The sequence below is a fragment of the Sphingobium sp. C100 genome, assembly GCF_000508185.1.
Classification (GTDB): domain Bacteria; phylum Pseudomonadota; class Alphaproteobacteria; order Sphingomonadales; family Sphingomonadaceae; genus Sphingobium.
In genome coordinates, this window is record NZ_AYOY01000035.1 from 1 (window position 1) to 57,671 (window position 57,671).

The following is a 57,671-nucleotide window of genomic DNA, read 5'->3' on the forward strand; positions in this document are numbered from 1 at the left end:
GCGGCAGCCGCTGCCGAAGCCGGCCTGATCGTGCCGATCCTGATCGGCCCCGAGGCTCGCATCCGTGTGGCTGCCAAGGACGCCGGCAAGGATATCGGTGCCCTCCGCCTGATCGACGTGCCCCACAGCCATGCCGCCGCGGCGCGTGCGGTCGAACTGGTCCGCTCGGGCGAAGCACTGCTGCTGATGAAGGGATCGCTGCACACCGACGAACTTATGGGTGCTGTCGTTCCGGCTGCGACGGGCCTGCGAACCGAGCGCCGCATCAGTCATGCCTATCTGCTGGACGTCCCCGGGCATCCGGCGCCGCTCATCATCACCGACGCGGCGATCAACATCGATCCGAGCCTGGAAGACAAGGCCGATATCATCCGCAATGCGATCGACCTCGCGCATGTCATCGGCATCGCCTGTCCGAAGGTCGCGATCTTGTCTGCCGTGGAGACGGTCAATCCGGCGATCCGCTCGACGCTCGATGCGGCCGCCTTGTGCAAGATGGCCGATCGCGGACAGATCGTCGGCGGCGTCCTTGACGGTCCGCTCGCCTTCGACAACGCGATCAGCGAGAAGGCGGCAAAGGACAAGGGCATCGTCTCCCCCGTTGCAGGGCGCGCCGAAGTCCTCGTCGTTCCCAATCTGGAAGCCGGCAATATGCTTGCCAAGCAGCTGACCTTTCTCGGCGGCGCGGACGCGGCCGGCGTGGTGCTGGGCGCGCGGGTACCCATCATTCTCACCAGCCGGGCGGATTCGCTCCGCACCAGCGTAGCGTCATGCGCAATCGCGCTGTTGCTGGCGCGGGCCGCCCCCAGAGCCACGCCCGGCCCGATCGCGAAGCCGGCATGAAGGCGATCGTCAGTCTCAATGCCGGCTCGTCGAGCATCAAGTTCGCGCTCTATCGCTTGTCGGGCGGACAGCTCGACTTCGATGCGGGCGGCAAGATCGAGGGTATCGGCACTAGCCCCCGGCTCGTCGCGCGCGACGCGGGCAGCGAGACCATCGTGGAAAAGACGTGGCCGGGCGGGGACGCACTCTCGCACGAGAATCTGCTCGAGGACCTCTTTGCCTGGGCGGCAACCCAATTGGGAGACCGCAAGGTCGCCGCGATCGGCCATCGTATCGTCCATGGCGGCGTGCGCTTCGCCGCGCCGCAGATCATCGATGATACTTTGCTGGATGCGCTCGATGCCTTGATCCCATTGGCGCCGCTCCATCAGCCGCATAACCTCGCCGCGGTCCGGGCCTTGCGCCTGCTGGCGCCTTTGCTGCCGCAGATCGCCTGCTTCGATACCGCGTTTCACCATGGCATGCCGCCGTTGGCGACGCGCCTGCCGATTCCGCGCGCTTTTCACGGCCAGGGCGTGCGCCGGTATGGCTTTCACGGTTTGTCCTATGAATACATTGCGGGCCGCCTTCGCGAGATCGACCCTGCTCTGGCCGCAGGCCGCGTCATCGCCGCGCACCTAGGCAACGGTGCGAGCATGTGCGCAATGCGTGCCGGGGCGAGCGTCGATACGACGATGGGCTTCACGGCGCTTGACGGATTGATGATGGGCACGCGCTCGGGCGCGATCGACCCCGGCGTGGTGCTTCATCTTCAGACTCAGGTCGGTATGGCCGCACAGGCGGTGGAGACGTTGCTCTATGAGCAGTCGGGCTTACTCGGTGTGTCCGGGATTTCAGGCGATATGCGTACGTTGCATGCAAGCGACGCGCCGGAAGCGAAGGAGGCGGTCGCCCTTTTCGTCCAGCAAGCTGGCCGTCAGGCCGCCGCTCTCATTCCCGCGCTCGGCGGTCTCGACGGTCTCGTCTTCACCGCCGGCATTGGCGAGAATGATTCAGAGATTAGGGCTGCGATTTGCGAGCGCTTAGCTTGGACTGGCGTCATTCTTGATCTCGACGCAAATGCATCGAATGCGCCTGTCATCAGCGCGCCAGATAGCAGAGTGATCGTGCGGATCGTTCCCACTGATGAGGAGCGCGTGATCGCCGATCATACGGTCGCTCTTATCAATCGCCATGGAAGGGGGCGGCGGTGAGGCCGCGTGTTGATCCTTCGGTCACGCACCGGCGGAGCAGTGTATCACCGCGGGTGATCCGGCACTATGAGAAGATCGCCCTGATGCGAACCAGGCTTCGCAGCGATAACGGGTTATCGCGACTGTTCGTTTCCCGCCCACCAGTTGCCATTTTATCGCGCGATCGCTCGCGATCTCGGTTTTCCTATCGTGGAGATCGCGGATCTCGTCTCCCTCTCCCTTTGGAGCGATTTCGAGCGCTCCAGGCCGAGGTCATGTCGCTTGCCCATCACGCGCGCCGAACAGCTGTCAGGCTCGCAAGCTCCAGACGACGCGCGTGCCGCTGCTCGATCTCGCGGATCGATGCGGTGGTGACGACCGGTCGGGATGCCCGATCCTCGATCAGCTGGTGGCTCGCTGAATTCGCATTTAGCAAAGCAGGCGCTCCGCGCCAACCAGGAGGCGGTCATGATGTTACTGAACCGGCGGACGTTGCTGGCGAGCGGGGGTCTGCTCCTGGCGGCGGCGTGTACGCGAAAATTCGGTTCGCCCGAGCGTGCCGGGACGCTTCCGATCCCGCGCCTGGTCGACGCGCGCCAACACGGCCAGCTGATCAACCTGAGAGCACAGGAAGGCGAGACCACGTTCTTCCCTGGCCGGCGAAGCGCCACGCTCGGGTACAATGGTAGCTATCTCGGCCCGACGCTGCGGGTTCACCGCGGCGACGATGTGACGATGACCGTCGGCAACAGCCTGTCGGCTGACACAACGGTTCACTGGCACGGGCTGCTCGTGCCGGGCGAACTGGACGGTAGCCCGCACCAGCTGATCGCTCCCGGTGCGACCTGGCGTCCTACGCTGCCGATCCGCCAGCCGGCGGCGACCCTCTTCTATCACTCGCATGCGCATGGGTTGACGGGTGAGCAAGTCTATTCGGGGCTCGCGGGCATGCTGGTTGTGACGGATGAGGAAGAGCAGGGCCTTGGACTGCCGTCGGACTATGGCGTTGATGATCTGCCCGTCCTGATTCAGGACCGGCAATTCGAGGATGGCCGGCTGGTCATGCCGACCGGCATGATGGTTGCTTCGCAGGGCCGCCGTGGCAACACGATTCTGGTCAATGGCGCACCCACGCCTCGGGCCGATGTTCCGGACCGCCTGGTGCGGTTGCGGCTCGTGAACGGTTCGAACGCCCGCATCTATGAGCTTTCGTTCAGCGATGACCGGACGTTTCATTGGATCGGCACCGAGGGCGGTCTCCTGGCGAGGTCCGTCGAACTGCAGGCCCTCACCCTGGCACCCGGCCAGCGTGCCGAGATATTGGTAAGCTTCGCCGATGGCAAGCCGGTCGCTCTGGTCACCGCTCAAGATGCGAGCGCGTCGATGATGGGGATGATGGGAGGTATGGGAATGATGGGCGACCATCACGACGATGAAGACGACGCTTCAACGACGGAGACGGTGCTGACCTTCTCACCGCGCCCGGGCTTGGGCGGGCGGGCCGCAGCCGCTGTACCACTGCTCCTGGCGGCACGCACCGTACCAGATCCTGAAGCGGCCGTAAGGCGCCGGCGCTTCGTGCTCAATATGTCGATGGGCGGTATGATGGACAGCGATGACGGCGCATACGCGATCAACGACAGGCCGTTCGACATTGATCGCATCGACGAGGAAGTCGGTCTCGGGGACGTCGAGATATGGAAAGTCTCCGGGAAGAAGATGGCGCATCCCTTCCATATCCACGGCGTGCATTTCGACGTGCTACGCCGCGATGGCGACGACCCGGACCTTCTCGATCAGGGGCCTCGCGATACGATCGTCGTGAAGGAGGCGGTAGAATTGTTGGTCCGGTTCGACCAGCCGGCCACCAAAGCACCTTTTATGTATCACTGCCATATCCTGGAACATGAGGATGAAGGCATGATGGGGCAATTCACGGTCGGTTGATTCAATCCGGGTGCGTCGCCCAAAGCCTGCCAGGAGCGGGTGCATCTCACGGACGCGGCCAACGCCGGTGGCCCCTGTCGCTCGGACGGCAACGCCTGGCCGTGCCACTCTCGTCCAGCGACATCTTCGTGACAGCATGAACTCTCCAGGCGCTGCCGTTTTAGGCTCGTCAATATCGCTTGACCCAGGACTATGGTCCAAGGTCCACAATGATGATCTTGGCGCAGCCCGATAGCTCGGACGCCGTGACCGGGGAAACGGAGCGTGAGGGGTAACCGCTGCTCCTGCGTATAGAGTTATGGGGAGCCACGCTTGATGTCTCGTTTCGAAAGCCAACGCCGATTTTCGCTCGCCGGGTGCATGGTGGGAACGATGGCAGAAACCCTGCCTCCGACGGCTGTCGGCGCCTGTCCGCAAATCCATTCTAACCTTGTTTGACTGTGGATGACGGGGAGATGGATGGGGGCATGATTGAGAGCCAAAAGGCGAATGGCCTCGATCCCGATTCGGGCACGATCATTCAGGTAGTGAAGAGCGCGCCAAATTACGCCGTCTATGCGCTTGACCCTAAGGGCCTCGTGACAGTTTGGACCGCCGGCTGTGAAGAAATTACGGGATGGGCCAGCTCCGATGCGATCGGGAAACACCATTCGTTCCTGTATTGCGCGGAAGATATCGCGGCGGGCGTTGCGGATAGGCACCTCGCGCAGGTGGAGCAGCTTGGCCGGGTCGAGCAAGAGTCTTGGCGCGTTCGGAAAAACGGGCCGGAGTTCCTCGCCCATCTGACGACGACGGCGCTCCACGATGAGGCCGGCCAGCTGAGCGGCTATGGCAAGATCCTGCGCGACACGACCGATGAAGCCGCGACCAAGGAAGCGATCGTTGCCCGCGAGCAGCATCTCCAGTCGATCCTGGATACAGTTCCCGATGCCATGGTCATCATCGATGAGCGCGGGCTGATAACGTCCTTCAGCGCCGCGGCCGAGCGCTTGTTCGGATATTCGGAAGCAGAGGTGCTCGGCGCCAATGTGAGCAGCCTCATGCCGTCCCCGGACCGTGAACGGCATGATTCCTATATCGGCCGATATCTGTCGACGAGCGAACGGCGGATCATCGGTATTGGCAGGATCGTCGTTGGCCAACGGCGGGACGGTACCACCTTTCCGATGGAACTCTCGATCGGAGAGGCCGGTCACCGTGGCCACCGCGTCTTCACGGGCTTCATTCACGACCTGACAGAAAGCGACCGCAACGAACTGCAGCTCAAGGAGCTGCAAGCCGAATTGATTCACGTCTCGCGCCTCAGCGCGATGGGCACGATGGCGTCGACGCTGGCCCATGAGTTGAACCAGCCGCTTACCGCGATCGCCAATTATCTGGAAACGACGCGCGACCTGCTTGTCGATCCCGATGCCGAGACCGTCGCGATCGTGCGCGACGCGCTCGACGAGGCAGCTAAGGAGTCCCACCGCGCGGGGCATATCGTCCGAAGACTTCGTGATTTCGTGGCGCGAGGGGAGACCGAGAAGCGGATCGAGGATTTGCCGCGGCTGATTGAGGAAGCCGCTGCTCTCGGCCTTGTCGGCGCCCGTGAACGAGGCGTTCGCAGTTTTTTCGATTTTGATCCGGCGGCCTCGCCGGTGCTCGCCGATCGCATACAGGTTCAGCAGGTCCTCGTGAATCTGATCCGCAATGCGGTCGAGGCGATGGCGCAGGTCGCCATTCGCGACCTCACGATCACGACGCGGCGGCGGCCGAAGGCAATGGTTCAGGTGTCCGTGGCGGACACGGGCCCAGGCATATCCGAGCAGGTCGCGCCCCAACTTTTCGAAGCCTTTGTGAGCAGCAAGACCGACGGCATGGGCCTTGGCCTTTCGATCTGTCGAACGATCATCGAAGCCCATGGCGGCCGGATCTGGACCGACGGCGCGCCGAACGGAGGCGCTGCTTTTCATTTCACCTTGATGCAGGCCCGCCCGGAGGATGAGCATGACGCCTAAACGTATTGTCCATTTGGTCGATGACGAAGAATCCATCCGCAAGTCGGCCGGCTTCATGCTGAAGACATCGGGATTCGCCGTCCAGACCTATGCCTCCGGCATTGCGTTTCTGAAAGCCGTCAAGACCGCTGAGCCGGGATGCATTCTGCTTGACGTTCGCATGCCCGGCATGGACGGGCTCGAGGTCCAGGAGGTGCTTGCAGAGCGTGGTGTCACCATGCCGGTGATCGTTTTGACCGGGCATGGCGATGTCGGGATCGCGGTTCGCGTCATGAAGGCAGGGGCGGTCGATTTCCTGGAGAAGCCGTTCGAGAAGACCGCGCTCCTGGCCTCGATCGGCGTGGCTTTCTCGAGGCTCGATAAGTCCGACGCGCGGTCGCTTCGAGAGGCGGAGGCGAGGGTGCGGGTCGCCGTGCTCACGCCTCGCGAACGAGAGGTTCTCATCGGCCTCGCCAACGGCTTTCCCAACAAGACCATCGCCTATGATCTCGACATATCGACTCGAACGGTGGAAGTTCATCGGGCGAACCTCATGACCAAGCTCGAAGTGCATAGCCTGTCGGACGCGCTGAGGATCGCGTTTTCGGCCGGATTGGGCGATGCGCCGGAATCGTGAGCTTGGGATCACTACGTAGCGACGGCCTCCTGTTCATTTGCGATGCATGCCCAGGATCCGAGGGTGGATCAGCGAAGAGGCAGCATCGTCGGTCATGGGCGTTATCGATCACCAAACGAGCGAGAAAGCGGCCCTGATCCTGTTGTCTGACGACGATGTCTCGGTACGCAGGTCCCTTCATCTCTTGTTGCGGTCCCGCGGCTTTGGCGTCCTGTCCTATGCGAGTGGCACTGCCTTGCTGCTCGATCCGCAAACGCAATCGGGCGATTGCCTCGTGGTCGATTATCTTATGCCGGACATCGACGGCATTTCGATCCTGAGGAAGCTTCGGTCGGCGGGCTGGTGTGGGCCGGCGATCCTGATCACGGCGCATTACGCCGATAAGCTCGCCGAAAGCGCGCAGGAAGCGGGCTTTGCCGCTGTGCTCGAGAAACCTCTGCGCGATGGTGTGCTGGTACAGACCATCGGCGAAGTAATCTCCGCCGGGCGGAAAGTTGGCAGCGATCACTGCTAGGGAAATGGAATATCGCGCCGTGATCGGAACCTCTGCGACATCCTCGCACCTTCCCGGGACCGGCGCTCGTCCCACAAGGCATTTTCTCCGCCGCCTTCTGATGGTGGATATGCGCGCGATTCCGCGTGCGATCTTCTTCGCGGGCGCGCCCGGCCCTGGTGACTGCAAGGGCGGGGCCAGCGCGATCCGGGTATTCATGGCCGGGTCGTAGCATATGGAGGCGAGCTTGCCCGCCACGGTCATCGAAGCGGCGCGCGATCGGGGCGAACTTGGCTTCGTCGTTCTTCTCTTCGCGGCCACGGCGGTTGCCCTGGGTAATAGCGTCGTCCTGCCATTCCTGCCAGAAATGGTGGGTCAAATGTCTCCGGACGCGAGTGCCCTCGCGAGAGGGCGCCTTGTCGTCGCCCTGGTCACGGTTTCCCAGATCGCAGGGTGTCTCTCGGCGCCGTTATGGGGCTGGATTTCCGACCGGTGGAAACGGTGGCCGATCCTGGTCGTGGGGCTGTTGGGTTTCAGCCTGACAATGGCGTTGTATTCCGCGGTCGGATTCGAGCGACTCTATGTTTTGCGGTTGCTCAATGGCGTGTTTGCGGCGGCCGTCGTGCCGACGGCATTTGCGATGGTCGCCGATCGTTCACCAGATCTGGTTCGGCGAGCGCGTCAGTTCACCTGGCTGAACGCCCTGGTCTTCGCGGGCGACCTGACCGGCCCGCTCCTTGGAGAAATTTCGGTGGCGCTCGGAGCAACGTCGCCATTCCTGGCGCCAGCTGCATTGAGCGCGATCGCCATGCCCGGTCTTCTTCTGGTTTCACGGGAAAGTGCCACTGGTCCGGTCGGCAGCGTTCCACGCCCGAAAGCGCGTGAGGCGCTTGTCCCGCTGCTCCTGATCTCGGCCATTGCGTCCGGGTGCCTCACCGTTCTGCATCTGACGTTGTCGCTTGGATCGGGCGCGCGGGATCTGTTCCGCGAGAACGTCTCGATGCTGTTCGCTCTGTGCGGTGCAGCGATGCTGGTGGCGCAGCTCGTCCCGTTCACAGGGCGCAGAGTCACGGTCGGCGCGGCCTGGCTGTTGCGGCCAATGCTCGCCGGGCTGGCCGCCGCATTGATCATTGCCGTCTTCGCCCGGACCTTGTGGGTGCTCGTGCCTGTATTTCTGCTCGCCGGCTGGAGCACCGCGACGCTGAAGCTGCTCACCAATTATCTGACGTCGAAAGCGTCTCCGGGCACGCAGGGTTCGGGCCTTGCGCTCCAGTACGCGGCGGTGAGCGCCAGTCAGGCTGCGGCGTCGATCGTCACTGGATGGGCAAGCGCGTCGGAGCATTTGATGCTGTGGCTTGCCGCTGCCGCCGCGTTGGCGGTCACGGCGATGACGTTACGGTTGAAAGATTGAGGCGCCTCTCGTTCGCTCCGTCGTCAAAGTACATCAAAGGGCCGGCTCCGATTCAGATCTTCGGGCGATCGATGAAGCGGTGCACCGCGAACCCTGCCAGCATCGCGATCACGAAGGGCGCGGCAAGCGTCGGGCGGATGGCAAGGTCCGCAATCGCCGGACCGGGGCAGAGGCCGGCAATTCCCCAGCCGATCCCGAAGATTGCACTACCGCCGATCAGGCGCGCGGTGATCTCGCGGGCATCCGGCAGCGAGAAGCGGCTGTCGGCAAGTGGCGTCTCCATCCGCCGCCGGATCACCCAGGCCAAGGCCATCGGGGCGATGGCGCCTCCCATCACGAAAGCAAGCGTAGGGTCCCAGCGGCCTCCGAACAGATCGAGGAAGGCACGCACGCGGGTCGGATCTGACATGCCGGAACAGGCGAGTCCTGCGCCAAACAGGAGCCCGGCAATGAGTGCGATAGGGATGCGGACCCTCACCACGAAACGCCTAGCACGCGCATCACCGCGACGGTCGCGAAGCCAAAGCTCACGAAGCTCAAAGTTGCTACGATCGATCGCGCTGACAGGCGGGAGAGGCCACACACGCCGTGGCCGCTGGTACAGCCGCTGCCCATCCGGGTACCGAAGCCGACCAGCAGCCCGCCGATCAGGACCACCGCCGGCGAGGATGGAAAACGGGCAATTACCGGACCTGAGATCAGGTTCACGATCCCCGCTCCGAACGGCAGGCCGACAATGAAAGCCGCAGCGATGCTCCAGGGCGGGCCAGTCTGTGAGAGGGCGAAGGCACGCGCGGCGAGGCCGCTCACGCCCGCTATCCGGCCGAGGCCGAGCAACATGATCGCGCACGCCAATCCGATCAATATTCCGCCCGTCAAGGCAGCGAGCGGCGTGGCGTTGGTCCAGTCCATCAGAGCATATCCAGCGGCAACCTCAATGGCGCCATTCAGGCTGTGGCGTCCATCGCCATCGCTTGAGCCTGGCGGTCGGCAGGGTTGATGCGTTGGTGTGCCGCCGTCGCAGCACTGGCCGTCGCGACAGTTACGTTCGCGTTGAAAAGCTGAGGGGCTTCAGGAACGCTCTGTCGGCCAAGGGCGGTCAGGTCGTGATGGACCAGTACGCTGGCCGGCTTGTACCGAATGGCTGGGACCGCCTCATTTTCTCCACGTTCACCCGCTGCGGCGGCTGCGGATGTTGCGCGACGGCTCTGGGCCATTTCCGGGTCTTGCCCTTCGCAAAGGCAGGCGCGTTCAGCACAAGGCTGGCTTCCCCGGTCGCCTCGCTCACGAAGTTGGTCCCGCCGTATTCCCACCAGCAAATGCTGATAATTCTCGACGAAGCGTCGGTGGATCAAGCGCGCCTCGGGGCAATTCGCCGCCGCTGCCTGTGACCGGTGGGCGCGCACGCGCCGTAGCAAGTAAGGAATATCGCACTCGTTCATGACCGCCTCCATGCATTGAAAGTCGCAATTGGGTCGCGCCGGGTCTCTACGGAAATATACGAATGCTTCTCGTGCTTATGCCGGCTCGGATGCGGCGCCCTATGAGTGCGGGACGGATATGCCAGATGCTGTTGCGCCAGAACGCAAAGCGCCGGGAAGTTGTTGCTGGCTCAGACGGGTGGCCTGGGGCCGGCAAACATGCGGTCCGCAGCGGAAATCTGGCACGATCGTGCCCGCGGCTGATTGGCCGGTCGCGTGGCTTGCGGAATGAACGTCGGGTGCGGATCCGGAGGCAAGCGGTGACCGGCCAGATCACATTCCCATACTGGCCATTTCCTTGCAGCTCGCCGCGCAATCCCTGCAGGTCTGGGCGCAGGCCTGCATGCGGGCGTCGCCGGAGATCTTCGCGCAATCGCGCGCGCAGGCTTCGCACATCCGGGCACAGGCGTCGCACAACAGGGCATGCTGCGGCGATCGGCGCAGCATGGAATTGGCGGTTGTCTGGCAGAGCTCCGCGCAGTCCAGAAGCAAAGCGATGTGCGTCGCCTCGATATGAGCCGGTGCGCCTTGCTCGGTGCAGTATCGCGCGGTTTCCAGGCACATGCGGTGCGATGCGATACAGCTGTCGACGCACTCGTCGAGCGTCATCATGCCGTCACCACGCTTCCTTGGCGCCGCGATGGCCGGGCCTGCCGCGGCGACAGCCCCGGTAAGCGCCGCGAAGGTGAGTCCCGAACCGATGACGGCGCGACGATCAAGCATGATTTGGTCCTTTCCAAAAAGTTTAGCCGCTGCGGTTCAGCGCGCGTCTCACCACCAGATCCGTAAGCCAGCCACAAACCGGTGTTCGGTGGGATTTTCGCCAGCAAGGCGACGAAAATCCGCCGTCTCACCAAAGGAGCGCTCCCATACAAAGCCGACATAGGGAGCGACTTTTCGGTGAATCTCGTAGCGCATCCGCAAGCCGAGCTCGAGGTTGCTCAGGCCTCCGCCGAGCCCGCGCTCGGGAGCCGCCTTGCTGTAGGCGTTCGATTCCAGCTGCGGTACGAGGATGAGGCGGTTGGTGAGCAGCACGTCATAGGATGCCTTCAGACGTGCCGCGAGACGGCCATCGTCTCCAACGTAGCCGGTCAGCTGGACATCGAACCAATAGGGGGCCAGGCCCTCGATCCCCCCGGCGATCCAGCGATGGGCTCCCGGGCCGATGTCCTGACGCACGCCAAGGATCGTTCCCCAAAACGGGCGCTGTCCGTGCCACCAGAACGCCTCGACCGAGGATTCCGGATCAAGCCGCTCACCGGATTGTTTCAGGCCCTGGCTCCGCAGCAAGAGTTTGTCGTTGTCCGGGCCATTGGTAATCTGACCCGACCAGCTGATGCCTTGGCCTTGCTTGTTCGTGAGGAACTCGAGCTCATCCACGAGCACCTTGGCCACCGAAATTTTGTCGGCCATCTCATAGCCGGGCAGCGTCGAATTCCTGTAGCCGTCGGAATAAGCGTCCGGGTCGCGCGCATCGGCGCCGGGCTTTCCGCCACTCATGTCCATGCCGGGCATGTTCATCGGGGGCGCGCTGCTGCCATCTTTTTGCTGGTCGCCCATCTGCATATCCGGCGGCATGGCCTGATCATTGGAGCTGGCGGCCTCGGCGTTGCCCGCGGGTTTCACCTGCTGGCTGAGCGCGGGTTCGGTGATGGTGGTCATCGCGAGCCCGGTGAGAGCCAGCAACCAAGTTGAGCGCGAGCTTGTCATGCCACGACCACCTCGCGGAACATGCCCGCCGCCATGTGGTAGAGAAGGTGGCAGTGAAAGGCCCACCGGCCCATCGCGTCGGCCGTCACGCGAAAGGCCACGCGCTGGGCCGGTTGCACCGAAATGGTGTGCTTGCGGACCTGGAACTGTCCGTCGGGCGATTCAAGATCGCTCCACATCCCGTGCAGGTGCATCGGGTGGGTCATCATCGTATCGTTGACGAGGATGATCCTGAGCCGTTCGTTCGGGGTGAAATGCAGGGGCTTCGAATCGTTGAGCTTCACGCCGTCGAATGCCCACACGAAGCGTTCCATGTTGCCGGTCAGATGGAGTTCGATCTCGCGCTGCGGTTCGCGGGGGTCTGCCGCCGGCCCTGCTGTCTTCAGATCCGCATAGGTCAGGGTCCGGCGCCCATTGCGCCGCAGCCCGACGCCGGGATCATCGAGATTGGTACGCGGAAAGTCGACGCGCATGTCGGTATTGGCACCATATTCGGTACGCGCATGGCGGGCTTTGGGTGTCGTCTCGACCATGCCATGGTCGTGACCGGCCGGTCCCATCCCCGCCATCCCGGCCATCCCACCCATCATGTCGATCGGATCGAGCCAGGAGCGCGGATCGACCGGGGGAATGTCCGCGCTCATGCCGTCACGCGGCGCGAGCACGCCGTGGACAAAGCCGGTGCGATCCATGGACTGGGCGAAGATCGCATAGGCCTTGTCGTCCGCGATGGTCGCGATGACGTCGTAGGTTTCACCGGGTCCGATCCGGAATTCATCCACGTCGACCGGCTCGACGGGTTGTCCGTCGGCGGCGACGACCGTGAGCATCAGGCCGGGAATCCGAACGTCGAAATAGGTGGCGGTTCCGGCGCCGATAAAGCGCAGGCGAACCCTTTCGCCCTTGCTCGCGATGCCCGTCCAGTGCCTGGCGGAGGGCGCGCCGTTCAGGAGATAGGTGTAGGTGGCGGCGGACACGTCGCTCAGATCGGTCGGATTCATGCGCGCCTTGTTCCACATCGCGCGCTTCGACAAAGCACCGCCCAGCCCGAGCTTGCCGGCATCGCGCGCAAAATCGCCGGCGGTCGGCTGCGCGAAATTATAATAGCTGCTCATCTTCTTCAGGTTCAGATAGACCTGAAGCGGAGCCTCGTCCGTCCAGTCGCTGAGCATGACCGTATAGTCGCGGTCGGCGGCGAGGGGCGTCTCGCTCTTCGATTCGATGATCATCGGGCCATAAAGGCCCGTCTGCTCCGCCAATGTATGAGCATGGTACCAGAAGGTGCCGCTCTGCTTCACGACAAAGCGGTAGGTAAAGGTTTCGCCCGGCGCTATTCCGCCAAAGCTGATCCCTGGCACGCCATCCATGTCCGTCGGCAGGATCAGGCCATGCCAATGGATGCTGGTCATTTCATCCAGACTGTTCTTGACCCTGATCGTTACAGCGTCGCCTTCGCGCAGCCTGATCAGCGGGCCCGGCACGCTCCCGTTGACGGCCGTGGCGACGCTCGCTTTTCCGGAATAGTTGACCGTGACCCGGCTGATGTCGAGATCGATCTCGGTGCCGCTCAGCACGTCCGGCGTCTTCACCGCCGGTGCCGCGAGCGCGTGCGCGGGCCAACCCAGCGTGGCAAGGGCTGTCGCGAGCAAAAGACCTTGCACGAAGCCTCGGCGACCGGTGGTCGTATCGGCAAGCGGGGGAAGTAGAGTCCGCATCAATTTGAACTTTCGGAACCAGACCTGAAGAGACGCCGCGGAGCCGATTGCCCCGCGGGGGCATGGTCGCAGAGACGGCCGACCGGGCAGGCGGGGTCAGGGGCGCATGAAACCCGGCCGAGGAAGTGAAAGGCGCGCAGGATCAGCGTCCGGTGGAGACATCCGTATCTGCCGGACCCTCGCATCTGTCTCGCCAACGCTGTCGGCCCTTCACTTCCGCGCTTCCTACATGTCGTCGCTCATCGGCGTGGCGGGCATGCTGGCGGCGGGCGGCGCCTGGTCCGGCTTCGCTTTGGGCGCCATCGGCATCTTGTCCTTGCACCCGGCCGCCCCGCCACATCCCATCTGCATGCCGCCCGACGCGTTCACGCCCATCTGATGGTCGTGCATCATCTCGTCATGCATCTGTCTCGCGCCATGCTTCATCCCTGCCTGATGGGCCTGATGCGCCTCGTGGTTCTGGTGCTTGACGACTTTTGCCGGCACCGGCGGGGCCTCATCCGCCCAAGCCTGCGTCGCCGAGAGCGCGACAAGCGCAGCGATGGCGGGGACGATCAGGCCAGCTTTGCTACGGAAAATATTCTGCATGACTTGGCTCCTCGAAGAATTGGACGTGGGGACCGCAAGATTTCGATCCGTTTGAAGATGCCAGCAGAAGTGCCGTTCGAGCCGTTCGGGAAATATACGTTTTGTTACGGATGCCTGCCGCCGGCGCAGCATGCGAACGATCATGCCGGGCAATGAGACCGCCTGTGCGGCGTCGATCGAACGGGGCGGTTTTCCAGAAGCAGGCAGGGCAGATTGGAAAACGACGCGGACGCTTATCACAGGATGCATCGCCGGACGCTTCTCGCCCGCGGCCTGTCCGCCGCGTCGCTCCTGGGCGCCTCGTCGGCTGGCTTCCCTCTGACGTCTCTCGCCCGCGCAGGCGATGGGTGGGGTTCCTTTGCCTGGACGTCAGCGGAGATCGCGATGGGCGATACGCTGATGGTCTCGGCAGAGGTGGCCGGCAGTCCCGTCCGCGCCATTCTAGACAGCGGAAGCGCCGCTTCGATCATCAATACGCGCCTGGTGGAGAGTCTGGATATCGCCCCATCCGGGAAACGGATCATTCGCGGCACCGGTGGCCGCGTCGAGGTCACCGAGATCAGCGACGTTGCCCTCACCGTCGCCGACGATCGCAGGCGCTTGCCGTTCGCCATCGTGAGCGACCTTGCGGCGATATCGTCCGCATTCGGGCGCCCGATCGATCTGGTCCTGGGGGAGGACATCTTGGCGGGGCGCTGTGTCGCCCTCGACTTCACGCAGGACCGGATCGGCTTCGCCCCGACGGGGAGTTTTGCCGGCGGGAGCGGCTGGCGTCGCCTTCCTCTGACGCACGGGACTCGCAGCGAACTGCTGGTCACAGCGTCGATCGGGGGCGGGAGCCCCGTGCAACTCATTTTCGATCTCGGGAGCGCAAATGCGCTCATGCTCTCTACCCCCTTTGTCGCTGCGCAGGACCTCCTCGCCGGCAAGGCCCGGTCGACCGCGGCGCTGGGAAGCCTCGATGGGGTCCAGATTGTGACCGCCTTTGTTCTGGACGACATTGTTATCGGCGAAGTGCACATTGCCGGGGTGCCGGTGGCGGGGCTGGATCATTGGCAATCCGACAGCGCGGTGGGGAGCATCGGATTGCCGCTCATCGCGCAATTCGATGTGATCATGGATATCACTGCGGAAAGCCTGTGGCTGCGTCCGGCGCCGCCAAAACACAGGCTCCCGATGCTGAAAGACCGTTCAGGCTTCGGCCTGGCGGTTTCGCCTTCCGCCCTGACCGTCGCCCATGTCGCGGTCCATAGTCCGGCCGAGAAGAGCGGCTGGTCGGTCGGCGATCGGATCGTCCGTATCGACGGGCGGCCAATCAATGCAAGCTACACGCGTGGGCAGCTTTGGCGCTGGCGCTTCCTTCCTGCCGGCACCCACTTCAGGCTCGTCGACGGATCCGGTATCGTGCGGCTGCTGACGCTCGCAGATTATTACTGACGTTGACGCCCGTGTCGGCGTTCGGTCGCGACGCACGGCTTCTTGTTGCCGATCGACACCGCATCCAACCGGCCCCGGATTGCTCTATCAGCCGCTACGTAACAATCCCAATACTTCGCAAAGTCATCATCTCGCACATCCGCAACGCAGCCCTCCTGCGAGGGAGAATATTGAGTCCGCGGTGCCGCACACCTGGGCGCCGGGCCATGTATAGCGGAGATGTTTCATGTTCCAGCAAGCGATCGACACCGTCCGGGCGAAGGGTCACGCACCGTCGCGTTATGGCAACTTCATCGGTGGACGATGGGTGGAGCCGATACGCGGCGAATATTTTACGGACCATAGTCCGATCAACGGCCGGCAGCTCGCCGAGATCGCGAAGTCTTCGCCAGAGGATGTGGAGGCAGCGCTGGATGCTGCCCACCGGGCGAAGGAGGGCTGGGCGCGCATGTGCCCCGCCGAGCGCGCAAGGATCCTCAATCGCGTGGCTGACCGGCTCGAGGACAATCTCGAGCTGCTCGCGCTGGCCGAGACCATGGACAACGGGAAGCCGATCCGGGAGACCCGCGCCGCCGATGTGCCGCTGGCCATCGATCACTTCCGCTATTTCGCCGGCTGCGTCCGCGCGGAGGAAGGGTCGATCTCGACAATCGACGAGAAGACGATCGCCTATCATTTCCGCGAGCCGCTGGGCGTCGTCGGACAGATCATTCCGTGGAATTTCCCGCTGCTGATGGCGGCCTGGAAGATTGCCCCGGCGCTCGCGGCCGGCAACTGCACGGTCATCAAGCCCGCCTCGCAGACGCCGCTTTCGCTGCTGCTGTTCGCCGAGCTGACCGCCGATATCCTGCCGCCGGGGGTGGTCAATATCGTGACCGGACCGGGTGGGTCGGTCGGACGCGCGATCGCGGCCAATCCGCGGATTGCGAAAGTGTCCTTCACCGGCGAAACGACGACCGGCCGGCAGATCATGGGCTATGCCGCCGAGCACCTGATCCCGCAGACGATGGAGCTGGGCGGAAAGTCCCCGAACATCTTCCTGGCGGACGTCATGAACGAGGACGACAATTTCCTCGACAAGGCGCTGGAAGGCTTCGCCCTGTTCGCGTTCAACAAGGGTGAGGTCTGCACCTGCCCCTCGCGCGCGCTGGTCCACGAATCGATCTTCGACCGGTTTGTCGAAAGGGCGGTCGCGCGCGTCGCGGCGATCCGGGTCGGCGACCCGCTCGATCCGCTCACGCAGATGGGCGCGCAGGCGTCGGAGGACCAGCTCCACAAGATCCTGGGCTATATCGACATCGGCAAGCAGGAAGGCGCCGAGTGCCTGACGGGGGGGCAGCGCGCCCGTCCGGGAGGCGAGCTCGACGACGGCTTCTTCGTCGAGCCCACCGTGTTTGTCGGCAACAACAAGATGCGGATCTTCCAGGAGGAGATTTTCGGGCCGGTCCTGTCGGTGACCCCGTTCAAGACGATCGAGGACGCGATCTCGATCGCCAACGACACCATCTACGGATTGGGCGCCGGTGTGTGGACCCGTAACGGCAATCATGCCTATCGGCTGGGCCGCGCGATCGAGGCCGGTCGGGTGTGGACCAACTGCTATCATGCCTATCCCGCGCACGCGGCGTTCGGAGGATATAAGGCCTCCGGGTTCGGGCGTGAAAACCACAAGATGATGCTCGACCACTATCAGCAGACCAAGAATCTGCTGGTCAGCTACGACGAGACGGCCCTCGGCCTCTTTTGACCCGGCTCACCCAGGCCGCGGCCAATCCGCGCGGCCGCCTCTGCAAGGAACACCACGATGAACAAGACCATGAAAGCTGCGGTCGTACGCGAATTTGGCCAACCGCTGGTGATCGAGGAAGTGCCGGTCACGATGCCTGGCCCGGGCCAGATCCTGGTGAAGATCGCGGCGACCGGCGTTTGTCATACAGACCTTCACGCGGCCGAGGGGGACTGGCCGGTCAAGCCCAATCCACCGTTCATTCCCGGCCATGAGGGTGTCGGTCATGTGGTCGCGGTGGGTAGCGGCGTGACCTATGTGAAGGAGGGCGACCGTGTCGGCGTCCCCTGGCTCTACACCGCCTGCGGGCACTGTGTTCATTGCCTCGGCGGATGGGAAACGCTCTGCGAGGCCCAGCAGAATACCGGCTATTCGGTGAATGGCAGTTTTGCCGAATATGTTCTCGCCGATCCCAACTATGTCGGTCACCTGCCGGCCAATATCGGGTTCATCGACATCGCCCCGATCCTGTGCGCCGGCGTGACGGTCTACAAGGGGCTGAAGGTCACGGACACACGGCCCGGCAATTGGGTGGCGATCTCGGGCATCGGCGGTCTCGGGCATATGGCCGTGCAATATGCCAAGGCGATGGGGCTCAATGTCGTGGCCGTCGATATCGACGACGCCAAGCTCGCGCTCGCGGAGCGACTGGGCGCAGATCTCTCCGTCAACGCGCGCAACGTCGACCCCGCGGCATTCATCAAGAAGGAGATCGGGGGCGCCCATGGCGCACTTGTCACCGCCGTGTCGCCGATCGCATTCAAGCAGGCACTCGGCATGGTCAGGCGGGGCGGCACGGTGGCGTTGAACGGGCTTCCGCCAGGCGACTTTCCGCTGTCGATCTTCGACACGGTCCTCAACGGGATCACCGTTCGCGGCTCCATTGTCGGCACTCGCCTCGATCTGCAGGAAGCCCTTGATTTTGCCGCCGAGGGCAAGGTTCACGCGACCGTCACGACGGACACGCTGGAGAATATCAACGACATCTTCGCGCGCATGCATCATGGCGAAATCGAAGGCCGGATCGTGATCGACTTCGAGGGCGGCGCCCAGTGACGGCGCGCTCGCTCAAAGCCTGCGCGGAACAACCGCTCTCGCATCGAGTTAGCCTCGGCTCTCGACGTCGGCGGGTCACGTGCCGCGACCCCGGGGCGAGTTTTCTCGTACCGTGGGACCGGCACAAAGCGGTCATAGATCTCCTTGGTCGCGGCAGCGCCCTGGGTGGAGACCGGCCGGCATGACCGAACGCGCCAAGCTCACCTTTTACGACCGCGTGCTTCGACCCGATCCATCACGCACTGTCGTCCGGCCATTTGAGCCGAGTTACCCCAGAGGCTTCGACGACGGTCCATCCCGCACGCAGGAGACAGTCGACCTGATCATGGGTCTCGACGAGGCTGAGTTGGCCCGCCAGTTGAAAGGCGTGACGCTGTCGCTGGACGAGAACCATCGTGATGTTGATGCCATGCTGCTTCGCCAATTCGACGATATCGCCGGTCGGATTAAAGGCGCTGATCGGACGAACGCTGCGCAACGACGATTGATCGGTGCCTATTGCAGCGAGGAATTTGCATATGAGGCGGCCGCCTTGTTCAATCCAAGCGCGGTACTCCATCCCGACCAGTCGGGTCTTGCCGAAGGCACCATCCGTTTCGTGATCTCGTTGCGGGGAATTGGCGAGGGACATGTGTCGTCCGTGACGTTCCGCACTGGCACCTGGACGCCGGGAGGAGCGCTCGTCGTCGATGATGCCAGTCCGACATCGGTAGCGCCCCTTATCGATACCTGTCCGAGAGGTGAGGGCGTAGCGGCGCGCCTTTGCTGCGCTGGTGGCAGGTCGATTTCGGAGACCGTGCTGTTCCCGGTACTGCCAAGCCAAACGCAAGGCATCGAAGATACGCGCCTCGTCCGCTTCTGCGAAGATGACGGCAGCATGATCTATCATGGAACCTATACCGCGTTCGGCGGGGGCCAAGTGCGATCGGAATTGCTGACGACGTCCGATTTTCGGTCGTTCGACATGCGCGTTCTGAGCGGTCGCGCCTCGAGCGGAAAGGGTATGGCCCTCTTTCCGCGGCGCATCGCGGGCAAGTACGCAATGCTTGGGCGTCAGGACAGCAAGAACATCTGGCTACATTTTTCCGATGAGCTGCTGAACTGGGAAGGGGGCGAAAAGCTCATTACGCCAAAGTTCCCCTGGGAATTCGTGCAGGTGGGAAATTGCGGGTCGCCGATCGAGCTCGACGAAGGCTGGCTGGTGATGACCCACGGTGTCGGCACGGTGCGAAACTACTGCATCGGCGCGTGTCTGCTCGACAAGAACGACCCATCGAAGCTGCTGGCCCGCACGCCGCGCCCGGTGCTCTTCCCCAGTCCCCACGAGCGAGACGGTTACGTGCCCAACGTCGTCTACAGTTGCGGTGCGATTGTTCAGGGTCGGACGATGTTGCTCCCTTATGGCGTGGCGGACAGCTTTACTGCCTTCGCTACGGCATCGATCGACAATCTCCTCGATGTGATGGAGTAGGTCACTTTGGCTCACAGGGAATAGTCGGCCGCCGGGTGGAGAATTCTTGTTCCGGCCGGCGTGAGACGCGCCCGGGCGGCGGGTCATCTCGCACCTGTGGTTATTGCTCGGCCAGAGCGGGATCAGGCGCGAGGCAAGCGAGGATTGCCATGATCGCGGTTCGGGTCTCCGCCACGTCTCGCACGGGGATTACGTCGATTCCGGCTGCGCGAACGGGATCGTCATTGCCACCGGGATAGATCGCGTCCCCCATGAACAGCATGGCCGACTGCGGAATGCCGGATTCCTCGGAAAGACGGCGCATTCCGTAGGCCTTGTCGATACCTTGGCGAGTAATGTCGATGGAGGTTGATCCTCCCACGTTGACGGACAATTCCGGCAGTCGTGATCGAAGCGCCGCCTGCAGTGCCTTGCGCTTGGCGAAGTCGGGATCCCACGCTTTCTTTGCATCGAGCGGCGCCTCCTGTCCAAGTCCAGAGAAAGTAATCTGGCTTCCGCGGTCCTCGATCCGCTCGCCCCATATCTTCTCGTGCGCCAGGTCCATCTCGTCCAGAGCCTGTTCAAACGCGCGCAGAATGCGCTGGCGTTCGTCGGGGTCGAACACATCAGCATAGACTGGTTTCCAGCTGCTCTCGAAACGGTAGAGTTTGGTGCCCGTCGTCGGCATAATGAAGAGCTGCCGGAGGTTGGCACTGCTCGGCAGCAGCGACACGACTTGCGCTTCGAACTGCGGCCAGTCGCCACCGGAGATAACCGCGACGCCGACGAGATCGAGCAGCGCGGCAAGCAACTCGACCATATTCTGGTCGATCGGCTGCTTGCTTTCAGCCAGCGTGCCGTCGAGATCGAAGGCGAAAAGTCGCTTCATCGGTGGACTCCAATCAGGGTGCGGTCGCTCGGCAGGTAGGCGGCGCTAAGGCACGATCGCCGGCTCTGGTGGATCTCCGAACGCGATGCGCCTTTCCAAGATGCCGCAGCGGATCCGCCTTTGGCCCGGCTCGTGCGGCGCTGCACATTTTTTGCGCGCCACCTCGTCGCGCACATCGATGGCGCGACCGACAATGGCTGGATCATCTCGCAGCCTCCGTCTGGATGATATTGTCTATCGCCTGGGCAGCGCCGTCCTCCTCGTTCGACACAGTCACCTGGTCAGCGGCTGAGCGGACCGCGTCGGGACCCTGTCCCATCGCAATTGAGAGGCCAGCGCGCGCGAACATTGGAAGGTCATTGCGCTCGTCCCCCAAGACGGCAACGTTGGCGAGCGGCACTCCGATCGCGGCTGCCAGGGCGGCGACGCCATCACCTTTGTTGGCCTGGGCGGCGGTAATGTCGAGATAGTAAGGCTGTGAACGGCCGACAGTCGCAGAGCGTCCGAGCGCTGCCGCGATATCGCCGTCAAGTCGCGCGAGGAGTGCTTGGTCGTTGCTGACGCCGACGATCTTGTCAGTGTGTGCGAGCAATCCCGCGAAGTTGTCCCTGATTATCGGCTCGATGTTTGCCGCGCGGCGCTCGCGCGGAACGTACACATCGTCGGCCGCGCGTGCGTACCAGAGGCCGCCCGTGAACAGCCAGGGCGTGACGGCTGGGTGCTCGAGCAGGGCGAGCGTCCGCGCGGCGCACTCGGGATCGAGTTGGTCGGCCGAGATGACAGCCCCATCCGTCTCGACGATCGTGCCGCCATTGAAAGCGCCGATGACGCCCGGGAGTTCCAGCCGTCTCGCGATCCAAAGCATGCCGCTGGGCGGGCGAGCACTGATCAGGCTCACCGCAATACCAGCTGCTCTGGCGCGTCCAACTGCAGAGATGACGCCTTCGGAGAGGCTTTTGTCCTGGCGGACGAGCGTGCCATCTATATCGGAGACGATCAGGCGAATAGGGCTGCTCATCCCAGGTGATGCCAGCGTCGATGCGAGCGGTGCATCAGCGCATCCGCACTTTCTGGGCCGGCGCTGCCTGCGGCATAGTCCTCGGGAGTGCCCTGCGTCCACAGATCGAGGAGCGGCTGCACAGCGCGCCAGCCACCTTCGATTTGCGCGGCGCGCTGAAACAGCGTCTGGTCGCCGGATTGCACGTCATACAGCAAAGTTTCGTAGCCGGTCTGGTGGCCAACGTCGAAATGGTCACGGTAGCGGAAATCCATTGCCACTGGCGCAGTGTTCACGACGAGCCCAGGCCGCTTGACCACAAACTCGAGGCTGATGCCCTCGTCGGGCTGGATTTGCACCACAAGACGGTTGGGGGGCAGCCGGTCCACCACCGTCTCCTGGAAAAGCGCCAGCGGCACGTCGCGGAATTGGACGACGATCTCGGTATCACGGGTCGCCAGCGCCTTCCCGGTGCGTAGATAAAAGGGCACGCCCGACCACCGCCATGTCTCTACGTGCAACTTGAGTGCGGCGAAGGTCTCCGTGCGGCTGGCAGGGTCCACGTCGGGCTCGTCGAGATAGGCGGGAACGGCCTTGCCAGCGACTGAGCCCGAGCAATAGCGCCCGCGAATGGCCTCGGCCGGGTCGATCGGCAGGATGGCGGCAATCACCTTCTCCTTCTCCGTGCGGATCGCATCGGCATCGAAGCTGATCGGGGGCTCCATCGCTATCATCGCCAGTAGCTGGAAGAGATGATTGGGAACCATGTCCCGCAATGCGCCGGTGGCGTCGTAGAATCTGCCGCGGGTGCCGACGGTCACTGCCTCGGCCGCCGTTATCTGGACATGGTCAACGTAGCGGTTGTTCCAGACGGCCTCCATCATGGTGTTGCCGAAGCGTGTGACCATGATGTTCTGCACGGTCTCCTTCCCAAGGAAATGATCGATCCGGTAGATCTGGGACTCGCTGGCGCGGGAAAGGATTTGCCGGTTCAGCGCCTGCGCGGAGACAAGGTCGGTCCCGAACGGTTTTTCGATCACGACGCGGCGGAAACCATCGGTCTCGGTGAGCAGTCCTGCATCGCCGAGCTGATTGACGACGGTCCCGAAGAAAGTCGGCGCGGTGGCGAGGTAGAATATCGCGTTGCCGGCGAGTTGGCGGCCGAGACCCTGATACATTGCCGGGTCGGCGAAATCGCCTTTCAAATAGCGGATACGACTGCGGAGCCATTGCCAGTTGGCATCGTCCTCCACGCCTTCGTCAAGCGCCGCGCGCAGCTGTTCGTCGTCGATGTCATGATGGCTGACACCGACGAGCGCCAAATCCTCCTTCAGCAAGTCGGCCCGAGCGAGGTTGACGAGCGCGGGTATCAGCAAGCGGCGGGCGAGGTCTCCGAGTGCGCCGAAGATAACGAAGGTGGCAGAGGGCGCAGTCGGAGCATCGCTCATTGCGGCATCTCGACATGGCCACCGAAGCCGAACCGCATCGCCGAGAGCAGCTTGTCGCCGAACGTTGTGTCGACGCGGCTGCGGTAGCGCGCGAACAGTGCCGCTGAGAGCACGTAGGCAGGGACTGCCTCCTCCATTGCCGCCTCGATCGTCCAGTGACCCTCGCCGGAATCCGCGACCTGGCCGGAGAATTGTTCCAGCATTTGGTCCTTCGCGAGCGCCGTTGCGGTCAGATCGAGCAACCACGAGGAGATGACGCTTCCGCGACGCCAAACTTCGGCGATGTCCGTCAGGTTGAGGTCGAAGCGCTCGTCTTCCGGCAGCTTGGCCGATGACTTGCCCTTCAGGATGTCGAACCCCTCAGCATAGGCCTGCATCAAGCCATATTCGATGCCGTTGTGCACCATCTTGACGAAATGGCCCGAGCCGGCGGGACCGGTGTGGATATAGCCCTTCTCGGCACGGGCATCCTCGTTGGGATCGCCGCGATCCGGCGTGCGTGCGATCGTCCCGAAGCCTGGTGCCAGGGCCTCGAAGAGAGGATCGAGACTGACGAGCGTCGCAGCATCGCCTCCGATCATCATGCAATAGCCTCGGTCGAGGCCCCACACGCCGCCTGAGGTGCCCACATCGACATAGTGGAGCCCCTTCATGGCGCACAGCTTCGCCCGGCGGATGTCGTCCTTGTAGAAGCTGTTGCCGCCGTCGATGATTATGTCGCCTGGGGAGGCGAGGCCCATCAGCGTCTCGATCGTGCTCTCCGTCGGCGGTCCGGCTGGCAGCATCACCCAGAAGATGCGCGGCCCCTCCAGCGTGGCTGCGACCTCCTCAAGCGAAGCGGCGGGGGTCGCGCCTTCGCCGGCCAGCATGGCCACCAGCGGCGGGTTCCGATCATAGGCGACGATCTCGTGACCGCCGCGCATCAGACGGCGCGCGATATTGGCACCCATCCTGCCGAGGCCGATCATCGCTATACGCATCTGCTCATGCCTCAGCTTTCTGTACGGCATCCATCGCCAACGGACCGATGGAGTCGGTCGCGGACCTTTTGAGCGCTCGGGCCTTTTCAGCCGGCTGAGCCGATACCGTCGTCATGGATTTGGGCATCCACAGGAAAGCTGAGCTTCTGGGCGGTCTTCGGGAAGACCTGTTCGGACCCCGTTGGGTACCCGCCTGAGAGGCTTAGTACCGGCCGCGCAGAGTTCGACTACGCGTGCCGCTCTGCTCGACGAGCTATCCTGTTCGGCCGTGCTCAGGATCGCGGTCAGTGCGGAAAGATATGCGAGCGTCGATTCAGCGCCTTGGTTGGCATTGCGCCGGTCTGGATGGAGACCATCGAAGCAGGCGCCTCGTTCGACGTCCACGACGGGGATGCCAAGGTCGTTTGCCCCGAGAAACCAATTGAAGGCCCGGCGCGCTTCGCGCTTCCACCGGACGTCGCTGGTGACTCGGGCCGCGGTAAGGCATGCGCTCACCGCTGCACAAGCCTCGAGAGGCTGCTGGTCGAACGGCTGCGGGCGCCGCCTGTCGCTTCCAAATGTTTCGGTTCCGATCGGCCGAAAGTGCCCAGCTTCAGCCGTCTGCAGCGTCATCAGCCAGCGCAGCGTATCGAGGCCGGCATCAAGGTGAGACTCGTTGCCAGTGTCATGGCCGCTTTCGATGAGAGCTTCACACAATCGGGCATTGTCATAGCCGAGCCTGTCTTCGAACCAGATCCAGTCGGGCGCGGCGGCGTCAGACCAACGTTGGAACAAGCGATTGGACAGTTCTCCTCGCAGCTGTTCCAGATTGCGATGGCCCGGGAAGCGCCGGAGAAGCTTTGAGATGCCGAGCAGCCCGTAGGCCCAGGCACGCGGCGTGGTCAGCGCTACCAACGCCGGCGCCATCTCCAGCAAGCGCGCGGCGGCCCATCCGTCCAGGAATCGATCGTCTTTTCGCATTGCGACCGCCCCCAGCGCCCAGACCGTGCGGCCATGCGCGTCGTCGGCTCCCGCATCGTCGAGCCATGTGCGGTCGAACCCCATGAAATTGTGGACGCGGTTATCCTTTGGCGACCAGGCGTGCTCAACGAATGCGGCATATGTCAACGCAAGCTGCTCCTCGTGTGGAGTAAGAGAACGCAGCGTCGATAGTTCGGAGAGAAGCAACAGCGCGCGCGCGTTGTCATCGAGGCAATAGCCGTGTCTCCGGTCCGGAACCGCGAATTTTGTGTGCTGGGTTACGCCGACCATGTCGGTAAGAGCGGCGAGATGGTCCGTGTTTATCGGTGGAAGCGCCCTGTTCCAGGCTTCGTCATTTACAGGACGTATAGCCCGAGAAGCGCCGGAGCGTCTTTCAAATCGGACATCGGAGAAGACTTTCAGGTACTGCTTCGCCACGCTCGACCAGATCATCGCGCGACCGCGCTCGTACGCGCGGGTTCTAATCTCGCTACGCGACGCGCCATCGACGATCAATCGAGCGACGGCAGCTCCGAGTGCATCCGGTTCCGAAAAAGGCACCAGCACGCCACAATGGTCGGCGAGCAGTTCCTGCGCATACCAGAAGGGCGTGGAGACGACCGCTTTACCAAGGGCAACAGCGTAAGCGAGCGTTCCTGAAACGATCTGCGCTTCATTGGGGTAAGGCGATAGGTAGATATCGCATGCAGCCAAATGGTCGAGCAGCTCATCCAGTGAGAGATAACGGTCGACAAAGCAAATATTCTCGATGACGCCGAGTTCGGTTGCGAGTGCAACGAGGCTATCGCGATAGCGTTCGCCTTCATCCCTAACGAGGTTGGGGTGGGTCGCGCCGACAATCATATAGAGCAGATTGGGATGGTCGCGAACGAGTGCCGGCACTGCGCGAATTGCCGTTTCGATACCTTTGCCTGGACCAAGCAGGCCAAAGGTCATCAACAAGGTCCGGTCTGCAAGTCCCAGTTTGTGCTTCGCCATCGCCGGATCGATAAAGGCGCGGTCCGGAACGCCGTGGGGTATCACGGCGATGTGCTCGGTCGGGACATCATAGACGTCCTGCAGAATGCGCCGTCCTTTGTCCGCCATGACGACGAGGCGGGATGAGTGTTTGATGATGCCATCCATGACGCGACGTTGTGCAGGGTTGGGGTTGGCCAGTACGGTGTGCAGCGTCGTGACGATCGGAGCGTTGAGGCCGCTGAGAAGGCCAAGGATGAATTCACCGGCCTCACCTCCGAAGATCCCGAACTCGTGCTGAAGAGAAACGAGATCGACGTTCGACACGTTGAGGAAGTCGGCGGCGACTGCATAGGACGCGGGCGAGGCCTGCTGGATCTCCAGGGCGACATCGGGCGGATAGGCGTAAGTGTTGGCATCGTCCGTCAACGCGATCGTCATTGAAGAGAGATCGGAATCGCAGTTCTTCAACGCCTGCTGCAGATCGTTGGTGAAGGTGGCGATGCCACACTGCCTTGGAATGCAGGTTCCTACGACAGCGATACGCTTGAGCGGGGGAATGATCACAGAGTGGTTCATGCTCGACCTCAAATATGAAAATATCTCTCAGAGCGGCTCATGCCGCCTTGGGGGCCGCGTCCGCTGCTCCCTCGTGTTCGCGCCGCGGCAAGACGACGGTTGCCGAGCAATGGGGTTCATGATCCGACCATGTTGTCGGGCTTCGACCACCGTCCAGAGTCAAGGCCAATATTCTGTCTCCACGCCTGAGCAGCTTGGACACAGGATTGCGCGGCCGCGCCGGCCTGACGGCGTTAATGCTGGCGCGGTGACTTGGGCGATTGGCTTGCATTTCTTCGATTTATGGCAAGCACACACACGTCGCGTTACGTAATGTGCGCAGGACTTGCTGACCGGCGTCGCCTGAGCCAGGCCGCGCGTCGGCCGGATTCACGATGCTGAAATTGCTGAGGGCGGAACGCGTCAATCTCGTGCCAAGCTTGATCTGTGCGTGCGAGCGCTGGATCGCCAGGGGATCATCATCATTTATCGCGCGGTCGGGGCGATCCACGAAACTGTGGTCATTATGGCAACACCGACCATGACCAGACAGGCTGCGCCACCGAGCAGTTGCAGCCGCCGAGGAATGGGCTGGCCGTTCATCGCTTCGGAATCCGAGCCGAGCCATATCACCAGGGCAATAAGTGGGGCTGCAACAAAGCCGTTGACGACAGCACTCCATAGCAATGCCCTCATCGGATCGATCGAGGAGAAGTGCACAAGCACACCCAGCAACCCCGCGGCAGCAATTACGCCATAGAAGGCCTTGGCCCGCCCAGCGCTTTGCGCAAGGCCGGTCCGCCAACCAAATGCTTCAGAAACGGCATAGGCCGCAGAGCCGGCGAGCACCGGAATGGCGAGCATGCCGGTCCCGATGATTCCGACAGCGAAAAGCGCGAAGGCAAAATCGCCTGCAAGCGGTCGAAGCGCCTCGGCCGCTTGAGCAGCCGTATCAATCTGGGTGGTTCCAGCGACATTCAGAGTTGCGGCCGTCGTCACGATGATGAAGATGGCAATGACGTTCGAGAACAGCATTCCGAGCCAGCTGTCCAGTCGGATACGGCGCACTTGCCAGTCTGGCCCTGGCTCCGCATCACCAGCGCTGGCCAGGCCCGCTTCTTCGGCTTCCTGCGAGGCCTGCCAAAAGAAAAGATAGGGGCTGATCGTGGTGCCAAAGATCGCCGCCACCAGCATCCACGCTCCCGAGCCGGGCATGGCTGGTACTACAAGCCCGCGCAAGACCGAGCCCCAGGATACATGCACCACAAATGCCGTCGCCGCATAAGCCAGGAGCGCCAGGGTCATCCATCGCAAGAGCCGGGCATATCGCTGATAGTCCACAAACGTCTCGAGCAATGTTGAAGCAAGCGCAAAGACGATCACCCAGGGGTGCGGGGGACCGCCGCCTATGAGAGACATCGCCGAGCCCATTGCACCCAGGTCGGCCCCGAGATTGATGATATTTGCGATGAACAGGAGGAGGACAACGAGCCTTAGAACGGGTGATGGACAACGACGACGAATGGTTTCAGCCAGCCCGGCGCGGGTACTTCGCCCTATTCGACCACAGATCTCCTGCACGGCCGCGGCAAGCGGCCAGGTGAGAAGCATGGTCCAGCCAAGCATATATCCATAAGCCGCGCCGGCTTGCGCATAGGTTGCAATCCCGCTGGGATCGTCGTCGGCGGCTCCGGCAATAAATCCTGGGCCAAATATTTGGCGGATGCGTCGCAATCGGCGGGTGCGAGACGCCTTTGGGCGTGGAGCTTTCATCAAAGGGCCGTCCTGTTGGGAATCCGGCTCGCGCGCCAACGGGGTTCTCGTGCACGCTGGTCCCATTTTTCCAGTTCTTTGGTCGGCCGGTTACGGATCCTTGAGTTCGGTTTCGTGAATGTGGTCTGCGGGCAGCGGCATTTTCGCGCGAACGGACGTGGCGCGAGGAAAAGCTGTCGGGCAGCGCCCTTTCCAACTCCGGGAAATCCTCGAATTGCTCTTTCGGGCTGGAGTAAAGCGCGCGTAGCGACTGTTGCCGGTACACCCCTATGACGGGTCAATGGACCTTCACCATGCCGACACCCTTGATATTGTTGAATGAGTCGGTCTGGTGACACGCGAAGCACTGCTCCACGCGGGCGCTCTTCTCGCCGGTGATCGTCTTGTCCATCATTTCGAAGTGCATCATGTTATGGCTCGGCGGCGGCTTGTGGCACTGCGAACATTCGGTTGATTTGGGGCTGGGGTGGAGAAATCCGCTGATCTTCCAGCTGCTCGTGAGATGGCAGCTGGCGCAGTCCGTGCCGAAGAAGCCCTTATGCGTGTCCCGGGGGGCATGACAGGACTGGCAGTCGAGCCCCGCGGGATGGTTCATGCCACGCTGGGCGATCTTCTCGAGTACGGCATGATCCATGCGGACCGGCCGAATGTCTCTCCCCTGATGTTCGACATGGCAGCCGGCGCATTCCGTGACGTTAACGTGGAAGGCGGTCTCCGGCTTCATAAGCAATTCCGGCGCCGACGCATGGCAGGCAATACAGGTTTCGGCCTTGATCCCGCGATTGGGCGTGTGACAGCTCTCGCACTTGCCTTCGAGAAATGCATGGGCGTTCGATAGCGGCCCGGGTCGAACCGACGACGCCCATTGCGGCAGCGCGGTGCTGCCCGAGCGGTAGATGGTGAGGGGGACGGCGATCGCGGCGGCCACCGCGAGCGTCGCAAGGATCAGATAGACGATGGTCGTCCGGTTCATGGCCACCACCGCAGGCCGAAGTAGATGCTGCTCCAGATGTGCATCGTCAGCAATCCGTACATGATGATCGCCGCGACGATATGCACGACGATCCACCTGTCGAGCGTGGCCTTGATGACGTCGCGTGCGGTAATCGTGAATTCGAGATCGGCTATCGCGCCGAGCAGCGAGTCCAGCGGCAGTCCTGATGGATCAACGATGTTCTGACCGTGCAGATCGGCCGATACGGCCGCCAGGACGTCATAGCGGTCGCGCAGGACCTTGAGTTCCTTTTGCTGAAACCGCAATTCCTGGCCGACCTGCGCCAGATAATATCGGCCGATGAAGCCCGTGACGACGACTGTCAGCATCGCGATCACGAGGGCGATGCCGATCGGACTTTGAAACTTGTGCCCTGAATGGATAATCCCGAGCAGCGCGCCGATCGCGCCGGCATACACATGGAAACTGAGCAGTCCGCCAAGCGAGACGAGACGCTGCGTGCGCTGCTTGACCCACGCCTGCCGCTTCACGATGCTGTAGACGAGCAGGAGCACGAAAAGCAGGGCGGCGGCGATGCCGAACAGGCCTCCCGCCAGGCTCCCGGGGAACCGCGGCGCGGAATGCAGCAGGAAGGCCGGGACCAGCAGCGCAAGAGCGGTCAAGAGAGCGCCGACCGTTACTTTCTCGGTTTCGGTCATCTCAAGCGTCCACCACGAGATCGCCCACCGATTTTGCCTGGCAGGCGAGGATGATACCGTCGGCCTTCTCGTCGGCGGCGAGAGCGTCTTCCACTTCCATCGTCACTTGGCCCTGCCGCAGCGGGACCTTGCACCTTCCGCAGATGCCGACCCTGCATTCATAGTCGATGGCCACGCCAATGGCCTCCGCCGCCTCGAGCACGGACTGATCGGGTGCGAGTGCACCGCTTTTGCCGGACTTCGAAAAAGCGATCGTCGCCTGCGCGGAAGGAATGGCGGGCGGCGTCTGCGGGGCGGCCGATGCCGAGCTGTCGGTCGCGGTCTCCGCCGGTTCATCTTCAAGGACGGGTCCGCCCTTGGGGGGCGCGAATTCCTCCGTCTTTACCTGCTCCGCCGGCACCTTGAGCTGCGCAAGCGCCGCCTTCACCGCGTCCATCATCGGCGGCGGGCCGCACAGGTGAACGCGCCTGCTGGCGATTTCGGGAACGGAAGCGGCGATGAAATCGGCCGTCAAATAACCGGAAGGCCCGGCCCAGTCGGTCCCTTCGGGCTTTGCGACGATGGAGACGATGTGAAGCTTGTGGTGGCGCCGCGCCAGATAGTCGCATTCCTCGCGAAAGATCAGATCCGTCGGCGTGTTGACACCGTAGAGGAGGTAGATGTCGTGTTCATAGGAGCGGTCCGTCAGGCTGCGCAGCACACTCATCATCGGTGTGATGCCGACTCCGCCGGCGATCAGGACGATCCCCTCGGCTTCCTTGCCGGTGAAGAAGAACCGGCCCGCGGGCGCCGCAATCTCGAGAAGGTCGCCCGTAGCGGCATGATCATGGAGATGGCGCGATTCCAGCCCATATTGTTCGCGCTTGATCGTGAGCTCGATATAGTCGCGCTGTGTGGGCGACGACGAGATCGTGTAGGATCGTCGGACCTTCTGGCCTTCGATCTCCGAGGTGATCGAGGCATATTGGCCGGGCAGGAACGTGAACGGCATCGGCCCGCGGTTCGGTTCCATGAGCCGGAACGTCTTGACGCTCGGGGTCTCGTCGAAGATCGCGGTGATCCGCAGGACGCCTTTCCACAGGCGCGGCGCTGCCGGCGTGGCGCTGCCGGGCGTAGCTGCGCCTGCAGGAGCAGCGGGCGCCGGCACGATGGGGGCCGGGGCCGGAGAGGTGGCCGGACTGGCCGGTGGTGTAGCCCCGCCTGGTGCGAGCCGCTCCACCAAGCTTGCGATGCGGCGCAGCCGCGCCCATCGGAGTAGCAGCGCCGCAACCAGAGCCGCCGCCAGCAGCGCCATCGCGATCAGGTGCCACCAGGAAAGGCCCGCCAGCTCGTTTCCGTATGCCATCTGGTCGCTGACGGCAAAACCCGACTGGGTCTTGAACCAGCTCAGGGCAATCTGCCGGGGAGGGCGGCCCTCTTCGAGGCCCCTGAGCGCGCCTGCTCCGCTGTCCGCGAGTGCGAGGCCTTCGCGGGCGCCCCTGATCGCATCCTGGGCTCCTTTCGTGTCGTTCGACATGAGAGCGTGGTGAAGCCGGGCTTGCTCCGCGGTCAGGACCTCGGCGCCCGACCCCAGGCGGGCGAGAGCCGCGGCGCGTACCGTCCGTCGTGCCTCATCGGTCAGGACGGGCCAGTCCATCAGCGAGGGGTAGAAGGGTTTGGCGCCGCCGTTTCCACAGCATCCCGCCGGTCCCGCGCCCATTTTGGTACCCGGCGACGGCACCATCATCCCTTTCATCATCGCCGCCATGGGATCGGCAGCTTTCGCCGCGGCCGGAGCTGCTGCCCCCATCACGTTGCCCGCTGGCATCGCCGCTGGCGCGGCGGCTCCGCCCGCTGGATGATGCGACGCGTGCTCTGACTCGGCCATCTGCGCCGACGCTGGCGGTGATCCGGAGATCATCGCCAGCGCGAGTGCGATACCGCTCGTCCTCAAAGCCCGCGATAGCTTGAGGCCGGTGATGTTGTTGTGAGGGCGCGTCACCTGAGGACTTCCTTACATGTCATCCTTCATGGGCATCGGCTTGTCCGCGGGCATCGGCGCCGGCTTCGCGGTGGCGGGTTTCGCATGGCGGCGGTGCGGGGCTGCCTTGTGCTTGGCCATCGGCATCTTCTTCATGCCGCAGCATCCGGCCTTCTTTGCCATCGGAGGCATGGCCGCAGGCATCTTGTCGTCCTGCATCGGCATGCCGGCCATGCCTGGCATCGCGTCGTGCTTCTCCATGCCGCCTGCCGGCATCGACCCGTTGGCGGAGGGCGCAGACTGGGTCGACGGATGGCCGGTGGTTTGCCCCTGGGCCGAGGCGATGGCGGGCGACAGCACGATTGCACCCCCTAGGGCGAGCGCGCGCAAGCGGGAAGAACGCGTCATGATCATGATCAATACTCCATTGCTATGACCGGCCGAACATCCGGCTGGCAACGGCCCCGAGGGACCACAAATCGATTTTCGCCAATATACGTAGTTTCCTGTTTCCCCGGCGTTGTCGCCCGGGCGCCCGGAGCCGGCGCCGATGCTCAATCATCGCGCGGGGTTCCCGTCGCCCGCTGCCAGGGCCAACGACCCTTGATCTCGACCTCTAGCGAGAAACTCAGGAAGGTTCGTATCAGCACAATGCCGGCAAGGACCGCGAGACTGCTAAGCGTTGGCTGGATCGCGATAGTGTTGATGATGTCGGCCGCAACCAGGAATTCGAGTCCGAGAAGAATGGCTTCACCGAGGCTCGACCTGAAGTTGCCGACGACATGTTGGTCGATCGGACCTTTCAGGGATTGCTGCAGGAATCTGATCAGCGAAGAACCGGCGCCCACGACGATGATCGCCGTCCCGGTGACTTCGATGGCACGCGTGATCCAGTGGATGCCCTCCACAATGAGGCTCTCGGTCATCACGGACACCTGTGCATCACGTGGCGAACTCTGCGACCTCCCAATGCGACGAGGCGATCGGGTTCGCGTTCGATGATCACCATGCGTTTGTCAGGCCGCCCCGGGGCGACTGTCTCTGGCCGCGCCAGGGAATAAAAGATGATGTCACCGCGTTCGTACCACGTCCCGGTGGCCTGCGGTGCACGGTCGGGCAAACTGATCTCATTATAAGATCCATCCGCCCGGAACTCCCAGGCTGTACCGGTCTTGCACCCGGACCGGGCGTCGAATGACCAGATACCGATGAGATCCGTCTTCGAGCCCAAATGCTGACCGGGCAGATGCTCGGCAACAGAAGGCTGGGCCAGGCCGCCAACCGCAGCGATAACAGCCAAGGCTAAACTTGCTCGGCTGAGGAGCGCGCGCGCTTGGCGCCGACTTGCCCAAAGCAGCAGTAAACCCAAACGCTGCAAAACAGGTCTCATATGGACGCCTTCACTGCGCGGGCGGCATGAGGGTCGCCGTCGCCAGGTGGGCTTCCCCTGGGAATGCTCGCGAGATGCGCGAGGATCGGGCAATCCGCGATGGGAATGTCGATCGAGCATTGGGCGGACAGGGCGGACAGGGCGGTCTTGATGCGGGTCAGATCATCGATACGGGTGGTCGCTTCATTTATCTTGCTCTCGGTGATGGCCAGGACATCGGCGGTTGTCGCGGTGTCGGACGCGCGCAAATCGAGCAGGCTTCCGATTTCGCGAAGCGTGAAACCCAGCTGCTGCCCCTTGCGAATGAACCGCACGCGCTCGAGATCGGCGTCGCCATAGGTGCGGTAACCGGCAGAAGACCGGGCGGGCGGAGGAAGCAGACCGTTGCGCTCGTAATAGCGAATGGTATCGGGACGGATGCCGAGCGCACGCGACAGCTTTCCGATCGTGAAATATGTCATGGCGCGTCTCCGTTGCCGCGACCATTCGAAAGGTCGCGGCATTATTCCTTCGAATTGGTCTTGCTCAGGTCGGGCAGTGCCGGGGTTTTCAGCCTGCTCGGCTTACATATCCTTCATCGGGGCGGACTGACTGTTGTCGGGCGTGCTCGTAGGCGGGGCGCCATTGGGCATCATCGGCCCACCCCGGCGCATGTCGCTGTGGTCCATATCCTGACGGTGGCGCTCATCCATATCGGCCGCCGTGTTGTCGGTCCCGACAGAGTCCGTGGCGGCGGCGGTGTCGTTTTCAAGAGCGCCGGGCGCGCTTGCAGAGGCATTGGAGGCAGCCTGGTTTTGCGTGCCGTCCGTCTTCTTGCCGCACGCAGCAAGCGTTCCGAGAAGCGCAAGGGCTGTGAGCCCCGAGACGATCTTCCCGGACGTATTCGTGAGGTGAGTCTTCATGATGTGTCTCCGAATGAGAGTGAGCGGTCGAACGCAAATCCCGTCGGACGAGCTTGATAAGCGTGCTCGACCGACAGATCAGGGTGTCATTGCTGCTTGAGAATCTGCAGGCAGCGATCGTGCGAGAGATTCATCGGGTTGCGCCCCTGTCCCTTCATCTCGTTGTGATCATGGGGCGTCGCGAGACCCATATTGTCTTCCATGGCCTTGCAGCTCGCGATCTGCGCGCTAGTCGGCGGAAGGGTCGCGCAAGCGCCGAGCAGCGCCAGTGGTAGCAATCCCAGCGAGATAGAGTATTTCATGTTCAGTCCTTCCCTGTGCAGGTGGTGTGGTCCTCTCCCACGGACATTTGTTCTGGCTGATCTGCGGCCAATTGAGACAGCCGCCCGTCCCGAACCAGAAAGAGGATCGGGCAAGGGTCGCTTTCGGCTTCGTGCGAGGGCGCTTCACCCAGCTGCTCAAGGCCTGTTTCGATAAGCTTGAGCTGTTCCACCCTGACCAGTGCTTCGCGCAGTTTGACCCGCGTGACGGCGAGGATATCCGACCCGGCGAGGGCGTCTCCGGCCCGCACCAGCAGGAGCGCGTGCGTTTCGGTGAGGGTGTAACCGAGCCCCTGTGCAGCGCGAACGAACTTGATGCGTTCGACGTCTGCAGGATGATAGACGCGGTATCCTGCACTGGTCCGTTGCGGAGCGGGGAGCAGGCCGGTGCGCTCATAATAACGTATGGTGTCCTTTCGAACGCCGGCAGCCTCGGCCAGCTCACCGATTCTAAGCCGTGACATGGCAAGTCTCGGAGGCACAGTGCCGCTTGGACCTAGGTCCAGGGTCAAGAGAAATATTTGGACGTCGGTCGATCATCGCCGCTCTCCTGTCCGCTCAAAGGCCGCGCGACTTTTCGTCGCTTGCGGCCGCCATCAGGCATCATGGGGAGCGGCAAGCCCCTCCCCGGCACGCCCTTATTTCTTGCGGAGCTCGACGATGTCGTGAACTGCGGGAGCGCCGTCGGCGACGCTCACATGCGCAAAATGGTCGTCAAATATATGATCGACCCTGACGTGGCCGATGAGGTCTCGGCGATAAGCGGGGCCGCTTCCTTTGTAGCCGGAGCCGGGCAGCGTCTTCACGCGATAGACGTCAAGCACCTGTCCGACTGTCGCGCCATCTGCTTTGCCGACACACACGATCGTTCCGGTCGTGTCCTTGCCGATGATCGATCCACGCATAAAAAAGCTGTGGCCGATGCCGGTCGCCAGAGCGGGGACCGCGCCGGCGAGGGCGATACTCGCCATGGCCATCGATATTGACTTCTTGAAGCGCATCTCGATTCCTTTCAATTCATGTCTCGTGCACCCAGGCCGGTGTTCGTCGCTTGGTTGCGAGCGATCGTGCCGGTCTCGTTCTGCAGCGAGGTGGCGTTGATGGTGGGGACGGCGGTCGCCGTCCCCGCTGCCGACTTATTTCCTGCGGAGTTCGACGATGTCGTGGACCTTCGGCGTGCCGTCGGCGATGCTCACATGCGCGAAATGGTCATCGAAAATGTGATCGATCTTGACGTGCCCGACGGCCACGCGCCGGAAGCCCGCGCCGGGGGTCTTCGAAGGTCCAGGTGTGCTTTCCACACGGTAGACCTCGAGGACCTGGCCTACGGTCGCGCCGTCGGCCTTACCCACACAAACGACCGTTCCGGTCGTGTCCTTGCCGACGATCGATCCACGCATGAAAAAGCTGTGGCCGATGCCCTGGGCGTAGGTAGGCGCGGCGCCGAGCACGGCGAGGCCTGCAAGCGCGATGGTGATCTTCTTCTTGAGCAACATGGTGGAAGCCTCCTTGGCTGAGTTTACAAGACCCGCCGAGGAAAACTGGCGGTGAAGAACCTTTCTTCGCCACCAAGACTATGGACCCGGCTCCCGACTCAATATGCGTAATGTTACGAAGCCCCATCAAAGCTCCGGGCAAACCCCGTGCCAAAACGTCGTCGCACTAATCGCATCTTTTGATACGCTCCCGCTACTAGCGGGTTGTGCTCTGGCGATAAGGGGTACGCGTACTCGATGGCCTGTAAATTAGGGCGATTCTCGCGGTCCAGGGTGCCGTCGGGCGGTACAAGGATCAAATCACTCACGCCCGCAGTATGCAACAGGATCATCATAGCTGCTCGGGCCGCTCAAGGAATTGATAGCGACAAAGCCGGTCGACATCAGGGCGCCCTCAGAACTTGGCCGGTTAAGCGTCGCCGCCCAAGAGCCTGGCTGAACAATGCAGAGGTACGGCGCAGCGGAAACCCGGCTATGATCAAAGTTGAATGTCCATCCTCCCGGTCATACTCCAGGTGATCTTGGATCCCTTTGGGTATGAAGTGAGTTGCAGGCATGCCCCCTTGGCAGCCGAGGAGGGTGAGGAGCCTAGAGGTAGGACGGAGTCGGTCAATGGAAGACAAGAAGAATGGCATGGGCATAGGCATGGGCTATGGCCGGTTCGTGGCGATGATTGCGACGTCTACGGTCGTGATGTTCGGGCTGATGTATCTCAACACCTATGCGCTGAGCCATGTCCAGTTCAGCCAGACGCGCACCTGGATGGCGCTCGTCATGGGCGCGGTCATGGCGGTGATCATGCTCAGTTTCATGTGGGGCATGTACAAGAACACCCGCCTCAATATCGGCATCCTGCTCGGTAGCGCTGCCATTTTTGGTTTAGCGCTTTGGCTGGTGCGGAGCCAGGAAACGGTCGACGACGTCTCCTACATGAAGGCGATGATCCCGCACCACTCGATTGCGATCATGACCAGCGAGCGCGCGCACATCAAGGACCCCGAGGTTCGAAAGCTGGCCGATGGCATCATCGACGCGCAGGTACGCGAGATCGCCCAAATGAAACAGATGATCGCGCGCCTGCAAGCTAACCCGGCGCCGGATGGCGCTCCGGACCTGCCCTCCTATCGCGATCGCGGTGCGTCGCCCCCGCCACCGCAAACCGACGAAAGCACCGGAATAGATACACGAAAGCCGATTTCCTGAGGTGTGTTCTTCGAAGTAAACAGGATGGGCACATGATCGGGTACTGTCGGAAAGGCTTCGTCATGCGCATCTTGCTCAAATATCCAGCGATCGACGCTCTTCGCGAAAGAAGCAGGATGGTGGAAGTATGACCGACATCGAGCGCAGCGGTCCGAGTGGCGCCAAAGGCGCTTCTGAGATCGTCCTCGTCACCGGAGCGAGCGGTTTTATCGCCGCGGCCCTGATCGCCCGGCTCGGCGAGCGCTACACGGTCGTCGGTCTCGATCGCGCCGGTCCGCCCGAGCCACCACCGCCCGCCGCCGCTATCGACATTGATGTCGGCTCGGATGAAGCGGTTCACGCTGCGCTCGAGGAGGTTCGCGCGCGATACGGCAACCGCATTGCTTCCGTCATTCATCTCGCCGCGTATTATGACATTTCTGGCGATCCCAATCCGCTCTACGACAAGGTAACCGTCCAAGGGACACGGCGGCTGATCGACGGACTCCAGTCGTTCGATGTCGAGCAATTCGTCTTCGCCAGCACGATGCTGGTCCATAAACCGACCGCCACTCCGCAGGAGCGCATCAACGAGGAATCGCCGATCGGTGCCTCCTGGGCGTACCCGCAGTCCAAAGTCGACACAGAGGCGCTGCTGCACGAGCGTCACGGACGGATACCCGTCGTCTACCTGCGACCCGCAGGAGTCTATGCCGACGAGGGACGCTCAGCGTTCCTCGCACAGCAGATATCGCAGATCTACGAGCACCGCCTGATCTCGCATTTCTATCCTGGCATGCTGTGCGCGGCGCAATCATCGGTGCACCGCGATGACCTGGCGGAAGCCGTGGTGCGCCTGGTCGATCGGCGGCACGATCTTCCGTCTGAACTGCCCCTGCTCATCGGCGAACCCGATGCCCCCGGCTACGCCGAAATCCAGGACATCGTCGGCGAGGCGCTCCACGGCGAGGGCTGGAAGACGATCCGCATCCCGCAGCCGCTCGCGAAGGCTGGTATCGTTCTTCAGAACGAGGCACTCGGCGACGACGATTTCATCCAGCCCTGGATGATCGACAGCAGCAACGACCACTACATTCTCGATATCTCGCGCGCACGGTCGCTACTTGGATGGGAGCCGAAGCACAGTCTTCGCGAAACGCTTCCGACGATCGTTGCGGCGTTGAAGCGCCACCCGCGCGCCTGGTACCGGAACAACAAGCTCAACGAAAACCTCGTCGCCTGGAACGACAAGTCCGATCCGAAGCCGGCCGAGCTGGACCATAACCCGCCTGAAGCGGCAGCCGGCGCGATGCCCGGCATGGAGCACGGAGCTAAGGACCATGGCAACATGGATCATGCCGCTGTGGGGCACGGGGCTGGGGACATGGCGATGTCCAGCCACGGTGCACATGGCGATCACATGGCCATGATGGACCGCGACGAGCGCCGTGCGCGCTGGGCGCTCTACGCCAACATCGGCCTCGGTCTGTGGCTCGCCTCGAGCCCGCTCATCTACGACTCCATGACCGCGCAGCGCGTCGGTGAGGCGGCGCGGTTCGTAACGGTCGATCGCGGTCTGCCGTCGATCGAGTGGCGTGCAAGCGCGCTGGCCGTAAGCGATCTTGTCAGCGGGCTTGCCATCGCGCTGTTCGGTGCGCTGTCGCTTGTACCACGCACCAAGACGTGGGCTCAGTGGGCGGTCGCATTCGTTGGGATCTGGCTGCTGTTCGCGCCGTTGATCTTTTGGAGCCCGAGCGCGGCGCAGTACAACAACGATTTGCTCATCGGCTCGGCTGTGATCGCGCTGTCGGTGCTCGTGCCGATGATGCCGGGTATGAGCATGGCAGGGATGATGGACCCCAAGAACATCCCACCCGGCTGGACCTATTCCCCGTCTACCGATGCCCAGCGGCTGCCGATCGTCGTGATGGGTCTGATAGGTCTTCTTACCTCGCGCATCCTGACGGCATACCAACTGGGCCACATCGATAGCGTCTGGGAACCCTTCTTTGTCGGCTCGTTGAGCGATCCGCGCAATGGTACCGAGGAGATCATCACGTCTAACATGTCAAAGGCGTGGCCGATTCCCGACGGCGGTCTCGGCACCATCAGCTACGTGCTCGAGATCCTGATGGCGGTGATGGGCACCCGCGACCGCTGGCGCACGATGCCGTGGATGGTGACCTTCTTCGGCATCCTGGTCATTCCACTCGGCGTGGTCAGCATCTATTTCATCATCAGCCAGCCCATCGTCATTGGCACCTGGAGCACGCTGGCGCTGATCGCCGCCCTCGCCATGCTGATCATGATCCCTTTCGCGCTCGACGAGGTCATCGCCATGGGTCAGTTCCTTGTGTGGGCGAAATGCCGCGGCAAGCCGCTGATTCGCACCTTCTTCCAGGGCGACGCGAGCGAGGCCGGCAGTGAGGACGCCTCCGACCTGATGTCGTCGCCTGCCGCATTTTGGGCCGATGCAAAGCGGGGGCTGACCCTGCCGTGGACGCTGGCGGTCAGTATCGCGCTCGGCGCATTCCTCATGCTCACGCGGGTGACACTGGGCAATGAGGGCGCCATGGCGAACAGCGACCATGTCATTGGTGCCCTGGTCATCACCGTCGCGATCATCGCCACCGCCGAAGTTGCCCGCGCCGTGCGCTTCATCAATGGCGCGCTCGGCGCCTGGCTGGTTGCTGCCCCTTTCCTGCTGACGGGGGCCGGCCACCTGGGAACGATCGTTTCGGTGATCATAGGGCTCGCCCTCGTCGGTCTCAGCCTTCCGCGCGGCAAGCGCAGCGCTGAACATTATGCGAGCTGGGACAAATATGTGATCTGAGGGTCGCTCTGCTCGACGTGGAATTGAACAGGAAAAGATACGTCACGTCTGTTGGGAATGCGGGACTCCGAACGGTCAACTTACGGCCGTGCGACCGGGTCGCTGAGATGTGAAATGCGGCCTGCTCGGGTGCAATAATGCTTTTCGACTGCATAAATCGACGCGAGTGCGAGAGGTCTGCAACGACCCTGGATTGCCCATCGACGAATGTCGGTTCGTGATCGCTACGGTAATCTTGCGACCGTCTGCCACTTTTTGAGGGGTAGGCGGCGGTCGCGCGTATTATGAAGAGTGGTAGCCTTGATGAATGGGTGCGGTGAAGGACGATATGAAACTCAAAGTCGCATTGTCGTTGGTCCTTGCGTCGGTTTCGGTCGCCAGCGCGGCGGCGACGCCTATCGTGGTTCACCGCGATCCGGGCTGTGGCTGCTGCGCGCAGTGGGCGGCGCAGGTGCGTAAGCAGTTCGGGCGCCAAGTAACCATCATCGACGATCGCCAGCGCTCCAGCTTCCAGCGGACCCAAGGCGTTCCTTCGGGCCTGTCATCCTGCCATACAGCGATTGTAGACGGCATGGCATTCGAGGGTCATGTCCCGATTACCGACATGAAGCGCGTCCTTGCCCAGAAGCCGCGCGGCGTGCGTGGACTTGCGGTTGCCGGGATGCCGATGGGCTCGCCGGGGATGGAAGTCCCGGGGCAACACGTGGACCCCTATAATGTCGTCGCCTTCGGTCCAGGTGGACAGCATGTCTTTGCGCGTCATGGCGGACGATGATGTCGTTGTTCTACGATAAGGACGGGTGTAAGAAGTAACGGCTGTGAAACGGGTACTGCATCTCTTCCTCCTGCTGGGAGCCTTGGTTGGCCTCATGGGCCAAGCGGCGGCCTATGCCTCTAACCCGGCCCCGGTTTCCGCGCCGATGGCGATTTCGGGAATGAGCGCAGATTGCATGAATGCGATGGCTCAGAAACAACAGCCCTCGGGCAAGCCCTGCAAGGGGCTGACGCTCGACTGCGTCGCATCAATGGGCTGTGTCGTTCCGATGGTTCTGCGCGACGCGCCGCGCGTCCCGGCATCGCCGGTGGCTCACGGAGCTATGGCATTCTGGACCACGACGTCGACCCTGCATGGCAGTGATCTGACCCCCGAGCCTGAACCACCGACTATCCTTGGCTGATCGACCACAGCCGTCAGGCTGACAGGATCGGTGCGCCTATCGCGCACTCAAACATCCTGTCCGATCTGCGGCTACCACGATGATTTGCCAAAGGATTACAGTCATGAAAAACCGTGTTTTCTACGCCCTGCTGGGCGTAGCCCTTGCCGCGCCTGCCGCCGCATTCGCCGGCCAGCCCGACCACAGCCAACAATCCGGTCATTATGAGTGGAAGTCGGTTCCCCAATATGGCCCGCGCGCCACGGGACCGGCTCAGCGGCGCGTCTGGGTGCCTGATACCGCGAAGATGGCCAACTGCGACTGCGACATGATGAAGATGAGCTCCGCGGATTGTATGAAGGAGATGCATGGCATGATGTCTCCGTCCGGCGCCTCGGCTGGCTAGCAGCAGGTTCTGGCCGCTTCAGGTCGCATAGACGGCTAGGCCAGCAGTGGCGGCGGGATACCCCTTCCTGCCGCCACTGACATGCCTGGTGTGCCACGCTTGCCTGAACCTCCGATCAGGAGATCTCCATGCGATTATTTTTGTGTATGCCGCTGTTAGCGGCAATCCCCGGCATTGCCTTCGCCGAGCCGCTCACCTTCGACGCGGCCCTCCAGCGCGCCCGGCAGGAAGCGCCGTCGCTCAAGGCGAAGGCGCTCGGTGCCAACGCCGCCCGTTCCGTGCGCGGCGCGGCCGGCGCCCTGCCTGATCCGACGCTTGCAGTTGGGATCGACAGTTTCCCGGTATCGGGACCGCTCGCGTTCGAGCCGCAGCGCGACAATTTCAGCATGGCGCGGGTCGGCGTGTCCCAGGACATTCCCAATCTCGCCAAGCGCCATGCGCAACAGGCGCGCGCCGACAGCGACATACTGGCGGCCGAGGCTGGTACCGCAGTCGAGGCGCGCACGGTCGAGGTTGGCACCGCGCTAGCCTGGATCAACCTGGCCTATGCCGAGCGCAGGCTTGCCGCGCTCGACGATGTTCTGTCCCGTCTCGAGCGTGTGGTGGGAACGACGCCGGGCGCGGTCGCATCGGGAGGTGCGCGCCCGGCGCAGACCCTTGCAGGGCGCCAAGCCGTCGCCGCGATGCAGGATCGCCGCAGTGAACTCGTCTCGAACGTGGCGCGGGCACGCGCGACGCTAACCCGCTGGACCGGAGACCCCGCGCCGGAGATCGCCGGACCGATCCCCGATTTTGCGGTCGACGCAGCGGGTCTGCGCGCAGGACTCGACCGCCACCCCACCATCCAGATGATCGATGCCCAGGCCGGGCAGGCGGATGCCGATGTGCGCGTAGCCGATGCCGGCCGGCGTTCCGATTTTGGTGTCAACCTGGCCTACCAGCGCCGCGATCCCCGGTTCGGCGACTATGTCTCGGCCGGTGTGACAGTCAGCCTGCCGTTCTTCACGCGCAGTCGCCAGAATGCCGGGATCGCGGCAGCCCAGGCAAATGCCGGACGAGTGCTGGCTGAACGCGAGGCCTCGCGGCGCGCGCTCGCCGCCGACCTTGATGCGGATATCGCCGACCATGTCATGCACCATGAGCAATGGATGCGTGCGCAGAGCACACTGCAACCGCTCGCTGAGCAGCGCGTGAAATTGGAAACCGCCAGTTATGCGGCTGGTCGTGCCAGTCTCGTCGATATCGCCGACGCCTATGCCGCGCTGGCCGATGCCACCATCACGACTCTTGATCGTGAAGCCCTGGTCACCGCGGACGGTGCGCGGCTGACACTCACCTACCGGAGCGAAAATCGATGAGCCAGGTTATGATAGCCCGCGGGTGGCTCTTTGGCGCAGCTGCTGCTCTTGCGCTTGCTGCCGGCGGTCTCGGGTTCGCTCTAGCGGGCTTCCAGGGCACAAAAGATGGTGGGGCCGTAAAGCCGGCAGCGCGCAAAATTCTTTATTGGTACGATCCGATGATACCGGCCGAGCACCATGAGGGCCCCGGTCTCTCATCCATGGGGATGCAGACGATCCCTCGGTATGCGGACGAGGGCGGAGCAAGCGCGCAGGTGCCGGGCATTTCGGTCGACGCTTCCGCCTCGCAGGCGCTCGGTCTGCGGATCGCCACGGTGCAACGCGGCGAGCTGGCTAGCAGCCTCACCGCGACCGGCACAATCGACTTCAACCAACGCGATGTCGCGGTCGTCCAGGCACGCGCCGGGGGCTTCGTGCAGCGAGTCTATGGTCGCGCGCCGGGTGACGTGGTCGGCGCGGGGGCGCCGCTCGCCGATATCCTGGTGCCGGAGTGGGGCGGGGCGCAGGCCGAGTTTCTCGCGGTGCGCCGCACCGGCAACGCAGCACTGACCCAGGCGGCCCGCCAGCGACTCATGCTGCTTGGCATGCCGTCTGGCACCATCGCGTCGGTCGAGCGCGGCGGCCGTCCGCACAATGTCATCACGATCTCCACGCCGATCGGCGGCGTTGTCAAAACATTGGGCGTGCGGGCCGGCATGACACTGACGGCAGGACAGACGCTCGCAGAGGTGAATGGTCTCGGCACTGTCTGGCTCAATGCCGCCGTGCCCGAGGCGATCGCCGGACCGCTCAAACCCGGGCAAACCGTGCGGGCGACACTCGCGGCATTTCCCGGCGAGATCTTGTCAGGCCGCGTTTCAGCGATCCTGCCGCAGACGCAAGCCGACAGCCGGACGCTGACCGTCCGGATTGAGTTGCCCAACCGCAGCGGACGCCTGCGTCCCGGCATGTTCGCCACCGTGTCGTTTGGCGGAGTCACGCAACCGGCGCTGCTGGTGCCCTCCGAAGCGCTGATCCGTACCGGCAAGCGGACATTGGTGATGCTCGCGCTCGACAAGGGCCGCTATCGGCCGGCTGAGGTCCAGACCGGGCGGGAATCCGGGGGCCAGACTGAGATCCTGGCGGGCCTGGGCGAGGGTGAGAAGATCGTGGCGTCGGGCCAGTTCCTGATAGACTCCGAGGCGAGCCTGTCCGGAGTCCAGGCGCGGCCGATCGGGGGTGGCGCGCCCATAGCCGCCAATCCCGCCGTTATCGGCAGACTCTACGAGACTGTCGGCAAGATCGAGCAGATCACCGCCAATACGGTAACACTGAGTCACGAGCCGGTGCCGGCTATCGGCTGGCCAGCGATGACGATGACCTTCCAGCTTCCCGATCCTAAGGTCGCGCGCGGCCTCAAGACCGGCGATCGGGTCCGTTTCGGATTCGATCAACCTCCGGCTGGGCCGACCGTGCGTCGCATGGCGAAGGTAGCTGGCCAGTGATCGCCCATCTCATCCGCTGGTCGGTCAGGAACCGCTTCTTCGTTCTGATCGGCGTACTGGCGCTCATTGGCGTGGGCGTCTGGGCGGTGCGATCGACCGCGATCGACGCGCTCCCCGATCTCTCCGACACGCAGGTCATCATCCGCACCAGCTACCCCGGCCAAGCGCCGCAGATCGTCGAGAACCAGGTCACCTATCCGCTGACCACGACCATGTTGTCGGTGCCCGGCGCCAAGACGGTGCGTGGCTATTCCTTCTTCGGCGACAGTTTCGTCTATGTGATCTTCGAGGACGGCACCGACCTCTATTGGGCGCGCAGCCGCGTGCTCGAATATCTCAACCAGGTGCAGGGGCGGCTGCCAGCAAGCGCCCGCAGCGCGCTCGGACCGGACGCCACCGGGGTTGGCTGGGTCTATGAATATGCGCTGGTCGACCGCACCGGCCGCCACGACCTGTCGCAGCTCCGAGGGATTCAGGACTGGTTCCTGCGCTACGAGCTGAAGACGGTGACCGGCGTCGCCGAGGTCGCCAGCATCGGCGGTATGGTCAAGCAGTATCAGGTGCTGCTCGATCCGGTGAAGCTGGCCGCTTATGGGATCACCCATCAGCAAGCGGTCCAGGCGATCAGCCAAGCCAATCAGGAAGCGGGCGGCTCGGTGCTGGAGATGGCCGAGGCCGAATATATGGTTCGCGCCTCGGGCTATCTGAAGACGCTCGACGACTTCCGGGCGATTCCGCTCAGGACCGCCGCCGGTGGCGTGCCGGTCCGGCTCGGCGATGTCGGCACGATCCAGATCGGCCCCGAGATGCGGCGCGGCATCGCCGAACTGAACGGCGAAGGCGAAGTCGCCGGTGGCGTGGTGATCCTGCGTTCGGGCAAGAATGCGCGCGAAACGATCGCGGCGGTCAAGGACAAGCTCGCCGACCTGAAAAAGAGTCTGCCACCCGGTGTCGAGGTGGTCACGGTCTATGATCGTTCGCAGCTCATTGATCGCGCAGTCGAGAATCTCACCCACAAGCTGGTCGAAGAGTTCATCGTCGTCGCCATCGTCTGCGGCCTGTTCCTCTGGCACGTCCGTTCAGCGCTGGTCGCGATCCTCACTCTTCCGCTGGGGGTGCTGGCGGCGTTCGTCGTGATGCGCTTCCAGGGGGTGAATGCCAACATCATGTCCTTGGGCGGCATCGCCATCGCGATCGGCGCGATGGTCGATGCGGCCGTCGTCATGATCGAGAATGCCCACAAGAAGATCGAGCACTGGGAACAGGATCATCCGGGCAAGCATCTCGAGGGCGAGATGCGCTGGATTGTCACCACCGAAGCCGCCGCAGAGGTTGGCCCCGCCCTGTTCTTCAGCCTGCTGATCATCACGCTCTCCTTCATTCCGGTGTTTACACTCGAAGGACAGGAAGGGCGGCTGTTCGCGCCGCTCGCTTTCACCAAGACCTACGCGATGGCGTCGGCGGCGATCCTATCGGTGACCTTGGTGCCGATCCTGATGGGTCTGCTGATCCGGGGGAAGATCCCGCCCGAGCAGTCCAACCCGGTCAACCGCTGGCTCACCAACCTCTACCGGCCCGCGATCGACTGGACGATGCGGCGGCCCAAGACAGTGCTCCTGATCGCCGCCTTGGTGTTCGCGACCACGGCCTGGCCGCTCACCCGCCTCGGCGGTGAGTTCATGCCGAATATGGACGAAGGCGACCTGCTCTACATGCCCTCGGCACTGCCGGGGCTCTCGGCGGCGAAGGCGTCGCAACTGCTCCAGCAGACCGACCGGCTCATCAAGACCGTGCCCGAGGTGGAGAGCGTGTTCGGCAAGGCTGGGCGCGCTGAGACCGCCACCGATCCGGCGCCGCTCGAGATGTTCGAGACCACCATCCAGTTCAAGCCGCGCGACCAGTGGCGACCGGGCATGACGCCTGACAAGTTGATCGACGAACTTGACCGCACGGTGAAACTCCCCGGCCTCGCCAATGTCTGGGTTCCGCCAATCCGCAATCGCATCGATATGCTGGCGACCGGCATCAAGAGCCCGATCGGGGTCAAGGTGTCGGGGTCCGATCTCGTCCAGCTCGACCGTATCGCCCATGACGTCGAGACGGTGGCCAAGACCGTGCCTGGCGTCAGTTCGGCGCTCGCGGAGCGGCTGACCGGTGGGCGCTATGTCGATGTCGACATCGATCGCGCTGCCGCCGCCCGGTTCGGGCTCAACATCACCGATGTGCAGGCGATCGTTTCGGGTGCGATCGGGGGCGAGACGATCGGCGAGACCGTCGAAGGCCTAGCCCGCTACCCGATCAGCGTGCGCTACCCGCGCGAGGTGCGCGACAGCCTGGAAGGCCTGCGCACGCTGCCGGTCCTGACGCCGTCGGGGCAGCAGATCACGCTCGGCACGGTCGCGAACATATCGATCGCTGAAGGGCCGCCGATGCTCAAGACCGAAAATGCGCGGCCCTCGACCTGGGTCTATGTCGATGTCCGCGGCCGCGATCTCGCTTCGGTCGTCGGCGATCTCCAGCGCGCGGTGGCGAAGCAGGTCAAGCTCTCGCCGGGCGTCAGCATCGCCTATTCCGGCCAGTTCGAATATCTCGAGCGGGCGGTCGACAAGCTGAAGCTGGTTGTGCCCGCGACGCTGCTGATCATCTTCGTGCTGCTCTATATGATCTTCCGCCGGTTCGACGAAGCCGCGCTAATCATGGGCACGCTGCCGTTTGCGCTCACAGGTGGCATCTGGATTCTCTATTTGCTAGGTTTCAACCAGTCGGTTGCGACCGGCGTCGGGTTCATCGCGCTCGCCGGCGTTTCGGCGGAGTTCGGCGTGGTGATGCTGATCTATCTGAAGAACGCGCTTGAGGAGCGGGACGCCCATCTGAATGCAGCCGAGGTAGAGGCCGCGGTGCGCGAAGGCGCGCTGCTTCGCGTCCGGCCCAAGGCGATGACGGTCGCGGTGATCCTCGCCGGCCTGTTGCCGATCCTGCTCGGCTCGGGCGCGGGCTCGGAGGTGATGAGCCGGATCGCCGCCCCGATGATCGGCGGCATGCTCACCGCGCCGCTGCTGTCGATGTTCGTCCTGCCCGCCGCCTATCTGTTGCTGCGCAAGCCGAAGACCAAGCCCACCCATCAACCCGTTTAACCTACAAGGAGAAGACTATGAACTATGCACGACTGACCATTGCCCTCGGCCTCGCCGCCCTGACTGCCGCCTGCGGCAAGAAGGCGGAGACGCCCGTTGTGGCCGAGACCAACCAAGCGACGCCTGCCCCAGCAATGGGCGGCGACATGGGCAACATGGCGATGGCGCCCGCGGCGAACGCTTCGATCAAGGCCAAGGGCCAGGGCACGATCACCGCGATCGACAAGGCCGCCGGTACGATCACGCTCGACCATGGCCCGATCCCCGAAGCCAAATGGCCGGCGATGACGATGGCGTTCAAGGCAGCGCCCGCGATCACCGATGCGGCCAAGATCGGTGACAAGGTCGATTTCGACCTTATGTTGACGGGTAACGCGGGCGAGGTGACCGCAATGCACAAGCAGCCCTGACCAGGTTAGATGGCGCCGGCCTGCTCCGGCGCCACAGCCTGCTCGACTCTTTGTGCCTACGATCTCTATAGAAGTCTGACGTCACTATAGGGTCGCAAATGATGTCGCCAGGATCGCTCAGCATCGGCAAACTTGCTGCCGCAACGGGAACGAAGGTCGAGACGATCCGCTATTAGGAGAGCGCGGGCCTGCTTTCCGCGCCAGAGCGGACCAAGAACAATTATCGTGCCTACTCCTCGCAGCACCTCGCGCGACTCAGCTTCATCCGGCGCGCGCGGGCGCTGGGTTTTTCGCTCGATCAGGTTCAGGCGCTGCTCGGCCTGTCGGATCAGAAGGACATATCCTGCTCGGCGGTGGATTTGATCGCGCGCGAACATCTCGCGGAGATTGATCACAAGCTCAAAGATCTGACAACGCTGCGGTCCGAGCTCAGCAGCCTCATCGTTCAGTGCGGCACGGCAAAATCTCCGAATGCCGCATTATCGAGACCCTGGCACATGAGGGCGAGCGCTAGAAGTGAGGCCCAAGCGCTGAGCCGCTATTGCAAATAATTCGCAAAACCGCTTGACCCTCTAGCTGCTAGAGGGTTTATGAGGCGGAGATGTTCCGTCGAGAACTTGGCGAATCTCGCCGTTCCAGCCCTGCCTTCATGCGCGCGCCGATAACATCGATCCGGCGCGCCATCGCCATTCTGGCAGCATTTCTCTGCCTCGCCGGGATCGGCGGCGTGGCCCAGGCCGATACCGCCGACGTACAGACCGCATGGCGGCTGCTCGATTATATGGTCGATTATGGCGGTGCCGTCAGTGGCGGCCGGATCAAGAGTGCCTCGGAAATATGCCGAGATGACCGAATTCGCGGCTTCGGTATCCGCCCGCCTTATGGCCCTGCCACCCACGCCCGCGCGCGGACAGCTGGTCAGTGTCACGCCTTTGGCAATTTCGACGCAACCGCCGCGAGATACTGACTTTCATAAAGTCCGCCGAGATCGTTGCTGATGCGTTGTTGGTCTCAAGCTCCAGCTTGACGCCCTCGGATAGCACGGTCGAAGCGTTGATCTCAATCCACAGTTGCTCGTCCTGCTTCTAAGCAAACGCTGGCATGGCCAAGAAGCTGATTGCGAGGGCGCCGGTAAACGGCAACAGCACATATCTACGAAAATCGGTATCCTTAAAGATCATGGTTGATGTCTCTTCGGCGCGCCTCCGATCAAGCATCTTCCCATAGACGAAGTGGGGTCGTCACATAGAGCTTTACGTGATTGCTTTCGTTACAGAATGTGCCTTGGATCGGTTGCCGCGGTCCGAACGTCACGAATTATCATGCGGCTATGCGGGAGCGCAGGCAAACGGGACCAAGCGATGCCGAGGTCCTGCTCGGGCACGTCATAGATGATTTTCGCCGACAGGAACCGGACTGCGACCTTCATCAGCTCGGTCGTGACCGGCTCGCCCGGGCAGCGGTGGTGAATGCGCACTTCGCCGCCGCCCTGGGGGATGAAGCCGAAAGCGCCGCCATCCTCGTCTTGGAAGCGTTCCGGACGGAACTCGTGCGGCTCCGACCAGGTGCGCGCATCGCGATCCGTACCGAAGAGGTCGAGCATCGCGCGCCGCCCCTTCGGGAAGTGCATGCCTCGCCACGTGAACGCGGCGCGTACGCGTGCCGCCACGGCCGGGAAAAAGGGGTAGAAGCGCCGCACCTCTTGAACAAACGCATCCAGGTCGGTGTCATCGCCGGCGCGGAAGCGTACCCTCAACTCGGGGTGCAGGTGAAGCGCGTGCGCGGCGAAGGTGATGAAGACCGCCACCGCGACGGTGGGCCGCAGCACGTTCAGGAGTTCGACCGCCGCGATGCGAGGCGGCAAGGGTTGCCCTCGAAGATCGCGGTGCGCGGCTATCTCGCCGAGGGCGGACCCTAGCGGCGTCTCGATGCGGCCGCCGCGGGCGTCGCGGATGAGTCTAGACAACCAGCGCTCGGCGCGGCGGCGGGCGAGGCGCGAGCGCAGATGCCGAGGGCCGATGCTCGCCGCGGCATCGAACATGGCCACAAGCTGCCGGGTTCGACGACGCACTTCGGTTTCGGCGAGCGGCACGCCCGCCCAGGCGCACACGGCGCGCGTGAGGGGCTCGTGGAGCGCATCGTAAAGCACGATCCCGCTCCTGGAGCGCCATCGGGTCGCGGCGACAGCAAGCTCCTCGCCGAACCGAGCGCCGAGCGCTGCCACCCGGTCCTGCGTCATCAGCGATACGAACAAGGCTTTGCGGTGGCGGTGTTCCTCGTCGTCGAGTCCCTGAACGCCGCCTTTGCCTAGCAGCGTCGCCCGGACCGGCTCGGGCATCGCGCCCTGACGCTCGAACCGCGCCTCGTCGTAGAAAAGCGCAGCGGCATCGGGGCCGCTCATGCAGATGGTCGGCCGCAACAGAAGACGGGTCCGGAAAGCGTCGGCCCCGAACCGGCGACACCGTGTCGCGATGTAGCGGTAAGGATCGCGCAGCAGCTGAGCTGTGGCGTCGAGGGTCGGTTCCTGGGGCATCTTCGTCATACTTGTCTCCCCGCGGTCCGGGCGTCACGATGTGTGGTTCATCGGTTGTCGGAAAGTAAAATCACTAATCTTGCAACCACCGCCACATATGCCAAGTTGAAAGCCGGCGAAAGGATCGACTGAAAGCTTGACCGCACCTGAATAAAGAGGACAGACGGAACGATGGCGCTCGAAGAATTTATCGGATGATTGCCGCTACCGATCGTCAAGCACCGGACGCGCGACGCACGCTCTGGATCGTGCTGCTGCTGAACGTCGCCATCGCGGCGGGCTTCTTTGCCACCGGGCTGTTCGCCGACTCCAGCGCCCTAATCGCCAACGGCGTCGACAACCTGTCGGACACGGCCGTGTACGCGCTGAGTCTGATCGCGCTGAGCCACGGGCAGACCTGGAAGACGCGGGCCGCGACCGCGTCCGGCATCATGCTGCTGCTCTTCGCCGTTGGCATCCTGATCGACGTTGGCCGTCGCTACATCCAAGGTAGCGAGCCGATCGGGCCGACGATGATGGTGATGTCGGCAATCGCCGGCGTCGTGAACTACATCTGTCTGCGGCTGCTTCAGCGGCTGAAGCAGAAGGACGTGAACCTTCGCGCCGCTACCACCTTCAGCTTCAACGACTTCATCTCCAACGGCGGCATCCTGATCGCCGGGATGCTGGTGCTGTGGCTGGGAAGCAACTGGCCCGACCTACTGGTCGGGCTCGCAACCGCCGTCATCGCCATCAAAGGCGGCATCGAGATCCTGCGCGACGCGCGTGCTGAAACCAAGAGCGACGAGGGCCAGGCATCATGACCGGCTCTGTTGCGTAGATCGGTGTAGGCGCGTCAGGTGGTCAGATAGCGGCATGCCCAAGAGCGATGCGCCGGGCCTCCAATCCGTTCAACCGCAGCCGCTCGACTGGATACCCTGGCGGGCTCCTTCGTTCTGGCCAGGGAAGGAGATTTTTGCATGGCTGACAACAACGTAGAGACGGACGAAACGGATCGTCTGATCGCCTCCAATAAGGTCGAGGGTACCGCAGTCTATGATCGCGAGGGCAACAAGCTCGGCTCGGTTTACAACTTCATGGTCGATAAGCGGTCGGGCAAGGCGGAATATGCCGTGATGTCGTTCGGGGGGTTCCTGGGCATGGGCGACGACTATCACCCGCTCCCGTGGGATCAGCTCACCTACGATACCGACAAGGGCGGCTATGTCGTCAACTTGACCAAGGAACAGCTCGAAGGCGGGCCGCGCTATAGCGGCGGAAATGAGCCGACGTTCGATCGCGCCTACGGCCAACAGGTCTATGGCTACTACGGGTCGAGCTACAACTACTGAGCTGGCTGGGCGGCGGGCTATCGCCGACGCGCTCGGCCTGACTTCTGTGCATATCAATCGGACGCTGCAATCGCTGCGTTCGGTGGATCTCGTCACGGTATGCAGTCGCCGGCTGCGCCATCGTTTTCGCAACATCGTCGAGGTCACGCAATGGCTCGTCAGCCAGACGTTGCGGACCGGCGCGCCGATCGAGGATGCGCGGGATCGGCTGACGAAGCGGCTGGCCGCGATGGGTGCGGCGGTCGATCTACTGCTGGGCGCGGAGTGGCAGCAGAGCTCGTTGGACGCGATCGTGCGTGCCAGACTCTGCTTCACCTGCATCGCTCCGGAGCTTGGCTCTGGCCGTATCAACAAACAGCATTTGCCGCACGCCACCGTCTGCGCCTGCACTACCGCTCGGCGAATCCGGACTTCCCTTTCGGCGGCCACGAATGACGCCCCCGCCGCATTTCCGAAGTTGCTGCATGGACGGACTCGACCATCCGACCGATGGGATCGAATTTTATCGAGCGATTGATCGGCTCTCCGTGGATATTGCCGGAGGAGTCTCGGTAGGAGGACGCTGCTCGGTTGCGCCGAGGTTGTCGGGAACATTGTTGCGCATTTCGTCGATCCACACTTGACCGCTGGCGTCAGATGGCGCGCGCCAATCGCCTCGTGGAGAGAGCGAGCCGCCCGTGGTGACCTTGGGTCCGTTCGGCAGCGCGGATCGCTTGAATTGGTTGGCAAAGAAGCGGTGCAGGAACAGGTCAAACCAGTCGCGAATGGCGGCTATGCCGTAAGCGCGCTTCTGCTCCTCAGGAAAACCTGGCGGCCAATTGCCTGCAGCGGCATCCTGCCACGCGTGCAGCGCTAAAAATGCGATTTTGGAGGGCCGAAGGCCGAAGCGGGTCAAATAATAAATCCAGAAGTCATGGAGCTCGTAAGGACCGATCTTGCTTTCCGTGCTCTGCGATTGGCCCTCGGACGCCTGCGGAATGAGTTCGGGCGATATCGTCGTCCCGAGTACGTCGCGCAGGACGTCGGTCACTTCGGCGTCAAACATCTGGTTAGAAGCCGCCCATCGGATCAGGTGCTGGATGAGGGTTTTCGGGAGCGACCCGTTCACGTTGTAATGGCTCATCTGGTCGCCGACGCCGTAGGTACACCAGCCGAGCGCGAGTTCCGACATGTTGCCGGTGCCAAGAACCAAGCCGTGCCGCTGGTTGGCGGCCCTGAATAGAAGGTCGGTCCGGATTCCTGCCTGCACGTTCTCGAACGTCGTGTCGTAGACCGGTTCCCCGGTCGCGAACGGATGCCGCAGATCTCGCAGCATCTGCTCAGCAAGCGGCTTGATGTCGATCTCCTCGGCTGTCACACCGAGCCCGTTCATCAGCGCGTGCGCGTTGGACTTGGTCCTGTCGCTGGTGGCGAAGCCGGGCATCGTGAAGCCGAGGATGTCGGTTCGCGGACGGCCGAGAAGGTCAAATGCCTTTGCCGCGACAATCAAGGCGTGGGTCGAATCCAACCCGCCGGACACGCCGATGCAGATCTTGGCTATACCGGTCGCCTCAAGCCGCTTGGCGAGCCCGGTTACCTGAATGTTGAACGCCTCGTAGCAGTCTTGGTCGAGGCGCGCCGGGTCGTTGGGCACGAAGGGAAAGCGATCAATACATCGCCGCAGACCGAGGTTGCCTGTCGGCGGGTCGAGACGGAAGGTCACGCGACGGAAGCGCCGGTCCGGCATGCCGTTGGCGATCGCGGCCTCGTTGAAAGTGCCGGTTCGCATGCGCTCCAATTGCAGCCGCTCGATGTCGATGTCGGCGACGACCATCTGCGGCTCAGTGCTGAAACGCTCCGTCTCTGCGACCTCGGCGCCGAGTTCGTATATGCACGCCTGTCCATCCCAGGCGAGGTCGGTCGTCGACTCTCCGTAACCCGCCGCGGAGTAGATGTAGGCGGCCCAGCAACGCCCGGATTGAACTTCGCAGAGACGCCGCCGCGTATCCGCTTTTCCGATCACGATGTTGCTGGCAGAGAGATTTGTCAGGATCAGTGCGCCGGCGAGCGCGGCGAAGTCGCTCGGCGGGGCAGGCGCCCAGACGTCTTCGCATATCTCGGCGTGAAAAATCAGGCCGTCGACATCCTCCGCTTTGAACAAGAGGTCCATTCCGAAAGGAACTGCCTCGTCTCCGATGGTGATCTCGCCGCGCACGTCCCGCCCGGAGGCGAACCACCGCTTCTCATAGAACTCACGATAGTTGGGCAAATGCCCCTTCGGCACGACGCCAAGGATCCGCCCTCGATGGATTGCGACAGCGCAATTGTAGAGACGCCCTTCACGGCGTAGCGGCGCACCGACCAATAGGACCGGGTGAAGATCACGACTTTCGGCCACCAGCTCTAGGAGTCGTCGCTCGACTTCGTCGAGCAGCGCGCGTTGAAGGAGGAGGTCGTCAATGGAATAACCTGATAGCCCGAGTTCCGGAAAGACCATCAACGCGACGCCTTCATCGCTCCCGTTTCGGGCGAGCCTCAGCGTCTCCTCAAGGTTAAACGCCGGCTCCGCAATCCGGCAGAGCGGACGACAGGCGGCTACCCGTACGAAGCCCTGCCGGTAGATTGACAGGAAGTCGGCTGCCGCCGGAGGGGCTTTCGTTGTAGTTCCTGTGTCGGGCATCGTTTTTCTCCGCTGCGTTGGATCGCGGCTCTGCCCATCCATCGGACGGGGCGCTCGCGATGAGCACGATGACGACGCCTGATGATGACCGCGTCAATCGGATTGGCCGGTTCCGTGCTCAACGTTTCTGAACAGCGCGGCAGCGGCCTTCAGGTTGGTCAGGAACAGAATGGCCGAGAGTGTCAGATAGCCCCATGCCAACCAGGTCAGACTGTCGATGATACGCACTTCGTCGCCTTGCCAGATCACCGCCAAAGCGACTTGGACGACGAAAAGAGCCGCCAGCGCAGCTGCACCCGCCAATCCCAAGCGAAGGCGCAGCAATAAGCCGATGCCGAACAGGGATTGGGCGGCGGTCAGAAAGAACTCCTCGTGCTGGCGCGCGTCCAGTGGCAGGCTAGTGAGGTGTCCCGCGCCCAAGCCGACCGCTAGGGGCAGCATGCCGACAAGCAGCGTCCATTGATTGATCTTGTCGGACATCATCGTCGCAAGCCCTGTCTCGGCTCGGGCTGACAGGACGAACAACGCCGCCACGACAACAGCGGGCGCCTCGCTGGCCAGCGGCGCCAGCCACTGGATCAGCAGGAACTCGTCGAACCCTAGCAGGCGGCCCGAATCGATCATCGACTCGGCAAACGGCTCCGCCGATGCGAGGATGATCGCGGCTGCCATCAGGGTCAGCGTCCCCATCGCGAGCCATTGGCGCGCCGGGGATAGCAACAACAGCGCAGCGGCCGGGCCTGGCTCGTCGTCATCATCCTCTTCCTCACCTGCCTCCTTTCTGCTGGCGCGCCACATATAGAGCCCGAACATCGCGATCAGGACGAGCGTGTCGAACGGTGAAATTCGACCCTTCGCCACGATCCAGAAGGCGTAGATACTTGGGAGCAGAAGGAAGAGGATTTCGGTGCGATTGGCGGGAAGTAGCTGGATCGCGCGTTCCCGCGTCCTGTGCCAATGGAGCAGCACGAGCAACGGCCAGGCGAGACCAACGAGCAAACGGTTCGCGCCGGTCATATTCGCCGCCGCATAATGGACGTAGTTGGACCCTGGATTCGCGCCCGCCGAGTAGGCGTAGTAGAAGTCTACGGCATATTCAGGGAGCACGGTGATCAGCGCGATGATCGCGACGATCAGCCCCGCCGAAATGCGTTTTTCGGCCGCCTCTGCTCCCCACGACAGAAGGAAGCCCGCGGCAAGGATGGCGGCGCCGAACGCCGCGGTGTCGAGCAGCGGATTGGGACGCCAGCCTTCGATCCGCAGTACCAACGCCGGGATCATCGCCGCGCCGGCAAGTCCTAGCAACAGGGCAAAGCGGCTCAACGAAGGCGCGCGCTCGGCGCTGGTGATCTCAGTCGCCACGGGCAACTCCTTCCCAGCCTGTCACTGTTCCGGCCCAATCTGGTCGACCGGAAACTCGCGTCCAAGCACCTCGACCGTTTCGAGTGTCATCAATCCAACACCCGGAACGTCGGAGAGGTCCGAGACAAACGACCGCAATCGACCGTCGAAATCGACAATTTCGATCACCACCGCTCGATCGCTTTCGAGGACGTGCCGGCGATGCAGATGCGCCGATCGACCGAATCCGATCAGCGCTTCAAGCACGGTCACACCGGCAAGTCTGGCGTCACGCGCCTTGGATGCGATGACCTCGAACACCTTGCGGTCGCCGTAATATGCAGCCTCGTCAGTGTAGATGCGGAGCAGCTTGATTTGCTCGCTCATGCTCAAATCCCTCGTCATGTCGAGACCGGCTCGGACGTCAGATGCGCAGTTGTGTCGTCATGCGGCTCGGCTTCGCGGCGCAAGCCCCCTCGCTCACCCCAGCCGAGCACCACGCGGGCGATGGCGGGGAGGACGAGCAACGTGAGCATGGTAGCCGCAACCAGGCCGCCGATGACGGTTGTCGCCAAAGGCTTCTGGACCTCGGCACCCGTACCGTGCGCGAGCGCCATCGGTACAAAGCCGATCGCCGGCACGAACCCCGTCATGACGACGGCGCGCATCTTTTCGGCCATGCCGTCGCGTATTGCCTGAGCGAGCGGAAGGCCTGCCTCAATCCGTTCGCGTATCGCGGTCATCACCACCAGGCCGTTGAGCACCGCGACGCCGGCGAGACAGATGAAGCCGACAGCGGCCGATACCGAGAACGCGATGCCGGTCAGCGCCAAGGTGAACACGCCCCCCGCAAGCCCCAAAGGCACCGCCAGGAATACTGCGGTAGCGCGCCCGAAGCTGCCAAGCGCCATGTAGAGCAGCCCAAAGATCAAGGCGAAGCAGAGCGGCACGACGATCGAAAGGCGCTTGGACGCATCCTCCAGGCTCTGAAACTGCCCGCCCCATTCGAGATAATAGCCGGCTGGGAGTCGGACCTGAGCAATCTTTGCCTGCGCTTCCGCGACAAACGATCCGGCATCCCGCCCCAATAGATTGATCTGTATGGCGAGGCGGCGCTTGCCGTTTTCTCGCCTGATCTCATTCAGCCCTTCGGTAACGCGGATCTGTGCAACCTGCGCTAGAGGCACTTGCTGACGAGGTTGGCCAGCCCTCTCGGGCAGCAAAACCGGCAACGATTGAATGTCATCCAGACTGGCGCGGGTGGCTTCGGGAACGCGCACGGTGATGTCGAACCGCCGGTCGCCCTCATAGAGCAAGCCGGCCTCCTGACCCCCCAACGCCGCGGAGACCGTATCGGCCACCTCGCGCACTGTCAGTCCGTATCGTGCGATGGCGGCGCGATCGAGCTTTACGTCGAGCGCCGGCGCACCGCCAACCTGGTCCGCTTTGACACTCCCCGCGCCCGGAACAGATTGCAGCACGCGAACCATCTCGTTCGCGGTCTGCGCCATCTTGTCGAGATCGTCGCCATACAGCTTGATGGCGACGTCGCCGCGGACACCCGCGATCAGCTCGTTGAAGCGAAGCTGGATTGGCTGACTCATTTCATAGAGCTGGCCGAGCTGACCACGCGACGCTCTCTCGATGCGCTCGATCACCTCGGCTTTCGTCTTGACGCCCGCCGGCCACTGATCCTGTGGTTTGAGAATGACGTAGCCGTCTGACATGTTCTGCGGCATCGGATCGGTCGCGACCTCGGCCGTCCCAGTCTTGGAGAACATCAGTGCGACTTCAGGCAGTTTCTTGACCGCCGCCTCGACATGGCGCTGCATCG

The 57,671-nt window shown here is 63.0% G+C and carries 54 protein-coding genes (1 of these 54 running past the window's edge); 25 read left to right on the forward strand and 29 right to left on the reverse strand.

The window, feature by feature from the left end; all coding sequences use genetic code 11:
• The 7 genes from C100_RS28715 to C100_RS28745 form a co-directional block, all read left to right on the forward strand.
• On the forward strand, window positions 1-843 hold an 843-nt coding region (locus C100_RS28715; protein ID WP_024018477.1), incomplete at its 5' end, for a bifunctional enoyl-CoA hydratase/phosphate acetyltransferase.
• Window positions 840-2,036: an acetate/propionate family kinase gene (locus C100_RS28720; RefSeq protein ID WP_031308703.1), complete on the forward strand. Its 1,197-nt coding sequence runs from the start codon at window positions 840-842 to the stop codon at window positions 2,034-2,036. The genes C100_RS28715 and C100_RS28720, both read left to right, overlap by 4 nt.
• 447 nt (window positions 2,037-2,483) lie before the next feature.
• Window positions 2,484-3,962, forward strand: coding sequence for a multicopper oxidase family protein (locus C100_RS28725; RefSeq protein ID WP_031308704.1), 1,479 nt, complete (start codon window positions 2,484-2,486; stop codon window positions 3,960-3,962).
• 467 nt (window positions 3,963-4,429) lie between these two features.
• Window positions 4,430-5,962, forward strand: a complete 1,533-nt coding sequence (locus C100_RS28730; protein ID WP_031308705.1) for a PAS domain S-box protein — start codon at window positions 4,430-4,432, stop codon at window positions 5,960-5,962.
• Window positions 5,952-6,578, forward strand: a complete 627-nt coding sequence (locus C100_RS28735; RefSeq protein WP_031308706.1) for a response regulator transcription factor — start codon at window positions 5,952-5,954, stop codon at window positions 6,576-6,578. The genes C100_RS28730 and C100_RS28735 overlap by 11 nt, the downstream gene beginning before the upstream one ends.
• Window positions 6,579-6,672: 94 nt before the next feature.
• Complete coding sequence (locus C100_RS28740) at window positions 6,673-7,092, forward strand: response regulator transcription factor (protein ID WP_024018482.1); 420 nt, start codon at window positions 6,673-6,675, stop codon at window positions 7,090-7,092.
• Window positions 7,093-7,318: 226 nt separating this feature from the next.
• Window positions 7,319-8,482: an MFS transporter gene (locus C100_RS28745; RefSeq protein ID WP_161633892.1), complete on the forward strand. Its 1,164-nt coding sequence runs from the start codon at window positions 7,319-7,321 to the stop codon at window positions 8,480-8,482.
• Window positions 8,483-8,534: 52 nt separating this feature from the next.
• Here C100_RS28745 and C100_RS0124005 read toward each other — a convergent pair whose 3' ends face one another.
• The 7 genes from C100_RS0124005 to C100_RS47410 form a co-directional block, all read right to left on the reverse strand.
• Entirely contained in the window at window positions 8,535-8,960 is a 426-nt protein-coding gene (locus C100_RS0124005; protein WP_031308708.1) for a DUF6691 family protein, read from the reverse strand.
• A complete protein-coding gene (locus tag C100_RS28750) occupies window positions 8,957-9,394 on the reverse strand; it encodes a YeeE/YedE family protein (protein ID WP_024018485.1) in 438 nt (145 codons plus the stop codon). Before C100_RS28750 ends, C100_RS0124005 begins: the two co-directional genes overlap by 4 nt.
• Before the next feature lie 35 nt (window positions 9,395-9,429).
• The gene (locus tag C100_RS48140) at window positions 9,430-9,924 is read right to left on the reverse strand and encodes a hypothetical protein (protein ID WP_130752805.1); all 495 of its coding nucleotides are present in this window, start codon (window positions 9,922-9,924) and stop codon (window positions 9,430-9,432) included.
• Between the two features lie 312 nt (window positions 9,925-10,236).
• Complete coding sequence (locus C100_RS28760) at window positions 10,237-10,686, reverse strand: four-helix bundle copper-binding protein (protein WP_024018487.1); 450 nt, start codon at window positions 10,684-10,686, stop codon at window positions 10,237-10,239.
• A gap of 48 nt (window positions 10,687-10,734) precedes the next feature.
• Complete coding sequence (locus tag C100_RS28765) at window positions 10,735-11,625, reverse strand: copper resistance protein B (RefSeq protein WP_370569401.1); 891 nt, start codon at window positions 11,623-11,625, stop codon at window positions 10,735-10,737.
• A gap of 44 nt (window positions 11,626-11,669) precedes the next feature.
• Window positions 11,670-13,388, reverse strand: coding sequence for a copper resistance system multicopper oxidase (locus C100_RS28770; protein ID WP_031308709.1), 1,719 nt, complete (start codon window positions 13,386-13,388; stop codon window positions 11,670-11,672).
• Between the two features lie 225 nt (window positions 13,389-13,613).
• Window positions 13,614-13,976, reverse strand: a complete 363-nt coding sequence (locus C100_RS47410; RefSeq protein WP_024018490.1) for a hypothetical protein — start codon at window positions 13,974-13,976, stop codon at window positions 13,614-13,616.
• A 384-nt stretch (window positions 13,977-14,360) separates the two neighbouring features.
• On the opposite strand from C100_RS47410, the gene C100_RS28780 reads away from it, so the two are divergent.
• The 4 genes from C100_RS28780 (at window position 14,361) to C100_RS28795 (ending at window position 19,726) form a co-directional block, all read left to right on the forward strand.
• Window positions 14,361-15,413: a retropepsin-like aspartic protease gene (locus C100_RS28780; RefSeq protein WP_082679250.1), complete on the forward strand. Its 1,053-nt coding sequence runs from the start codon at window positions 14,361-14,363 to the stop codon at window positions 15,411-15,413.
• A gap of 226 nt (window positions 15,414-15,639) precedes the next feature.
• Window positions 15,640-17,160: an aldehyde dehydrogenase family protein gene (locus C100_RS28785; RefSeq protein ID WP_024018492.1), complete on the forward strand. Its 1,521-nt coding sequence runs from the start codon at window positions 15,640-15,642 to the stop codon at window positions 17,158-17,160.
• 57 nt (window positions 17,161-17,217) lie between these two features.
• Entirely contained in the window at window positions 17,218-18,255 is a 1,038-nt protein-coding gene (adhP, locus tag C100_RS28790; RefSeq protein WP_024018493.1) for an alcohol dehydrogenase AdhP, read from the forward strand.
• A gap of 181 nt (window positions 18,256-18,436) precedes the next feature.
• On the forward strand, window positions 18,437-19,726 hold the full coding sequence (locus C100_RS28795) for a glycoside hydrolase family 130 protein (protein ID WP_024018494.1): 1,290 nt from the start codon (window positions 18,437-18,439) through the stop codon (window positions 19,724-19,726).
• A 100-nt stretch (window positions 19,727-19,826) separates the two neighbouring features.
• Here C100_RS28795 and C100_RS28800 read toward each other — a convergent pair whose 3' ends face one another.
• From C100_RS28800 to C100_RS28885, 17 genes are all read right to left on the reverse strand, one after another.
• A complete protein-coding gene (locus C100_RS28800; RefSeq protein WP_024018495.1) occupies window positions 19,827-20,594 on the reverse strand; it encodes an HAD-IIB family hydrolase in 768 nt (255 codons plus the stop codon).
• 202 nt (window positions 20,595-20,796) lie between these two features.
• Complete coding sequence (locus C100_RS28805) at window positions 20,797-21,612, reverse strand: Cof-type HAD-IIB family hydrolase (RefSeq protein WP_024018496.1); 816 nt, start codon at window positions 21,610-21,612, stop codon at window positions 20,797-20,799.
• Entirely contained in the window at window positions 21,609-23,039 is a 1,431-nt protein-coding gene (gene zwf / locus C100_RS28810) for a glucose-6-phosphate dehydrogenase (RefSeq protein WP_024018497.1), read from the reverse strand. Before zwf ends, C100_RS28805 begins: the two co-directional genes overlap by 4 nt.
• The gene (gene gnd / locus C100_RS28815; protein ID WP_119750000.1) at window positions 23,036-24,049 is read right to left on the reverse strand and encodes a phosphogluconate dehydrogenase (NAD(+)-dependent, decarboxylating); all 1,014 of its coding nucleotides are present in this window, start codon (window positions 24,047-24,049) and stop codon (window positions 23,036-23,038) included. Before gnd ends, zwf begins: the two co-directional genes overlap by 4 nt.
• 81 nt (window positions 24,050-24,130) lie before the next feature.
• On the reverse strand, window positions 24,131-26,536 hold the full coding sequence (locus C100_RS28820; RefSeq protein WP_024018499.1) for a glycosyltransferase family 4 protein: 2,406 nt from the start codon (window positions 26,534-26,536) through the stop codon (window positions 24,131-24,133).
• A gap of 465 nt (window positions 26,537-27,001) precedes the next feature.
• The gene (locus C100_RS28825) at window positions 27,002-28,327 is read right to left on the reverse strand and encodes an NRAMP family divalent metal transporter (protein ID WP_226949255.1); all 1,326 of its coding nucleotides are present in this window, start codon (window positions 28,325-28,327) and stop codon (window positions 27,002-27,004) included.
• Window positions 28,328-28,565: 238 nt separating this feature from the next.
• Window positions 28,566-29,261: a cytochrome c3 family protein gene (locus C100_RS28830; RefSeq protein ID WP_024018501.1), complete on the reverse strand. Its 696-nt coding sequence runs from the start codon at window positions 29,259-29,261 to the stop codon at window positions 28,566-28,568.
• Window positions 29,258-29,941 carry an iron reductase gene (locus tag C100_RS28835; protein ID WP_024018502.1) on the reverse strand — a complete coding sequence of 228 codons (684 nt, stop codon included), beginning with the start codon at window positions 29,939-29,941 and terminating at the stop codon, window positions 29,258-29,260. Before C100_RS28835 ends, C100_RS28830 begins: the two co-directional genes overlap by 4 nt.
• 1 nt (window position 29,942) lies before the next feature.
• Complete coding sequence (locus C100_RS28840) at window positions 29,943-31,922, reverse strand: FAD-binding oxidoreductase (RefSeq protein WP_024018503.1); 1,980 nt, start codon at window positions 31,920-31,922, stop codon at window positions 29,943-29,945.
• Window positions 31,923-31,934: 12 nt separating this feature from the next.
• A complete protein-coding gene (locus tag C100_RS28845) occupies window positions 31,935-32,315 on the reverse strand; it encodes a hypothetical protein (RefSeq protein WP_024018504.1) in 381 nt (126 codons plus the stop codon).
• Between the two features lie 140 nt (window positions 32,316-32,455).
• Entirely contained in the window at window positions 32,456-32,827 is a 372-nt protein-coding gene (locus tag C100_RS28850) for a DUF1622 domain-containing protein (RefSeq protein ID WP_024018505.1), read from the reverse strand.
• A gap of 460 nt (window positions 32,828-33,287) precedes the next feature.
• Window positions 33,288-33,752, reverse strand: coding sequence for a heavy metal-responsive transcriptional regulator (locus C100_RS28860; protein WP_024018507.1), 465 nt, complete (start codon window positions 33,750-33,752; stop codon window positions 33,288-33,290).
• Between the two features lie 102 nt (window positions 33,753-33,854).
• Window positions 33,855-34,193: a hypothetical protein gene (locus C100_RS28865; protein WP_024018508.1), complete on the reverse strand. Its 339-nt coding sequence runs from the start codon at window positions 34,191-34,193 to the stop codon at window positions 33,855-33,857.
• Window positions 34,194-34,279: 86 nt separating this feature from the next.
• Window positions 34,280-34,495: a hypothetical protein gene (locus C100_RS28870; protein WP_024018509.1), complete on the reverse strand. Its 216-nt coding sequence runs from the start codon at window positions 34,493-34,495 to the stop codon at window positions 34,280-34,282.
• Between the two features lie 2 nt (window positions 34,496-34,497).
• Entirely contained in the window at window positions 34,498-34,977 is a 480-nt protein-coding gene (locus C100_RS47725; RefSeq protein WP_082679233.1) for a MerR family transcriptional regulator, read from the reverse strand.
• Window positions 34,978-35,151: 174 nt separating this feature from the next.
• On the reverse strand, window positions 35,152-35,514 hold the full coding sequence (locus C100_RS28880; RefSeq protein ID WP_024018511.1) for a hypothetical protein: 363 nt from the start codon (window positions 35,512-35,514) through the stop codon (window positions 35,152-35,154).
• 135 nt (window positions 35,515-35,649) lie between these two features.
• Window positions 35,650-36,009 carry a hypothetical protein gene (locus C100_RS28885; RefSeq protein ID WP_024018512.1) on the reverse strand — a complete coding sequence of 120 codons (360 nt, stop codon included), beginning with the start codon at window positions 36,007-36,009 and terminating at the stop codon, window positions 35,650-35,652.
• 612 nt (window positions 36,010-36,621) lie between these two features.
• On the opposite strand from C100_RS28885, the gene C100_RS28890 reads away from it, so the two are divergent.
• The 11 genes from C100_RS28890 (at window position 36,622) to C100_RS48145 (ending at window position 48,940) form a co-directional block, all read left to right on the forward strand.
• Complete coding sequence (locus C100_RS28890; RefSeq protein WP_024018513.1) at window positions 36,622-37,212, forward strand: DUF305 domain-containing protein; 591 nt, start codon at window positions 36,622-36,624, stop codon at window positions 37,210-37,212.
• Window positions 37,213-37,339: 127 nt separating this feature from the next.
• Entirely contained in the window at window positions 37,340-40,024 is a 2,685-nt protein-coding gene (locus C100_RS28895; protein ID WP_024018514.1) for an NAD-dependent epimerase/dehydratase family protein, read from the forward strand.
• 328 nt (window positions 40,025-40,352) lie between these two features.
• Window positions 40,353-40,799, forward strand: a complete 447-nt coding sequence (locus C100_RS28900; protein WP_031308719.1) for a DUF411 domain-containing protein — start codon at window positions 40,353-40,355, stop codon at window positions 40,797-40,799.
• 43 nt (window positions 40,800-40,842) lie between these two features.
• Window positions 40,843-41,202: a hypothetical protein gene (locus C100_RS28905; RefSeq protein ID WP_024018516.1), complete on the forward strand. Its 360-nt coding sequence runs from the start codon at window positions 40,843-40,845 to the stop codon at window positions 41,200-41,202.
• Window positions 41,203-41,305: 103 nt separating this feature from the next.
• Window positions 41,306-41,587, forward strand: coding sequence for a hypothetical protein (locus C100_RS28910; RefSeq protein ID WP_024018517.1), 282 nt, complete (start codon window positions 41,306-41,308; stop codon window positions 41,585-41,587).
• Between the two features lie 146 nt (window positions 41,588-41,733).
• Window positions 41,734-42,945 carry a TolC family protein gene (locus C100_RS28915; RefSeq protein WP_442196422.1) on the forward strand — a complete coding sequence of 404 codons (1,212 nt, stop codon included), beginning with the start codon at window positions 41,734-41,736 and terminating at the stop codon, window positions 42,943-42,945.
• Window positions 42,942-44,429, forward strand: coding sequence for an efflux RND transporter periplasmic adaptor subunit (locus tag C100_RS28920; RefSeq protein ID WP_024018519.1), 1,488 nt, complete (start codon window positions 42,942-42,944; stop codon window positions 44,427-44,429). The genes C100_RS28915 and C100_RS28920 overlap by 4 nt, the downstream gene beginning before the upstream one ends.
• The gene (locus C100_RS28925; protein ID WP_024018520.1) at window positions 44,426-47,563 is read left to right on the forward strand and encodes an efflux RND transporter permease subunit; all 3,138 of its coding nucleotides are present in this window, start codon (window positions 44,426-44,428) and stop codon (window positions 47,561-47,563) included. Before C100_RS28920 ends, C100_RS28925 begins: the two co-directional genes overlap by 4 nt.
• Before the next feature lie 17 nt (window positions 47,564-47,580).
• The gene (locus C100_RS28930) at window positions 47,581-47,973 is read left to right on the forward strand and encodes a copper-binding protein (RefSeq protein ID WP_024018521.1); all 393 of its coding nucleotides are present in this window, start codon (window positions 47,581-47,583) and stop codon (window positions 47,971-47,973) included.
• Between the two features lie 188 nt (window positions 47,974-48,161).
• Window positions 48,162-48,524, forward strand: a complete 363-nt coding sequence (locus C100_RS47730; protein WP_442800306.1) for a MerR family DNA-binding protein — start codon at window positions 48,162-48,164, stop codon at window positions 48,522-48,524.
• Between the two features lie 50 nt (window positions 48,525-48,574).
• Entirely contained in the window at window positions 48,575-48,940 is a 366-nt protein-coding gene (locus C100_RS48145) for a hypothetical protein (RefSeq protein ID WP_031308720.1), read from the forward strand.
• A 303-nt stretch (window positions 48,941-49,243) separates the two neighbouring features.
• On the opposite strand, the gene C100_RS28940 is transcribed toward C100_RS48145, so the two are convergent.
• A complete protein-coding gene (locus C100_RS28940; protein WP_024018524.1) occupies window positions 49,244-50,515 on the reverse strand; it encodes a cytochrome P450 in 1,272 nt (423 codons plus the stop codon).
• Between the two features lie 185 nt (window positions 50,516-50,700).
• Here C100_RS28940 and C100_RS28945 point away from each other — a divergent pair, with 185 nt between their 5' ends.
• From C100_RS28945 to C100_RS28955, 3 genes are all read left to right on the forward strand, one after another.
• Complete coding sequence (locus tag C100_RS28945; RefSeq protein ID WP_024018525.1) at window positions 50,701-51,309, forward strand: cation diffusion facilitator family transporter; 609 nt, start codon at window positions 50,701-50,703, stop codon at window positions 51,307-51,309.
• 156 nt (window positions 51,310-51,465) lie between these two features.
• Entirely contained in the window at window positions 51,466-51,837 is a 372-nt protein-coding gene (locus tag C100_RS28950; RefSeq protein WP_024018526.1) for a PRC-barrel domain-containing protein, read from the forward strand.
• 46 nt (window positions 51,838-51,883) lie between these two features.
• On the forward strand, window positions 51,884-52,354 hold the full coding sequence (locus C100_RS28955; RefSeq protein ID WP_024018527.1) for an HWE histidine kinase domain-containing protein: 471 nt from the start codon (window positions 51,884-51,886) through the stop codon (window positions 52,352-52,354).
• Here the strand turns inward: C100_RS28955 and C100_RS28960 are convergent.
• The 4 genes from C100_RS28960 to C100_RS28975 form a co-directional block, all read right to left on the reverse strand.
• On the reverse strand, window positions 52,340-54,496 hold the full coding sequence (locus C100_RS28960) for an NAD(+) synthase (RefSeq protein WP_031308721.1): 2,157 nt from the start codon (window positions 54,494-54,496) through the stop codon (window positions 52,340-52,342). The genes C100_RS28955 and C100_RS28960 overlap by 15 nt on opposite strands.
• A gap of 93 nt (window positions 54,497-54,589) precedes the next feature.
• On the reverse strand, window positions 54,590-55,858 hold the full coding sequence (locus tag C100_RS28965; protein WP_235219013.1) for a sodium:proton exchanger: 1,269 nt from the start codon (window positions 55,856-55,858) through the stop codon (window positions 54,590-54,592).
• 21 nt (window positions 55,859-55,879) lie between these two features.
• A complete protein-coding gene (locus C100_RS28970; protein WP_024018530.1) occupies window positions 55,880-56,224 on the reverse strand; it encodes a DUF190 domain-containing protein in 345 nt (114 codons plus the stop codon).
• A gap of 14 nt (window positions 56,225-56,238) precedes the next feature.
• Window positions 56,239-57,671, reverse strand: partial view of an efflux RND transporter permease subunit gene (locus C100_RS28975; protein ID WP_024018531.1) — the final stretch only. The gene runs 1,834 nt beyond the window's last position; 1,433 of the gene's 3,267 nt are visible here — the last part of the coding sequence; its start codon lies off the right edge, out of view — the gene reads right to left on this strand; it ends in the stop codon at window positions 56,239-56,241.

What these genes read in the sequence shown, in the direction of transcription:
- C100_RS28720 (WP_031308703.1), top strand. Translation starts at nt 840, where the DNA reads ATGAAGGCGATCGTCAGTCTCAATGCCGGCTCGTCGAGCATCAAGTTC.
- C100_RS28725 (WP_031308704.1), top strand. Translation starts at nt 2,484, where the DNA reads ATGATGTTACTGAACCGGCGGACGTTGCTGGCGAGCGGGGGTCTGCTC.
- C100_RS28730 (WP_031308705.1), top strand. Translation starts at nt 4,430, where the DNA reads ATGATTGAGAGCCAAAAGGCGAATGGCCTCGATCCCGATTCGGGCACG.
- C100_RS28735 (WP_031308706.1), top strand. Translation starts at nt 5,952, where the DNA reads ATGACGCCTAAACGTATTGTCCATTTGGTCGATGACGAAGAATCCATC.
- C100_RS28740 (WP_024018482.1), top strand. Translation starts at nt 6,673, where the DNA reads ATGGGCGTTATCGATCACCAAACGAGCGAGAAAGCGGCCCTGATCCTG.
- C100_RS28750 (WP_024018485.1), bottom strand. Translation starts at nt 9,394, where the DNA reads ATGGACTGGACCAACGCCACGCCGCTCGCTGCCTTGACGGGCGGAATA.
- C100_RS48140 (WP_130752805.1), bottom strand. Translation starts at nt 9,924, where the DNA reads ATGAACGAGTGCGATATTCCTTACTTGCTACGGCGCGTGCGCGCCCAC.
- C100_RS28760 (WP_024018487.1), bottom strand. Translation starts at nt 10,686, where the DNA reads ATGCTTGATCGTCGCGCCGTCATCGGTTCGGGACTCACCTTCGCGGCG.
- C100_RS28765 (WP_370569401.1), bottom strand. Translation starts at nt 11,625, where the DNA reads ATGACCACCATCACCGAACCCGCGCTCAGCCAGCAGGTGAAACCCGCG.
- C100_RS28770 (WP_031308709.1), bottom strand. Translation starts at nt 13,388, where the DNA reads ATGCGGACTCTACTTCCCCCGCTTGCCGATACGACCACCGGTCGCCGA.
- C100_RS47410 (WP_024018490.1), bottom strand. Translation starts at nt 13,976, where the DNA reads ATGCAGAATATTTTCCGTAGCAAAGCTGGCCTGATCGTCCCCGCCATC.
- C100_RS28780 (WP_082679250.1), top strand. Translation starts at nt 14,361, where the DNA reads ATGGGCGATACGCTGATGGTCTCGGCAGAGGTGGCCGGCAGTCCCGTC.
- C100_RS28785 (WP_024018492.1), top strand. Translation starts at nt 15,640, where the DNA reads ATGTTCCAGCAAGCGATCGACACCGTCCGGGCGAAGGGTCACGCACCG.
- adhP (WP_024018493.1), top strand. Translation starts at nt 17,218, where the DNA reads ATGAACAAGACCATGAAAGCTGCGGTCGTACGCGAATTTGGCCAACCG.
- C100_RS28795 (WP_024018494.1), top strand. Translation starts at nt 18,437, where the DNA reads ATGACCGAACGCGCCAAGCTCACCTTTTACGACCGCGTGCTTCGACCC.
- C100_RS28800 (WP_024018495.1), bottom strand. Translation starts at nt 20,594, where the DNA reads ATGAAGCGACTTTTCGCCTTCGATCTCGACGGCACGCTGGCTGAAAGC.
- C100_RS28805 (WP_024018496.1), bottom strand. Translation starts at nt 21,612, where the DNA reads ATGAGCAGCCCTATTCGCCTGATCGTCTCCGATATAGATGGCACGCTC.
- zwf (WP_024018497.1), bottom strand. Translation starts at nt 23,039, where the DNA reads ATGAGCGATGCTCCGACTGCGCCCTCTGCCACCTTCGTTATCTTCGGC.
- gnd (WP_119750000.1), bottom strand. Translation starts at nt 24,049, where the DNA reads ATGCCGTACAGAAAGCTGAGGCATGAGCAGATGCGTATAGCGATGATC.
- C100_RS28820 (WP_024018499.1), bottom strand. Translation starts at nt 26,536, where the DNA reads ATGAACCACTCTGTGATCATTCCCCCGCTCAAGCGTATCGCTGTCGTA.
- C100_RS28830 (WP_024018501.1), bottom strand. Translation starts at nt 29,261, where the DNA reads ATGAACCGGACGACCATCGTCTATCTGATCCTTGCGACGCTCGCGGTG.
- C100_RS28835 (WP_024018502.1), bottom strand. Translation starts at nt 29,941, where the DNA reads ATGACCGAAACCGAGAAAGTAACGGTCGGCGCTCTCTTGACCGCTCTT.
- C100_RS28845 (WP_024018504.1), bottom strand. Translation starts at nt 32,315, where the DNA reads ATGATCATGACGCGTTCTTCCCGCTTGCGCGCGCTCGCCCTAGGGGGT.
- C100_RS28850 (WP_024018505.1), bottom strand. Translation starts at nt 32,827, where the DNA reads ATGACCGAGAGCCTCATTGTGGAGGGCATCCACTGGATCACGCGTGCC.
- C100_RS28860 (WP_024018507.1), bottom strand. Translation starts at nt 33,752, where the DNA reads ATGACATATTTCACGATCGGAAAGCTGTCGCGTGCGCTCGGCATCCGT.
- C100_RS28865 (WP_024018508.1), bottom strand. Translation starts at nt 34,193, where the DNA reads ATGAAGACTCACCTCACGAATACGTCCGGGAAGATCGTCTCGGGGCTC.
- C100_RS28870 (WP_024018509.1), bottom strand. Translation starts at nt 34,495, where the DNA reads ATGAAATACTCTATCTCGCTGGGATTGCTACCACTGGCGCTGCTCGGC.
- C100_RS47725 (WP_082679233.1), bottom strand. Translation starts at nt 34,977, where the DNA reads ATGTCACGGCTTAGAATCGGTGAGCTGGCCGAGGCTGCCGGCGTTCGA.
- C100_RS28880 (WP_024018511.1), bottom strand. Translation starts at nt 35,514, where the DNA reads ATGCGCTTCAAGAAGTCAATATCGATGGCCATGGCGAGTATCGCCCTC.
- C100_RS28885 (WP_024018512.1), bottom strand. Translation starts at nt 36,009, where the DNA reads ATGTTGCTCAAGAAGAAGATCACCATCGCGCTTGCAGGCCTCGCCGTG.
- C100_RS28890 (WP_024018513.1), top strand. Translation starts at nt 36,622, where the DNA reads ATGGAAGACAAGAAGAATGGCATGGGCATAGGCATGGGCTATGGCCGG.
- C100_RS28895 (WP_024018514.1), top strand. Translation starts at nt 37,340, where the DNA reads ATGACCGACATCGAGCGCAGCGGTCCGAGTGGCGCCAAAGGCGCTTCT.
- C100_RS28900 (WP_031308719.1), top strand. Translation starts at nt 40,353, where the DNA reads ATGAAACTCAAAGTCGCATTGTCGTTGGTCCTTGCGTCGGTTTCGGTC.
- C100_RS28910 (WP_024018517.1), top strand. Translation starts at nt 41,306, where the DNA reads ATGAAAAACCGTGTTTTCTACGCCCTGCTGGGCGTAGCCCTTGCCGCG.
- C100_RS28915 (WP_442196422.1), top strand. Translation starts at nt 41,734, where the DNA reads ATGCCGCTGTTAGCGGCAATCCCCGGCATTGCCTTCGCCGAGCCGCTC.
- C100_RS28920 (WP_024018519.1), top strand. Translation starts at nt 42,942, where the DNA reads ATGAGCCAGGTTATGATAGCCCGCGGGTGGCTCTTTGGCGCAGCTGCT.
- C100_RS28930 (WP_024018521.1), top strand. Translation starts at nt 47,581, where the DNA reads ATGAACTATGCACGACTGACCATTGCCCTCGGCCTCGCCGCCCTGACT.
- C100_RS48145 (WP_031308720.1), top strand. Translation starts at nt 48,575, where the DNA reads ATGTTCCGTCGAGAACTTGGCGAATCTCGCCGTTCCAGCCCTGCCTTC.
- C100_RS28940 (WP_024018524.1), bottom strand. Translation starts at nt 50,515, where the DNA reads ATGACGAAGATGCCCCAGGAACCGACCCTCGACGCCACAGCTCAGCTG.
- C100_RS28945 (WP_024018525.1), top strand. Translation starts at nt 50,701, where the DNA reads ATGATTGCCGCTACCGATCGTCAAGCACCGGACGCGCGACGCACGCTC.
- C100_RS28950 (WP_024018526.1), top strand. Translation starts at nt 51,466, where the DNA reads ATGGCTGACAACAACGTAGAGACGGACGAAACGGATCGTCTGATCGCC.
- C100_RS28960 (WP_031308721.1), bottom strand. Translation starts at nt 54,496, where the DNA reads ATGCCCGACACAGGAACTACAACGAAAGCCCCTCCGGCGGCAGCCGAC.
- C100_RS28970 (WP_024018530.1), bottom strand. Translation starts at nt 56,224, where the DNA reads ATGAGCGAGCAAATCAAGCTGCTCCGCATCTACACTGACGAGGCTGCA.